This is a genomic window from Acidocella sp. KAb 2-4 (assembly GCF_020567705.1).
In the GTDB taxonomy this organism is placed as follows: Bacteria; Pseudomonadota; Alphaproteobacteria; order Acetobacterales; family Acetobacteraceae; genus Acidocella.
The window spans coordinates 111,326-167,309 of the sequence record NZ_JAJDJU010000002.1; the positions used below are offsets into that span (position 1 = coordinate 111,326).

At 67.3% G+C, this 55,984-nt stretch carries 52 protein-coding genes and 3 tRNA genes (2 of these 55 cut by a window edge); 35 read left to right on the plus strand and 20 right to left on the minus strand.

Annotation, left to right across the window (positions count from 1 at the left end; all coding sequences use genetic code 11):
- The 5 genes in view from LI953_RS02195 to LI953_RS02215 are tightly spaced (at most 52 nt apart) and all read right to left on the minus strand, a layout consistent with a single transcriptional unit that may run on beyond the window.
- Positions 1–223 carry the start of a D-amino-acid transaminase gene (locus LI953_RS02195; RefSeq protein ID WP_227074356.1) on the minus strand. It extends 632 nt beyond the left edge of the window, so 223 of the gene's 855 nt are visible here — the first part of the coding sequence; it begins with the start codon at positions 221–223; its stop codon lies beyond the left edge, outside the window.
- A 4-nt stretch (positions 224–227) separates the two neighbouring features.
- Entirely contained in the window at positions 228–1,226 is a 999-nt protein-coding gene (locus LI953_RS02200; protein ID WP_227074357.1) for an aldo/keto reductase, read from the minus strand.
- Positions 1,227–1,255: 29 nt separating this feature from the next.
- Positions 1,256–2,038, minus strand: a complete 783-nt coding sequence (locus tag LI953_RS02205) for an ABC transporter ATP-binding protein (RefSeq protein WP_227074358.1) — start codon at positions 2,036–2,038, stop codon at positions 1,256–1,258.
- A gap of 3 nt (positions 2,039–2,041) precedes the next feature.
- Positions 2,042–2,926 (minus strand): ABC transporter permease, encoded by an 885-nt coding sequence (locus LI953_RS02210; RefSeq protein ID WP_227074360.1) that lies wholly within the window; start codon positions 2,924–2,926, stop codon positions 2,042–2,044.
- A 52-nt stretch (positions 2,927–2,978) separates the two neighbouring features.
- A complete protein-coding gene (locus LI953_RS02215; RefSeq protein WP_227074361.1) occupies positions 2,979–3,341 on the minus strand; it encodes a hypothetical protein in 363 nt (120 codons plus the stop codon).
- Between the two features lie 249 nt (positions 3,342–3,590).
- Between LI953_RS02215 and LI953_RS02220 the strand changes: the two genes are divergently transcribed.
- On the plus strand, positions 3,591–4,772 hold the full coding sequence (locus LI953_RS02220) for a lytic transglycosylase domain-containing protein (RefSeq protein WP_227074362.1): 1,182 nt from the start codon (positions 3,591–3,593) through the stop codon (positions 4,770–4,772).
- 22 nt (positions 4,773–4,794) lie between these two features.
- Here the strand turns inward: LI953_RS02220 and aroB are convergent, their stop codons facing one another.
- Entirely contained in the window at positions 4,795–6,438 is a 1,644-nt protein-coding gene (aroB, locus tag LI953_RS02225) for a 3-dehydroquinate synthase (protein WP_227074364.1), read from the minus strand.
- Between the two features lie 28 nt (positions 6,439–6,466).
- Here aroB and LI953_RS02230 point away from each other — a divergent pair, with 28 nt between their 5' ends.
- On the plus strand, positions 6,467–7,363 hold the full coding sequence (locus LI953_RS02230; RefSeq protein ID WP_227074365.1) for a tyrosine recombinase: 897 nt from the start codon (positions 6,467–6,469) through the stop codon (positions 7,361–7,363).
- Here LI953_RS02230 and LI953_RS02235 read toward each other — a convergent pair.
- From LI953_RS02235 to LI953_RS02255, 5 genes are read right to left on the minus strand one after another with little or no spacing between them, the layout of a single operon-like run.
- Positions 7,360–8,346, minus strand: coding sequence for a glycosyltransferase family 2 protein (locus LI953_RS02235; RefSeq protein WP_227074367.1), 987 nt, complete (start codon positions 8,344–8,346; stop codon positions 7,360–7,362). The two genes, LI953_RS02230 and LI953_RS02235, sit on opposite strands and share 4 nt — an antisense overlap.
- Positions 8,336–9,778 carry an exopolysaccharide biosynthesis polyprenyl glycosylphosphotransferase gene (locus LI953_RS02240; protein WP_227074368.1) on the minus strand — a complete coding sequence of 481 codons (1,443 nt, stop codon included), beginning with the start codon at positions 9,776–9,778 and terminating at the stop codon, positions 8,336–8,338. Before LI953_RS02240 ends, LI953_RS02235 begins: the two co-directional genes overlap by 11 nt.
- Before the next feature lie 57 nt (positions 9,779–9,835).
- Complete coding sequence (locus LI953_RS02245) at positions 9,836–10,282, minus strand: GtrA family protein (protein WP_227074370.1); 447 nt, start codon at positions 10,280–10,282, stop codon at positions 9,836–9,838.
- Positions 10,272–11,561 carry an adenylosuccinate synthase gene (locus LI953_RS02250; protein ID WP_227074371.1) on the minus strand — a complete coding sequence of 430 codons (1,290 nt, stop codon included), beginning with the start codon at positions 11,559–11,561 and terminating at the stop codon, positions 10,272–10,274. The genes LI953_RS02245 and LI953_RS02250 overlap by 11 nt, the downstream gene beginning before the upstream one ends.
- A 10-nt stretch (positions 11,562–11,571) precedes the next feature.
- Positions 11,572–12,711, minus strand: a complete 1,140-nt coding sequence (locus LI953_RS02255; RefSeq protein ID WP_227074373.1) for an ATP phosphoribosyltransferase regulatory subunit — start codon at positions 12,709–12,711, stop codon at positions 11,572–11,574.
- Positions 12,712–12,825: 114 nt separating this feature from the next.
- Here LI953_RS02255 and LI953_RS02260 point away from each other — a divergent pair, with 114 nt between their 5' ends.
- Positions 12,826–14,247 (plus strand): MBOAT family protein, encoded by a 1,422-nt coding sequence (locus tag LI953_RS02260; RefSeq protein ID WP_227074374.1) that lies wholly within the window; start codon positions 12,826–12,828, stop codon positions 14,245–14,247.
- Positions 14,247–15,233 carry a hypothetical protein gene (locus LI953_RS02265; protein ID WP_227074375.1) on the plus strand — a complete coding sequence of 329 codons (987 nt, stop codon included), beginning with the start codon at positions 14,247–14,249 and terminating at the stop codon, positions 15,231–15,233. The genes LI953_RS02260 and LI953_RS02265 overlap by 1 nt, the downstream gene beginning before the upstream one ends.
- Here the strand turns inward: LI953_RS02265 and cobT are convergent.
- The 3 genes from cobT to LI953_RS02280 all read right to left on the minus strand — a co-directional run bounded on the left by cobT (position 15,230) and on the right by LI953_RS02280 (position 18,765).
- Positions 15,230–17,113 (minus strand): cobaltochelatase subunit CobT, encoded by a 1,884-nt coding sequence (gene cobT, locus LI953_RS02270; RefSeq protein WP_227074376.1) that lies wholly within the window; start codon positions 17,111–17,113, stop codon positions 15,230–15,232. The two genes, LI953_RS02265 and cobT, sit on opposite strands and share 4 nt — an antisense overlap.
- 6 nt (positions 17,114–17,119) lie before the next feature.
- The gene (gene cobS, locus LI953_RS02275; protein ID WP_227074377.1) at positions 17,120–18,130 is read right to left on the minus strand and encodes a cobaltochelatase subunit CobS; all 1,011 of its coding nucleotides are present in this window, start codon (positions 18,128–18,130) and stop codon (positions 17,120–17,122) included.
- A gap of 74 nt (positions 18,131–18,204) precedes the next feature.
- Positions 18,205–18,765, minus strand: coding sequence for a DnaJ domain-containing protein (locus LI953_RS02280; protein ID WP_227074378.1), 561 nt, complete (start codon positions 18,763–18,765; stop codon positions 18,205–18,207).
- Between the two features lie 88 nt (positions 18,766–18,853).
- On the opposite strand from LI953_RS02280, the gene LI953_RS02285 reads away from it, so the two are divergent.
- Positions 18,854–19,123 (plus strand): BolA family protein, encoded by a 270-nt coding sequence (locus LI953_RS02285; protein WP_227074379.1) that lies wholly within the window; start codon positions 18,854–18,856, stop codon positions 19,121–19,123.
- 7 nt (positions 19,124–19,130) lie between these two features.
- Here the strand turns inward: LI953_RS02285 and LI953_RS02290 are convergent, their stop codons facing one another.
- The gene (locus LI953_RS02290) at positions 19,131–20,567 is read right to left on the minus strand and encodes a mannose-1-phosphate guanylyltransferase/mannose-6-phosphate isomerase (protein ID WP_227074381.1); all 1,437 of its coding nucleotides are present in this window, start codon (positions 20,565–20,567) and stop codon (positions 19,131–19,133) included.
- Between the two features lie 75 nt (positions 20,568–20,642).
- Between LI953_RS02290 and LI953_RS02295 the strand changes: the two genes are divergently transcribed.
- A complete protein-coding gene (locus tag LI953_RS02295; RefSeq protein ID WP_227074382.1) occupies positions 20,643–21,479 on the plus strand; it encodes a creatininase family protein in 837 nt (278 codons plus the stop codon).
- A 7-nt stretch (positions 21,480–21,486) separates the two neighbouring features.
- On the opposite strand, the gene LI953_RS02300 is transcribed toward LI953_RS02295, so the two are convergent.
- Positions 21,487–22,182: an ATP12 family protein gene (locus tag LI953_RS02300; RefSeq protein ID WP_227074384.1), complete on the minus strand. Its 696-nt coding sequence runs from the start codon at positions 22,180–22,182 to the stop codon at positions 21,487–21,489.
- Entirely contained in the window at positions 22,179–24,581 is a 2,403-nt protein-coding gene (locus LI953_RS02305; protein WP_227074386.1) for an AsmA family protein, read from the minus strand. The genes LI953_RS02300 and LI953_RS02305 overlap by 4 nt, the downstream gene beginning before the upstream one ends.
- Positions 24,582–24,679: 98 nt before the next feature.
- Between LI953_RS02305 and LI953_RS02310 the strand changes: the two genes are divergently transcribed.
- From LI953_RS02310 to LI953_RS02450, 29 genes are all read left to right on the plus strand, one after another.
- Positions 24,680–24,764: transfer RNA gene (locus tag LI953_RS02310), tRNA-Leu, on the plus strand.
- Between the two features lie 44 nt (positions 24,765–24,808).
- A complete protein-coding gene (tig, locus tag LI953_RS02315; RefSeq protein WP_227074387.1) occupies positions 24,809–26,131 on the plus strand; it encodes a trigger factor in 1,323 nt (440 codons plus the stop codon).
- A 128-nt stretch (positions 26,132–26,259) separates the two neighbouring features.
- Complete coding sequence (gene clpP, locus LI953_RS02320) at positions 26,260–26,922, plus strand: ATP-dependent Clp endopeptidase proteolytic subunit ClpP (protein WP_227074388.1); 663 nt, start codon at positions 26,260–26,262, stop codon at positions 26,920–26,922.
- Positions 26,923–27,119: 197 nt separating this feature from the next.
- Entirely contained in the window at positions 27,120–28,376 is a 1,257-nt protein-coding gene (gene clpX, locus LI953_RS02325) for an ATP-dependent Clp protease ATP-binding subunit ClpX (protein ID WP_227074390.1), read from the plus strand.
- Positions 28,377–28,503: 127 nt separating this feature from the next.
- On the plus strand, positions 28,504–30,915 hold the full coding sequence (gene lon, locus LI953_RS02330) for an endopeptidase La (RefSeq protein ID WP_227074391.1): 2,412 nt from the start codon (positions 28,504–28,506) through the stop codon (positions 30,913–30,915).
- A 120-nt stretch (positions 30,916–31,035) separates the two neighbouring features.
- The gene (locus tag LI953_RS02335; RefSeq protein WP_227074392.1) at positions 31,036–31,308 is read left to right on the plus strand and encodes an HU family DNA-binding protein; all 273 of its coding nucleotides are present in this window, start codon (positions 31,036–31,038) and stop codon (positions 31,306–31,308) included.
- Between the two features lie 40 nt (positions 31,309–31,348).
- Positions 31,349–31,420: transfer RNA gene (locus tag LI953_RS02340), tRNA-Val, on the plus strand.
- Between the two features lie 112 nt (positions 31,421–31,532).
- Positions 31,533–31,609 (plus strand) — tRNA-Asp (locus LI953_RS02345).
- Positions 31,610–31,715: 106 nt separating this feature from the next.
- Positions 31,716–32,117: an NADH-quinone oxidoreductase subunit A gene (locus LI953_RS02350; RefSeq protein WP_227074394.1), complete on the plus strand. Its 402-nt coding sequence runs from the start codon at positions 31,716–31,718 to the stop codon at positions 32,115–32,117.
- 10 nt (positions 32,118–32,127) lie between these two features.
- Positions 32,128–32,685 (plus strand): NADH-quinone oxidoreductase subunit B family protein, encoded by a 558-nt coding sequence (locus LI953_RS02355; RefSeq protein WP_227074553.1) that lies wholly within the window; start codon positions 32,128–32,130, stop codon positions 32,683–32,685.
- Positions 32,678–33,283 (plus strand): NADH-quinone oxidoreductase subunit C, encoded by a 606-nt coding sequence (locus LI953_RS02360; protein WP_227074396.1) that lies wholly within the window; start codon positions 32,678–32,680, stop codon positions 33,281–33,283. The genes LI953_RS02355 and LI953_RS02360 overlap by 8 nt, the downstream gene beginning before the upstream one ends.
- Positions 33,280–34,482, plus strand: a complete 1,203-nt coding sequence (locus LI953_RS02365) for an NADH-quinone oxidoreductase subunit D (protein ID WP_227074397.1) — start codon at positions 33,280–33,282, stop codon at positions 34,480–34,482. The genes LI953_RS02360 and LI953_RS02365 overlap by 4 nt, the downstream gene beginning before the upstream one ends.
- Entirely contained in the window at positions 34,479–35,102 is a 624-nt protein-coding gene (locus tag LI953_RS02370) for an NAD(P)H-dependent oxidoreductase subunit E (RefSeq protein WP_227074399.1), read from the plus strand. The genes LI953_RS02365 and LI953_RS02370 overlap by 4 nt, the downstream gene beginning before the upstream one ends.
- A 2-nt stretch (positions 35,103–35,104) precedes the next feature.
- Positions 35,105–36,400 carry an NADH-quinone oxidoreductase subunit NuoF gene (gene nuoF / locus LI953_RS02375; protein ID WP_227074400.1) on the plus strand — a complete coding sequence of 432 codons (1,296 nt, stop codon included), beginning with the start codon at positions 35,105–35,107 and terminating at the stop codon, positions 36,398–36,400.
- A gap of 3 nt (positions 36,401–36,403) precedes the next feature.
- A complete protein-coding gene (nuoG, locus tag LI953_RS02380) occupies positions 36,404–38,458 on the plus strand; it encodes an NADH-quinone oxidoreductase subunit NuoG (RefSeq protein ID WP_227074401.1) in 2,055 nt (684 codons plus the stop codon).
- Positions 38,455–39,468, plus strand: a complete 1,014-nt coding sequence (gene nuoH, locus LI953_RS02385) for an NADH-quinone oxidoreductase subunit NuoH (protein WP_227074403.1) — start codon at positions 38,455–38,457, stop codon at positions 39,466–39,468. The genes nuoG and nuoH overlap by 4 nt, the downstream gene beginning before the upstream one ends.
- A 9-nt stretch (positions 39,469–39,477) precedes the next feature.
- Positions 39,478–39,966: an NADH-quinone oxidoreductase subunit NuoI gene (gene nuoI / locus LI953_RS02390; RefSeq protein ID WP_227074404.1), complete on the plus strand. Its 489-nt coding sequence runs from the start codon at positions 39,478–39,480 to the stop codon at positions 39,964–39,966.
- Positions 39,967–39,974: 8 nt separating this feature from the next.
- Positions 39,975–40,610 (plus strand): NADH-quinone oxidoreductase subunit J, encoded by a 636-nt coding sequence (locus LI953_RS02395; protein ID WP_227074405.1) that lies wholly within the window; start codon positions 39,975–39,977, stop codon positions 40,608–40,610.
- A 1-nt stretch (position 40,611) separates the two neighbouring features.
- On the plus strand, positions 40,612–40,920 hold the full coding sequence (nuoK, locus tag LI953_RS02400; protein ID WP_227074407.1) for an NADH-quinone oxidoreductase subunit NuoK: 309 nt from the start codon (positions 40,612–40,614) through the stop codon (positions 40,918–40,920).
- A 1-nt stretch (position 40,921) separates the two neighbouring features.
- Positions 40,922–42,832 carry an NADH-quinone oxidoreductase subunit L gene (nuoL, locus tag LI953_RS02405; protein WP_227074408.1) on the plus strand — a complete coding sequence of 637 codons (1,911 nt, stop codon included), beginning with the start codon at positions 40,922–40,924 and terminating at the stop codon, positions 42,830–42,832.
- Positions 42,833–42,835: 3 nt separating this feature from the next.
- On the plus strand, positions 42,836–44,356 hold the full coding sequence (locus LI953_RS02410) for an NADH-quinone oxidoreductase subunit M (RefSeq protein ID WP_227074409.1): 1,521 nt from the start codon (positions 42,836–42,838) through the stop codon (positions 44,354–44,356).
- Positions 44,353–45,771, plus strand: a complete 1,419-nt coding sequence (nuoN, locus tag LI953_RS02415) for an NADH-quinone oxidoreductase subunit NuoN (RefSeq protein ID WP_227074411.1) — start codon at positions 44,353–44,355, stop codon at positions 45,769–45,771. Before LI953_RS02410 ends, nuoN begins: the two co-directional genes overlap by 4 nt.
- On the plus strand, positions 45,768–46,481 hold the full coding sequence (locus LI953_RS02420) for a biotin--[acetyl-CoA-carboxylase] ligase (RefSeq protein ID WP_227074412.1): 714 nt from the start codon (positions 45,768–45,770) through the stop codon (positions 46,479–46,481). The genes nuoN and LI953_RS02420 overlap by 4 nt, the downstream gene beginning before the upstream one ends.
- Positions 46,482–46,493: 12 nt before the next feature.
- Positions 46,494–47,303, plus strand: a complete 810-nt coding sequence (locus LI953_RS02425) for a type III pantothenate kinase (protein WP_227074413.1) — start codon at positions 46,494–46,496, stop codon at positions 47,301–47,303.
- 119 nt (positions 47,304–47,422) lie between these two features.
- A complete protein-coding gene (locus LI953_RS02430) occupies positions 47,423–49,021 on the plus strand; it encodes a ribonuclease J (protein WP_227074554.1) in 1,599 nt (532 codons plus the stop codon).
- 246 nt (positions 49,022–49,267) lie between these two features.
- Complete coding sequence (locus tag LI953_RS02435; RefSeq protein ID WP_227074415.1) at positions 49,268–50,398, plus strand: acyltransferase; 1,131 nt, start codon at positions 49,268–49,270, stop codon at positions 50,396–50,398.
- Between the two features lie 29 nt (positions 50,399–50,427).
- Positions 50,428–51,720 (plus strand): proline--tRNA ligase, encoded by a 1,293-nt coding sequence (proS, locus tag LI953_RS02440; protein WP_227074416.1) that lies wholly within the window; start codon positions 50,428–50,430, stop codon positions 51,718–51,720.
- Positions 51,720–52,970: a lipoprotein-releasing ABC transporter permease subunit gene (locus LI953_RS02445; protein WP_227074418.1), complete on the plus strand. Its 1,251-nt coding sequence runs from the start codon at positions 51,720–51,722 to the stop codon at positions 52,968–52,970. Before proS ends, LI953_RS02445 begins: the two co-directional genes overlap by 1 nt.
- On the plus strand, positions 52,963–53,637 hold the full coding sequence (locus LI953_RS02450) for an ABC transporter ATP-binding protein (protein ID WP_227074419.1): 675 nt from the start codon (positions 52,963–52,965) through the stop codon (positions 53,635–53,637). Before LI953_RS02445 ends, LI953_RS02450 begins: the two co-directional genes overlap by 8 nt.
- Positions 53,638–53,643: 6 nt before the next feature.
- Here the strand turns inward: LI953_RS02450 and LI953_RS02455 are convergent, their stop codons facing one another.
- The 3 genes in view from LI953_RS02455 to LI953_RS02465 are tightly spaced (at most 45 nt apart) and all read right to left on the minus strand, a layout consistent with a single transcriptional unit that may run on beyond the window.
- Positions 53,644–54,615 (minus strand): TAXI family TRAP transporter solute-binding subunit, encoded by a 972-nt coding sequence (locus LI953_RS02455; RefSeq protein ID WP_227074420.1) that lies wholly within the window; start codon positions 54,613–54,615, stop codon positions 53,644–53,646.
- A gap of 45 nt (positions 54,616–54,660) precedes the next feature.
- The gene (gene pip / locus LI953_RS02460) at positions 54,661–55,611 is read right to left on the minus strand and encodes a prolyl aminopeptidase (RefSeq protein WP_227074421.1); all 951 of its coding nucleotides are present in this window, start codon (positions 55,609–55,611) and stop codon (positions 54,661–54,663) included.
- Between the two features lie 6 nt (positions 55,612–55,617).
- Positions 55,618–55,984: the 3' end of a DegT/DnrJ/EryC1/StrS aminotransferase family protein gene (locus tag LI953_RS02465; protein WP_227074423.1), read on the minus strand. It continues 782 nt past the right edge of the window; only the last 367 of its 1,149 coding nucleotides appear in the window; its start codon lies beyond the right edge, outside the window; it ends in the stop codon at positions 55,618–55,620.

Sequence of the window (55,984 nt, forward strand, 5' to 3'; positions counted from 1 at the left end):
TCACGGCATGCAGCGCGGCGGCGGACATCGGGGCGTGCAGCTCGATCTCTTCCAGGCTGCGCTCCAGCCGGGCGAGATGCAGCCCCGCATCCACCAGCCGTCCGCGATGCACGAACAGCACCTCGTAAATGCCATCGCCGAATTGATAGCCGCGATCCTCGACATTCACGCTGGCCGCGCGCAGCGGCAGATAGCGGCCATTCACATAGGCGATGGCGGGCATCGGCTCAGCGGTTCAGCGCGGCCATGCCGGCGGCGGGGTAGCGCGTGCCGGCGGCGGCCCCAGGCGGGAAGGCGGCGTTGAGCGCGGCGAGGTCGCCGGCGGTGAGCGCCACCCCGGCGGCGGCGATGTTCTGCGCCAGATATTTGCGCCGCTTGGTGCCGGGGATCGGCGCGATATCCTGCCCCTGGGCCAGCACCCAGGCCAGCGCCACCTGCGCGGCGGTGCAGCGATGCGCGGCGGCGATGCCCTCGATGACCGCCACGAGCGCGCGGTTATGCGCGAAATTCTCCGGCGCGAAGCGCGGCGAGTTACGGCGGTAGTCGTTCTCCGGTAGATCGGCGGCGTTGCTGAAGGCGCCGGTGAGGAAGCCGCGCCCCAGCGGGCTGTAGGGCACCAGCCCGATGCCCAGCTCGCGCAGCGTGGGCAGGATCTCCTGCTCCACATCCCGGCTCCACAGCGAGTATTCGGTTTGCAGGGCGCTGATCGGGTGCACTTTGTGCGCGCGCCTTATGGTCGCGGCGGAGGCCTCCGAGAGCCCGAGATGCCGCACCTTGCCCTGGGCCACCAGCTCGGCCATCGCGCCCACCGTTTCCTCGATCGGCACGTTCGGGTCCACCCGGTGTTGGTAATAGAGGTCGATGACCTCGATGTTGAGGCGCTTCAGCGAGGCCTCGGCGCAGGCGCGCACATAGTCGGGGCGGCCATTAATGCCGAGAAACCCGCCCTCGGGTGAGCGCATATTGCCAAATTTGGTGGCGATCATGAGCCCCGCCCGCCGCCCCGCGATGGCGCGGCCAAGCAATTCCTCGTTCTTGCCGACGCCGTACATATCGGCGGTGTCGAAGAAATTCACCCCGGCCTCGATGGCGGCATGGATGGTGGCGATGGATTCGGCGTCATCCTGCCCGGCATAGAATTCCGACATGCCCATGCAGCCCAGCCCGAGCGCCGAAACCCGCAGCGCCTCGCCCGCCTTGTCGCGGCCCAGTTCACGTATTTGCATTCTTCTCGTCTCCTCTTGCTGAGTTGGCGTCAGGCGTGCTTCCGGGCTGCGTCCCAGGCGTGGTCGAACTGCTCGGGCGGCAGATAGGCGCGCAGCACCTCCTCCGGCGTGCCATCGGCGCGCACCTCTCCGTTCTCCAGCCAGATCAGCCGGTTGCACCATTGCAGCAGGATATCGGGGCGGTGCGAGGAAAGCACAAGGATTTCAGCGCCGCGCACCATGGATTCCAGCCGGTGGCGGGCTTTGTCGAGGAAGCTGGCATCGCCCGCGAGCAGCCATTCATCCATCAGCAGGATCTGCGGGCTGATCGCGGTGGCCATGGCGAAGCCGAGTCGCACCACCATGCCCGAGCTGTAGGTGCGCACCGGCAGCGCCAAAAACTGGTCCAGCCCGGCGAAGCTGGCGACGTCCTCCTGCAACTGGCGGATCCGCGCCTCGGAATAGCCGTTGAACAGCGCGCGCAGGCGGATATTCTCGTTGCCGGTCAGTTCCATGTTCATGCCCTGGCCGGGGTCGAGCAGCGCGGTCACCGCGCCGTCGATGGTGATGCGCCCGGCCACCGGCTCGTAGATGCCGGCCATCGTGCGCAGCAGCGTGGTCTTGCCCGCGCCATTGGCGCCGATGAAGCCCAGCCGGTCGCCCGTGCGCAGGGTGAAGGAGACGTCGCGCAGCGCCTGCACGCTCAGGCGGTGGCGGCTATCCTCGCCCAGCCGCCCGGCGGCGGCGGCGAACACGGTCTTCTTCAGGCTGCGGCTCTCGGCGTGGTAGAGCGGGAAGGCGACCGAGACATTCTCAACGGCAAGCTGGGCCATGGCTCACAACCAATAGGGCAGGCGGGGGCGGGCGCGCACGAACACCAGCCCGGTGATGACGAACAGGCCGAGCGAATAGCCGCAGGCCACATGCCAGGCCGCGAGATCCAGCCCCTGGCCGAGCAACGGGCCGCGCAGGATTTCGAGCAGCGCGTAAAACGGGTTGTAGCTGACAAACACCTGGCTCAGCCCGCGATGCGTCAGCATCGAGGGGTTCCACATGATCGGGGTGAGATAGAAGGCGATCTGCATGATGCTGCCGATGATCGGCGGAATGTCGCGGAAACGCGCCCCGAACAGCCCGAGCAGCAGGCTGGCGGCGAAACCATCGGCCAGCCAGAGCAGGAAGCCTGGCAGCAGGCTGAAACTGGCGAAACTCGGCGCGGTGCCGAACAGCGCGAACACCACGGCGATGACGATGACATTATGCCCCAGCACCAGCACGTTGCGCATCACCACCCGCGCCGCATGCACCGAATGCGGCATGCGGATCGAGCGGATCATCGCGTCGGCCTGGGTGAAGCAGGTGGTGGCCTCGGAGGCCACGGTGCTGATGAAATTCCATAGCACCAGCGACACGGTGAGGAACGGCAGATAGCCGCTCACATTCTGGTGAAACAGCCGGGCATAAAGCAAGCCAATGGCGCCGACCATGATGGCGGTGGACAAGGTGAGCCAGAGCGGCCCGAGCAGGGAGCCGCGATAGCGCAGCCGGATGTCGAACAGGCTGAGTGTCCACACCAGCGGCCAGAGCCGGGCCATGCCCGTGACATCGGCCGCCGCCAGCGCCAGCCGCTCGCGCCCGCTGCGCGACGCGGCGATGACGACAGGCCTCGCCGGCGCCGCATCGGCCGGGGCGGCGTCCGGGCCGGAAGGAAACATGTCCATGCGCTGGCGATAGCGGAACGGGGAGGCGGCATCAACCATGCGCCGCCACGGGTCAGAGCGGGTGGATGACCACGCCGCCCTGCGCCTGCGTCACGCTCACCGCCTGGCCAGGGGCAAAGGCGGGGTCGCCCGGTTCGGCGACGGATTTCACGCTGCCATCGGGCATGCGGATGACGATCTCGGTGCCCGGCCCGGCGGCGCCAGGCATGGGCTGGCCGAGAATGGTCATGATCCGCCCCAGTGCCGCGCCCGATTGGCCAGGGGCGGCATGGCGCACCGCAACCACGGTGGCGGTGGGCGGGGCGGCGATGGCGGTGGCCGCGGGCGGGGCCGAGGGCGCGCAGCCGCTCAGCCCGGCCAGGGCGAGCAGGGCCGCCCCGGCGCGGGCAGGCGAGATGTCGCGTGGAAGTGGCATGGGGCAGAGCTAACACGCCCGGCGCCGCGCCGGTAGGCACCGGATGTCAAGATTTTATTGCCCAGGCTTGTGTTGTGGTTTAATGGCTTAGAGTGCCTTGTTTAAGCCATCATTGAACATGATGCTGTAAACATAGGCCAAAACTGTTGGAGGCTTCCGATCGTGGTCAATGGCTCCCAAGTGCGGCTGGCTCGTGCGTGTCGTTCTCGCGCCCGCTTCAGGCTGAAGCTGTCGCTGGGTTGCGCGGGCATGGCGCTGCTTACGGCCTGCGCCGGCGGCCCGCGTGTGAACCAGGCTGAAAACGCCGGGTACTACCTCTCTCACGCGCAGCATGGCTACAACCCGCCCGGTCCGCCGAGCGACCCATGGGGGCCATATATCCAGGCGGCGTCGGCGCGGTTCGACGTGCCGGATGTCTGGATCCGCCAGGTGATGCGCGTGGAATCCGGCGGGCATGAATATCTTGATGGCCAGTTGATCGTCTCCGCCGCTGGCGCGATGGGGCTGATGCAGCTCGAACCCGAGACCTATCAGGAGATGGCGGCGCGGTACGGGCTCGGCAACGACCCGTTCAACCCCTATGACAACATCATGGCCGGCGCCGCGTATATCCACGAGATGTACCAGATCTACGGCTCACCCGGCTTCCTCGCCGCCTATAATGCCGGGCCGGGGCGGTTGCAGCAATACATGGATGGCAATGCCACCCTGCCGTACGAAACCCGCAATTACGTGGCGATGATCGCGCCGCATATCCAAGGCGCTTACCCGGCGCATCGCTCGGATGCCGACCAGCTGGCCCTCAACACGACACCGATTTCGGCGCCGGGCGGTTTGCTGCCGCCGGGCTTCGTGCCGTCGGCCTCTTATGGCTTGCCCGCTCAGGGCAACCCGGCCGAGGCCGCGCCGGTGCAGGTGGCGTCGATCGCGCCGGTGCAGGTGGCCCCAGTGGCGCCGGTGCAGACCGCCGCTGTCGCGCCGCCCCCAGCTCCGCCGCGCCCGGCCGCGCCCGCCTATCAGGGCGCGTTCGCCGACTCCGCGCTCGCCATGTCCCTGCCGCCTCCGCCGCCACAGCCCGCTCATGCGCAGCAACGGCAGGATTTCTCGCTCATCCCGCCCGCCATGGCCGACACGCCGCCGCGCACCCAGCAAGTGGCGTCGCTGCCGCGCGGCGGCTCGCAATGGGCGATTCAGGTCGGCGCCTATTCCAGCTCCGCCAATGCCCGCGCGGCGCTGGGTATCGCCGAGCTCACCGCCGTCTCGCAGCTGGTGAAGGGGCAGGCGATGGTGCAATCCGTGCATGTTGGCGGCAAGACCGCCTACCGCGCCCGCGTGATCGGGCTGCAGCATGAGGAGGCGGTGAACGCCTGCAGCCGGCTCTCCAACGGGCCGACGGGCTGCGAGGTGATCTCGCCCGACGAGCAGTCCTGAACCGCCCGCCGGGGCGCGGGGGTTACACCGCGCCGTTGGCGAGCAGCGTGGCGCGGACCGCCTCTTCCTCGACCTGATTGCTGGTGAAGGCCTGGCCGATGCCGTGCGTCAGCACGAAGGTGAGCTTGCCTTCGCGCATCTTCTTGTCCTGCTTCATATGCGCCAGCAGGTGCTCGGCCTTGAGCCTGGCGATGCGCGGCGGCAGCCCGGCGCGGGCGATATGCGCGGCGATGCGGCTGGTGTCCTCCTGCGGGCACAGGCCGAGCCGGGCGGAGAGATCGGTGGCCAGCACCAGCCCCGTCGCCACCGCCTCACCATGCAGCAAGCTGCCGTCGAAATGGCATTCCGCCTCCAGCGCATGCGCGAAAGTATGGCCGAGATTGAGCAAAGCGCGGCCATTATTCGGCTTGGTCTCGCGCTCGTCATCGCCCACCACCCGCGCCTTGAAGCGCACCGCGTGTTCGATGGCCTGGCCGAGCAGCGCGTCATCGCCGCCGACGATGCCTTCGGCATGCGCCTCGCACCAATCGTAGAAGGCGGCGTCGGCGATCATCCCGGCCTTGACGATTTCGGCGTAGCCCGCGCGCAGCTCGCGCGGCGGCAGGGTGCGCAGCGCGCCGGTATCGGCCAGCACCAGCAGCGGCTGATGGAAGGCGCCGATCAGGTTCTTGCCCTGCGGCGCGTTGATTCCGGTCTTGCCGCCGACGCTGGAATCGACCTGCGAGAGCAGGGTGGTCGGGATCTGGATGAAGGGCAGGCCGCGCAGCGTGGCCGCGGCGGTGAAGCCGGCGAGATCGCCGACCACGCCGCCGCCGAGCGCGATGATGGTGGTGTGGCGATCCACCTTCTGCTCCAGCAGGGTGGTGACGAGGCGCTGCCAAGTCGCGATGCTCTTCGACTCCTCGCCCGGCGTCACGGTGAGCGTGCTGTGCCGCACCCCAACCTCATCCAGCGCCGCTTGCAGCGTGGGCAGATGCAGCTTGGCGACATGTTCATCGGTGATGATCACGCAGCGCGGCTGCGGCAGCACGGGCGCGATATGGGCGCCCGCGCGGGCCAGCAGGCCGGGGCCGATCAGCACGTCGTAGCTGCGCTCCGAGAGCTGCACATGCACGCGCCGCGGCGGGGTATAGGCGTTGAGCGCGGCAATCACGTTATCGGTCGTCACTTGCGGGGGAACCTCCGAACCGTCGATGATGAGATCGGCCTGGGCATAGACCGGGCTGCGCAGCGCGGAAAGCCGGGCCAGGATTTCCGCCGGGTCGCCGGCGTTGAGCAGCGGGCGGTGCGTGCGCCCCTGGGTGCGCGCGAGCAGCACCGGCAGCGGGCAGCGCAGCCAGACCGAGACCGCGCGCTGGCGGATCGCGGCGCGGGTGTCGGGGTCCATGAAGGCGCCGCCGCCGGTGGCGAGCACGATGCGCCCCTGGCCGAGCAGGCGCTCGATCACGCGCTTTTCCCCAGTCCGGAAATACGCTTCGCCATGGATCTTGAAGATCTCCGCGATGCTCATCCCCGCGGCGCGCTCGATCTCCTGGTCGGCGTCGAAAAACGGCAAGCCCAGCTGGGCCGCCACGCGCTTGCCGATGGCGGTTTTGCCGGCCCCCATCAGGCCGACGAGAACGATGCTGCGCGCCCGCGCGGGCAGGTCTTGGTGGTTGAATGACATGGCCGGGAACGCTTATCACATTGAGCGCATGACGATAGATGGCCAGGCCGAGGCGTTTCTGGAAATGCTCGCCGCCGAGCGCGGGGCGGCGGCCAACACGCTCGCCGCCTATGCGGCTGACCTTGAGGACTTCCTGAGTTTCTTGCGCGCGCGGGGCGTGCAGGCCAGCGGCGCGGCGGCGGGCGATGTCAGCGCCTATCTGCGCGGCCTGTATGAAACCGGGCTGTCGGCCCGCACCCAGGCGCGCAGGCTCTCCAGCTTGCGGCAATTCTTCCTGTTCCTGCTGCGCGAGGGGCGGCGCGCGGATAACCCGATGGCCGAATTCGTCACCCCGCGTTTGCCCAAGGCGCTGCCGAAATATCTCTCCGAATCGGAGGTGAATGCGCTGTTCGCAGCGGCGCGGGCGCTGCCCGGCCTGCCGGGGCTGAAGGCGGTGGCGGGGCTGGAGATCCTCTACGCCACCGGCCTGCGCGTGTCAGAATTGCTGGCCCTGCCCGCGGCGGCGCTGACCACCGACGCGCAGATGCTGCTGGTGAAAGGCAAGGGCGGCAAGGAGCGGATGGTGCCACTCTCGGACCCCGCCAAGCTGGCCGCGGCCTCGTTGCGGGCGGCGGTGGCGGAGATGAAGCCCGCCCCGCGCTATTTGTTCCCCGGCCGCGACCCGCGCGAGGCGATGACCCGCCAGGGCTTCGCGCTGCTGCTCAAGCAGGTGGCGCTGCAAGCGGGCCTCGACCCGGCGCGGCTCTCGCCGCATGTGCTGCGCCATTCCTTCGCCTCGCATCTGCTGGCGCATGGGGCGGATCTGCGCAGCCTGCAAAAGCTGCTCGGCCATGCCGACATCGCCACCACCGAGATCTACACCCATGTGCTTGCCGCGCGGCTGCAAAAGCTGGTGCAGGAGCTGCACCCGTTGGCGGGCGGTTAGCGCGCCAGTACTTCGCGCCGCAGCCTTTGCAGCCAGGAGCCGCGATGGCGGGTCTCGTTGTGCCGGATGTAGCGGCGCATGGCGGCGGGCATGCGCCGCGGCGCGGCGATGTTGGCGGCGAAGGCCGCGCGCACCCCGCGCCAGACCTGGGCCGCGCAGCCCGTGAGCGCGCCGCGCAGTAGATAAGCCCCGATGCGCGGTGCCAGCGCCAGCGGCGCCGCGCCCCATTTGCGCGCGATCAGCAGCCGGTTGCGCACGAACAACGCCATCCGCCCGCCTTGCCATTGCACCCGCGCCTCGGGCGAGACCTTGTGGATCACCGCCAGCGTGCCGTCATAAGCCACGCGCCAGCCGAGCGCGATGGCGGCGAGGCAGAAATCATATTCCTCCCAGGTGAAGAACAGGTCCGGGTCATAGCCTCCGGCGGCGGTCCAGGCGGCGCGGCGGATGGCATGCCCGGCGCCGACGAAGGTGGTGGTGTCGAACCGCTCGCGGTAGCGCGGTAGTAACCCCTTGGGGTAGCCCCAGCTGCCGGTGTCGGGCTGCGTGCCGTCAGTGGCCAGGATGGCGAAGCCGAGCGCGCCGAGATCAGGGGCGCGGCGGAAGGCGCGCAGCGCATTCGCCACCACGAATTCATCGGCGAAGGCGGCATCGTTATCCAACGCCACGATAATCTGGCCATGGCCGAGCGCGGCGGCAAGGTTGCGCCCGCCCGCCACGCCCAGATTGCGCCCGGCGCTATGCAAGGCGAAGCGCGAATGCCCGCCAAAAGCGCGGGCGATGGCGGCGAGGGTCTCCGGCGCCGAGCCCTGGTCGAGCACCGTCACATGGAATTCGCCGCCGCGCTGGCCCAGGGCGGAGGCGATGGCGGCCAGCGTGTCGGGCAGCCGCTCCAGACAGAGGATGATGATGTCGGCGTCGTAACCTTGCAGCGGCGGCGGCGCGCCGGCCAGACGTTTCGGCTTCGCCGGCTCAGTAGGCATTTTTCTGCGACAGCACCGCAGGCAGGGTGCGCAGCAGAATGGCGAGGTCGAGCCAGAGCGACCAGCCCTCAATGTATTCGAGATCGCTGGCGAGGCGGTGTTCCAGCGCGGCCAGCGCCAGCGTCGCCCCGCGCTGGCCGCGGATCTGCGCCAGCCCGGTCATGCCCGGCTTCACCCGGTGGCGCAGGCGATAGAGGCGCAGCGCGGTTTCGAAACTCATGCCCTCCACCTGTGTCTCCGGCGCGTGCGGGCGCGGCCCGACCAGCGACATGTCGCCGCGCACCACGTTGATGAGCTGGGGCAGCTCGTCGAGCGACAAGCGGCGCAGGATGCGGCCGAGCGGCGTCACCCGCTTGTCGCCGTGGCGGGCCTGGGCGAAGGGGCGCTCCGGCACATGTGTCATGGTGCGGAATTTCAGCATCGAGAAGCGCCGCCCCTGGGCGCCGATGCGCGTCTGCCGGAACAGTACCGGGCCGCCGCTGGTCAGCCGCACCAGGGCCGCGATGGCGAGCAGTAGCGGCGCCGCCAGCGCCAGCAGCGCGCCGCCAGTGAGCAGGTCGAACAGCCGTTTCACCGGATTGGTGGAATTCACCAGCTCGCCGGTGACGATCGGCATCAGCTTGCACGCCCCGGTGCGGGATTTCACCATCTCGGGCAGCTTGTCCGCGAGGTCGAAGCCCATCCAGATGCGCGCCGGAAAGGTCAGCAGCTCGGCCAGCAGCGTCTGGTGGCGTGGCGCGTCGAAGCTTTCCAGCTGTGGATGGTGGATGAACACCACATCACCGATGTCGCGCTCATGCAGCAGGCGCAGCATGGCGGGAATGTCGGCCAGTTCAGGCCAGCGATGCCAATCGCCTCGCTCGTGCCGGGCGGCAAGGTAGAGCACCCCGGCCACGTTGGGCGAGAGCTGCGCGGCGGAGAGGGCGCGGGTGATGTCGCGCGGGCAATGGTCGTAGCAGACAAGCAGCGTGCCGGGCCGGGCCGCGCGTTCGGCCGGGATATGGCTGACGAGCAGCGAGCGCGTGCCGATCAGCAGTAGCGGGGTGACGGCGAGATCCGCCGCCGTCCAGGCGCGGGTGAGGATGTGCGGATGCCCGAGCAGCAGCGCCAGGCTGAGCATCGCCACCGTGGTGGCGAGAAAGGCGCTGGCGGCGATGCCCACACCGTGGCGTGCCCGCGTGCCATAACCGCCATGCGAGGCGGTGAGCAGCACGGTGAACAGCGCCAGCAGGCTCCAAAACCACAGGTTGTTCTTGAGGTTTTCCGTGCTCTGTTTGAGCAAACTGCCAACCAGCGGCAGCACCAGCATGCATAACAGGTCGCAGAGGATCAGGCATTGCCGGAGCGAGAGCGGCGGCGATAACAGGAAGCCGCTTGTTTCACCGGCGGTTGTGGCGGGAATCAGGGCCGCCGAGGCTTGCAGCTCCGCCATGCGGGAGGACTCTCTAAGGTTGTCTAATCGTTAACCATTTATTAACTTTTGGTTGTATTAACGAAAGACGAAACGCTTGGAAAGCAGGTAATTGAACACCAGCCCCGCACAAGTGCCGGCAATGATGCCAATCACAGGTTGTTGATCGACGAGGGTGAACCGGGCCACCAGGGTGAAGAACACGCCGCGGTTGAAGACGAAGCCAATGGCGTTGGCGGCGATGAATTTCGCCCATTGCACATGCGGGGCGGCGTGGTCGTGATGGCGGAAGGTCCAGAGCCGGTTGGCCGCCCAATTGGCGGTGGCGGCGACAAGAAAGCCGCACGTGCCGGCGACGTAGAGATTGGTGTGGCCGCGCAGCAGATAGACGGTGCCGGTATCCCAGCAGAAGCCGAGCACGCCGACGATGCCGAAGCGGATAAAGCTTTCCGGCAGCCCCAGCCGCGCCAGCAGCGCGACCAGGGCATCCAGCCAGGAGAGCAGGCGCAGGGTTTCAGCCCGCAAAGGGGTCCTGCATCAGGATGGTGTCGTCGCGCTCCGGGCTGGTGGAGAGCAGAGTCACCGGCGCTTCCACCAGTTCCTCGATGCGCTTGACATATTTCACCGCCGCCGCCGGCAGTTCGGCCCAGCTGCGCGCGCCGCGGGTGGAGCTGCTCCAGCCTTCCAGCGTCTCGTAGATCGGCTCGGCCGCGGCCTGGGCGGCCATGGCGGCGGGCAGGTGCTTAAAGGTCTGGCCGTTGATGCGGTAGCCGATGCCGATTTTCAGCTCCGGCAGGCCGTCCAGCACGTCCAGCTTGGTCAGGGCGAGGCCCTGAATGCCGCCCACCTTCACCGCCTGGCGGACCAGCGCGGCGTCGAACCAGCCGCAGCGGCGCTTGCGCCCGGTCACGGTGCCGAATTCATGCCCGCGCTCGCCCAGGGTCTGCCCGGTTTCGTCGTGCAGCTCGGTGGGGAACGGCCCGGCGCCGACGCGGGTGCAATAGGCCTTGGCGATGCCGAGCACGCGCCCGGCGGCGTCAGGCCCCATGCCGCTGCCCGAGCCGGCGGTGCTGGCGACGGTGTTGGAGGAGGTGACGAACGGGTAGGTGCCGTGGTCCACATCCAGCATCACCGCCTGCGCCCCCTCGAACAGGATGCGCTGGCCGGTGCGCTTGGCCTCGGCCAGACGCTCCCACACCGGCTCGGCGAAGGGCAGCAGCTTGGGCGCGAGGTCGAGCAGGCTGGCGAGCAGCTCCTCTTTCTTGAAGACCGGCGCGCCCAGGCCGGCGAGCAGCGTGTTGTGGTGCAGCAGCAGCTCGTCCAGCTTGGCCGAGAGGGTTTCCGGCTCCGCGAGGTCGCAGATGCGGATGGCGCGGCGCGCCACCTTGTCTTCATAGGCCGGGCCGATGCCGCGCCCGGTGGTGCCGATCTTGCGTTCGCCACGGGCGGCCTCGCGCGCGGCGTCCAGCGCCGCGTGCAGGGGCAGGATCAGCGGCGCGTTATCGGCGATGCGCAGGGTTTCGGGCGAGACCTTCAGCCCCTGGGCGGAAACGCGCTCGATCTCGGCCAGCAGGGCGAACGGGTCCACCACCACGCCATTGCCGATCACGCCCATCTTGCCGCGCACCAGCCCGGAGGGGAGCAGGGAGAGCTTGTAGGTCTGATTGCCGACCACCAGCGTGTGCCCGGCATTATGCCCGCCCTGGAAGCGCACCACCACGTCCGCGCGGCTGGCCAGCCAGTCCACCACCTTGCCTTTGCCCTCGTCGCCCCATTGCGCGCCGATAATGGTTACGTTCGTCATGTCTGGTTCCTTAAGCGAGGGGGACGATCTGGCCGTCCGAGAAAATATGGCTGCAGCCCAGGCGCGCGGCTTCGGCGCGCGGGTCGGGAAGCGGGGTGAGGCCGTTGATGGTGGCGAAGCCCTGGGCGCGCGCGGCGGCGGCGGCCGTGGCGGCGGTGCCGAGCGGCAGATACAAGCGCGGGCGCAGCTTGGGGCGCGGGGCGAGGCGGATGATGGTGTCGGGGTACAGGGTGATGCCGGTGGCGGGCTCGGCCTCGCCGCCGAGATAGCGGCCGCCGCGCCCGAGTTCGGCCTGCGCCCCGGCGGCGAACAGCGTCATGCAGATGCCGGTATGGTATTGGTAGCCGCGGAATTCCACCGGATCGACGGTGAGTTGCAGCCCCGGCCGCGCGGCGCGCAGCACCGCCACGGTCTCGGCCAGACGGGCCACCAGCGCCTTGGCCGGGGCCGGCAGCGCCAGCCCGAGCAGCGCGGGGATGGCGCGGTCGGCTTGGCCGCTGGCATCCAGCAACTGGCCGAGCAGCGCGGCCGCCACGCCGCCATGCGCGGCCACGGCGGCGCTGTCCTTGCGGTCGAGCGCGCGGGTGAGGGCCGGGGAGGCGCCGCCAAGCTGGCTGTCGATCAGGTCAGGCACCAGCCGGGGCACGGTGAGGTCGACGCTGAGCTGGGTCAGCCCCACGGCTTCCAGCGCCTCGATGGCGGTGAGAATGATCTCGGCGTCGGCGGTGGCGGAATCCTCGCCGATCAGCTCGATGCCCGCCTGGGCGATCTGCCGCTCGGGCTCCAGATCGCTCCCGCGCACGCGCAGGCATTGCCCGGCATAGGCGAGGCGCAGCGGGCGCGGCGCGGCGGAGAGCCGGGTGGCGGCGAGGCGCGCGATCTGCGGCGTGGTGTCGGCGCGCAGGCCCATCATGCGCTGGCTGTCCGGGTCCATCAGCCGGAAGGTCTGCTCCGCCGTGGCGGCGCCGGACCCGGCGAATAAACTATCCTCGAATTCCAGCAGCGGGGGTTTCACCCGCTCATAACCATGCGCGGCGAAGCAATCCATGATCGCTTCGATGGAGCGGGCTTCCAGCTCGGCCTCGGGCGGCAGGATGTCGCGCAGGCCAGCGGGCAGCAAAGCGGGGTGGGAGAGCGGGGTGTCGTTCATGGAAACCGGTTGTAGTGGCGTGGCGCTATAGCATCGCCACGCGGCAGGTCCAATTGCCTGGGCCGATTTCGTAAAGTAAACCGGCGGCAATTCAACCTTAACGGGCTTTGAAAATTGCTTTTCAACAGCAGGGTGTTCATCCTGGCGTTTCTGCCCGTGGCGCTGAGCCTGTATCTGGCCGCCGCGCGGCTGGGGCGGCGGGCGGCCATGCTGTGGCTGCTGGCGGTGAGCCTGGTGTTTTACGCTTGGTGGAAGCCGCTCTGCCTGCCGCTGCTGCTCGGCTCGATTGGCACGAACTTCCTATGCGGGCGGATGATGCTGCGCGCGCCGCGGCGGCGGCTCTGGCTGGTGGCGGGGCTGGTGTTCAATTTCGCCTTGCTCGGGGTGTTCAAATATGCCGGGCTGTTCGGGGTGGCGGGCATCGTGCTGCCGCTGGGCATCAGCTTCTTCACCTTCCAGCAAGTGATGTTCCTGGTCGATACATGGCGGGGCGAATTGGGCGCGGCGCCGTTCCTTGACTACGCCTGCTTCATCGCCTTCTTCCCGCATCTCATCTCGGGGCCGATCGTGCGGCCGGGGCATATCCTGCCGCAATTCGCGGCGCTGCGGCCCTGGGCTGGCTTGCGCGCGCGGGTGGCCGAGGGGGCGGAGCTGTTCCTGCTCGGCCTGGCCAAGAAAATGGTGCTGGCCGACGGGCTGGCCCGTTTCGCCGATCCCGGCTTCGCGGCGGCGGCGCGGCATGATCCGCTGAGTCTGGTCGAAGCCTGGGTGGCGCTGCTTGCCTACGCGCTGCAAATCTATTTCGACTTCTCCGGCTATTCCGACATGGCGATCGGCCTCGCCCGGATGTTCGGCATTTCGTTTCCGGTGAATTTCGCCAGCCCCTATAAGGCGGATAATATCAGCCTGTTCTGGCGGCGCTGGAACATCACGCTCAGCTTTTTCCTGCGCGACTATCTCTACATTCCGCTTGGCGGCAACCGGCGGGGCGAGGCGCGGCGCATCGCCAATCTGCTGATCACCATGCTGCTCGGCGGGCTGTGGCACGGGGCGGCGTGGCGCTTCTTGCTCTGGGGCGGGCTGCATGGGGTGTATCTGGTGCTGCATGGCTGGGCCGGGCGCTTAAGGCTGCGCCTGCCCGTGCGGCTGGGCTGGGCGCTCACCCTGTTTTGCGTGCTGCTGGCCTGGGTGCCGTTCCGCGCCGCCGGGTTTGGCGCGGCGATGGCGTTTTACAAAGGGCTGTTCGGCGGCAATGGCGTCGTCCTGCCCGCGCTGCTGGTGCAGGCGGCGCCGTGGCTGGGGCATGTCGCCCGAGCGGTGCCGGTGCTGCCTTATCTGGGCGATGCGCGCACGCTGAGCCTGCCGCAAGCCGTGCTGATGCTGGCGCTGGGCTGGTGGATCGCGCTCGCCTGGCCCAATACGCAGGAGATGACGCGCGGCCGCCGCCATGCCGCGCTGGTGGCCAGTGTGGCGTTCAGCTTGCAAGCCCTGTTCTTCGCCCCGGCTGCCGTGCCGTTTCTGTATTTCCAGTTCTGATGCGCCGGCTGCTGCTCGCTTGCCTAGCCTCGGTGGTGCTGTATGCCGGGCTGTTTGGCGCGGTGGCCGACAGGCCGCTCTCGCTCGGCGCGCTGCGGCTGGAGATGCGGCAAAAGGTCGCCGCGCTGGCGGCGCTGCCCTCGCCGCGCCTGGTGATCCTCGCCGGGTCCAACGGGCCGTACTCGCATTCCTGCGCGGTGCTGGGGGCGATGCTGAACCTGCCCTGCGAGAATGCGGGCATCGCCGTCGGCATCGGGCTGGACGATGTGTTCGCCCGCGATGCGCCGCTGCTGCGCGCGGGGGATGTGGTGTATATGCCGATGGAGTTGCAGCAATACACGATGAGCGCGGCGGCCTATCGCGCGGCGGTGGATGGCGCGTTACTGCTCCGCCACGACCGGGCTTTGCTGTGGCGCTTGCCGCTGGGGCGGGTGCTGGGTGCGTTGTTCTGCTGCCAATTGGCGGATCTGATGGAGGCGGCGGCGGAGATGCCGCTCGCGCATCTGCATGCGCTCGACGCCCAAGCCCTGCTGGCGCGCGAATACAACGCCCAGGGCGACCGCATCGACAACGCCGCCGCGCAGCGTGTTCCCGCACTCATCGGCCCGCCGCCCCCCTTGCCGGCGCCGGCGGAGATCGCGGCGGGCTATGGGGCGAGGCTGATCGCCGGCTTTGTCGCCACGGAAACCCGGCGCGGCGTGGTGGTGATTGGCGGGCTGCCGGTGGAGGACCGTGCCGCCAGGCTGCCGCCCGCGCTGTTGGCGGCGATCGAGGCGGTGTATACGCAAAATGGAGGGCAGTTCCTGGCGCTGGCCAATGAGAGCCACTACCCGGCGGCGGATTTCTTCAACAGCCCGGAGCATCTGAGCCGGCCTTGCCAGTTGCGTCATACGATGACGCTGGCCCCGGCGCTGGCGGCCCTGCTGCGCCGCCCCGCCGGTGCGCCCCCGCCCGGCGCGGCGGCGCTGGCGGCCGCCTGCCCTTAACCGATCTGCGGTGCCCCGCGTGCCGTGGCCTGGTGCCAGGCCGCGGCTTCGTCCTCGTCGAACAGCTCGGCCAGCTTGCGCATCATCGTGCCGCCCAGCTCCTCGGCGTCCACGATGGTCACCGCGCGGCGGTAATAGCGCGTCACGTCATGCCCGATGCCAATGGCGATCAGCTCCACCAACCCCCGGTTTTCGATGTCGCGGATTACGTCGCGCAGATGCCGCTCGAGATAATTCCCGGCATTCACCGAGAGGGTGGAGTCGTCCACCGGCGCGCCATCGGAGATGACCATCAGGATGCGCCGGTATTCGGGCCGGGCGAGCAGGCGGCGATAGGCCCAGAGCAGGGCCTCGCCGTCGATATTCTCCTTCAGCAGCCCCTCGCGCAGCATCAGGCCGAGGTTTTTGCGCGCCCGGCGCATCGGCATGTCGGCGGCCTTGTAGATGATATGGCGCAGATCGTTCAGCCGGCCGGGATGCGCGGGCTTGCCGTCCTGCACCCATTTCTCGCGGCTCTGCCCGCCTTTCCAGGCGCGGGTGGTGAAGCCGAGGATCTCCACCTTCACGCCGCAGCGCTCCAGCGTGCGGGCCAGGATATCGCCGCACATCGCCGCCACGGTGATCGGGCGGCCGCGCATCGAGCCGGAATTGTCGAGCAGCAGCGTCACCACCGTGTCGCGGAACTCGGTTTCCAGCTCTTGCTTGTAGGTGAGCGCCAGCAGCGGATCGACAACCACGCGGGCGAGGCGCGCGGCGTCCAGCATGCCTTCCTCGAGGTCGAATTCCCAGGCGCGGGTCTGCTGGGCGAGCAGGCGGCGCTGCAGCCGGTTGGCGAGCTTGGCGACCACCGCGTGCAGATGCTGCAATTGCTGGTCGAGCTGCTGGCGCAGGCGGGAGAGTTCGTCCGGGTCGCACAGCTCCTCGGCCAGGATCTCCTCGTCGAAGGCGGTGGTGTAGGGGCGGTAGGCGCTGGTGTCGCCGGTGTCGGCGGGTGGGCGGCGCGGCTGCGGCCCGGCGGGGGATTCGCCGGCATCGGCGGGCATGTCCTCCGGCTCGCCCTCTTCCTCGGTGAAATCATCGCCCGCGTCGCCCTCGGCGGTCTCGGGCTGCGCGGCGAGTAGCGGGGCTTCCTGCGTCTGGCTCTGGCCCTGGCTGTCGGGGGTGTTGTCCTGCTGGACGGTCTGCTCCCCCTGGTCCTGGCTTTGCTCTTCGTTCTGCTCGTCGCCCGGCCCGGCTTCCGCCTCGGCCAGCTCCACCGCCGCCAGCAGCTTGCGCGCGGCGCGGCTGTATACGGCCTGGTCCGCCTGGGCGTGGGCGAGCTCGTCCAGCGCGGCCTCGGCCTCGGGAGGCAGCGTGCGGTGCCACAGATTCAGGATCTGCCGCGCCGAGTCGGGCACGGCGGCGGGGTCCATGCGCTCGCGCGCCAGCAGGGCGACGGCGGCGGGCAGCGGCAGCTGGTCGCGCGCGACCATTTTGTCCAAGCCCCCGGCGACGCATTCATCATCCAGCTTCTGGCGCAGATTGGCCGCCACCCCGGCCATGTGCCGCGCGCCGAACACCTCCACGCGCGCCTGTTCCAGCGCGTCGAACGCCTCGCGCGCCTCGCGCGAGGCCGGGGCGCGGGCGTTATGCACCGCGTCGTCATGATAGCGCAGGCGCAGGGCCATCGCATCGGCGGCGGCGCGCAGCTTGGCCATCTCGGGCGCGGGCAGCGCGCGCGAGGGCGTGGGCAGCCGCGCCCGCTTGTTGTTGCTGGCCAGCCCGGCCGGGCCCGGCTGATAGGCGACCTCCAGCTCCTGCACATGCGCCATCGCCCGCAGCGTGTTGGCGGTGGCGCGCTTGAACTCCTCGGCCTTGCCCTGGTCCTGCTTGCCGTTCATGGCGCGTCAGGCCGTCTGGCGCAGGCCGGTCGGGATCTCCTCGTTGAAGCAGCGCTGGTAGTATTCGGCCACCGTCTGGCGCTCGGCTTCGTCGCATTTATTAAGGAAGGTGAGGCGGAAGGCGAAGCCGACATCCCCGAAGATGCGCGTGTTCTCGGCCCAGGTGATGACCGTGCGCGGCGACATCACGGTCGAGATATCGCCCGCGATGAAGCCGGCGCGGGTGAGGTCGGCCAGCGCCACCATGCGCTCGACGCGCTGCTTGGTCGCCGCGTCGGCCGTGGCGATGCCCATCTTCGCCAGCACGATCCCGACTTCCTGCGCATGCGGCAGGTAGTTGAGCGTGGCGACGATGTTCCAGCGGTCCATCTGGCCCTGGTTGATCTGCTGCGTGCCGTGATACAGCCCGGTGGTGTCGCCCAGGCCGACCGTGTTGGCGGTGGCGAACAGGCGGAAGGCCGGATGCGGGCGGATCACGCGGTTCTGGTCGAGCAGGGTGAGCTTGCCCTCCACCTCCAGCACGCGCTGGATCACGAACATCACATCAGGGCGGCCGGCGTCGTATTCGTCGAACACCAGGGCGCAGGGGTGCTGCAGCGCCCAGGGCAGGATGCCTTCGCGGAATTCGGTGACCTGCTTGCCGTCCTTCAGCACGATCGCGTCTTTGCCGATCAGGTCGATGCGGCTGATATGGCTGTCGAGGTTGACGCGGATGCAGGGCCAGTTGAGCCGCGCCGCCACCTGCTCGATATGCGTGGATTTGCCGGTGCCGTGATAACCCTGGATCATCACGCGGCGGTTGAACGCGAAGCCCGCGAGAATGGCCAGCGTGGTCTCGCGGTCGAACTGGTAGGACGGGTCGGGATCGGGCACATGCTCGGTGCGCAGCGAGAAGGCGGGGACTTCCAGATCGGTGTCGATGCCGAACACCTCACGCGCCTTGACGGTGATGTCGGGCAGGTTGATCGCCGAGGTAGGGGGCACCCGGGCTTCGGTCGTCGCGGCGGAGTCGTTCATTATTCTGTCCTTAAGGCTTGCTCGCTGGGTTTGTGCTTTGCCACTTTATGCGCTGACGCTCAATCCGGGCGCCTTCAGGCCAGCTTGGCGCGCAGCGTGGCATAGGCGAGGTTGATGCGTTTCAGCCGTTCCTCGGCCCCCTTGTCGCCTTGGTTGGCATCCGGGTGGTGCTGCTTGGCCAGGGTTTTGTAGGTGGTTTTCACCACCGCCAGCGTCACCGGCCAGGTGAGGCCGAAAATCTCCAACGCTTCGCGCAACTCTGGCGGCAGGCCCGGGCGCGGCGCGGCGCGCGGGCGCTCGGCCCCGAAGGCGAAATTGCGCAGCTCGGCTTCCAGCGCCTCCTGCTGGCGGCTGGCGGCGCCGTTTTGGCCGAGCGGCCAGCTCGGGCGCTGCCAGGAGGAATCGGCGCGCAGCTCGGCCTCGATCTCGGCGCTGGACATGCCCTTGTAGTAATCCCAGCTGGCGTTGTAGGCGCGCACATGCTCCAGGCAGAACCAGCGGTATTCGCGCAAATTGTCGCGGGATTTGGGGGCGCGGAAATCGCCAGTCTGCGCGCAGCCGGGACTCTCGCAGCCCTGGCCGGGGGCGGCCGGATCAGGCGCGTAGGCGCGCGGCTTGCGGTGGGTCGAGATCATGGCCTTTAATGTGCCCCCTCGCGCGCGATTGGCAATAACCGATGCGGCCTGCGCGGCGCAGAGCAGAGATGAACAAAGGAGAGCGGCGGTGAGCACCAGAGCGGAGCGGATCGAGCAGGCGTTGCGGGCGGCGTTCGCGCCCACGGTGTTGCAGGTGGCGGATGAGAGTCACCGCCATGCCCGGCATGCGGACCGCATGGATCTGCCCGCCGGAGAGACCCATTACGCGGTGACGATGGTGGCGGAGTCGCTGCGCCCGCTCTCGCGCGTGGAGCGTTCGCGCGCCGTGCACGAGGCGTTGGCGGCGGAGTTCAAGACCGGGCTGCACGCGCTCTCGCTCAGCCTGAGCGTGCCCTGAGCCGGGATTACTGGCGGCCGTACGTATCCTCGAAGCGGACGATGTCGTCCTCGCCCAGATAGGCGCCGGACTGCACCTCGATCACCGTGAGCGGGATTTTGCCGGGGTTCTCCAGCCGGTGCAGGCTGCCGAGCGGCAGGTAGACGCTCTCGTTCTCGCGCAGCAGCTGGATCTCGTCGTCGCGGGTGACGGAGGCCACGCCCTGCACCACCACCCAATGCTCGGCGCGGTGGTAATGTTTTTGCAAGGAGAGCTTCTGCCCTGGCCAGACGACGATGCGCTTCACCTGGAAGCGGTCGCCCTGGATCAGGCTCTCATAGAAGCCCCAGGGGCGGTAGGTGCGGTTATGGCTGTCGGCCTCGGAGCGCTTGGCGGCCTTCAGCCGGTCGACGATGAGCTTCACGTTCTGCGCCTGGTCGCGGCTGGCCACGAGCACGGCGTCCTGGGTGTTGACGACGACGAGGTCGCGCACGCCGAGCAGCGCGGTGAGCCCGGCTTCGCTGCGCACATAGCTGCTTTCGACGCCTTCCAGCACCACATCGCCCAGCGCCACGTTGCCGGCTTCGTCCTTGGCCGAGATGTCGAACAGCGCGGCCCAGGAGCCGACATCCGACCAGCCGATGGCGGCGGGCACGACCACGGCCCGGGCGGTCTTTTCGGCCACCGCGTAGTCGATGGAGATATCGGGCGCCTCGCCGAATTCAGCGGTGCCGAGGCGGATGAAGTCGAGATCCGCGTTGCGCGCGGCGAGGGCGGCGCGGGCGGCGGCGAGCACCTCGGGGGAGAGTTGCTCCAGTTCGGCCAGCATGGTGTCGGCGCGGAACAGGAACATGCCGGAATTCCACAAATGCCCGCCGCTGGCGAGCAGCGCCGTGGCGCGGGCGAGATCAGGCTTCTCGACGAAGCGCGCCACCTGGAACACCCCGTCCAGGCCCGGCAGCGCCGCGCCGCGGGCGATGTAGCCGTAGCCGGTTTCCGGCGCCGTGGGCTCCATGCCGAAGGTGACGATATGCCCGGCCTGCGCCGCGGGCAGGGCGGTGCGCAGGGCGGCGCGCAGGGCCTCGCGGTCGTTGATCGCGGCATCCGCGGCCATGATCCAGAGCACCGAGTCGGGCGCGGCCTCGGCCGCCAGCAGCGCCGCCACGGCGATGGCCGGAGCGCTGTTGCGGCCGACCGGCTCCAGCACGATGCGCGCGCCACCGATCCCGGCCTCGCGCAGTTGCTCGGCGACGACGAAGCGGTGATCCTGGTTGGCGACCACGATGGGCGGGGTGAACTCGGGCGAGGCGGCGCGCAGCGCGGTCTCCGCCAGCATCGAATGCGCGGCGATCAGCGGCCAGAACTGCTTGGGGAAGCTCTTGCGCGACACCGGCCAGAGCCGCGTGCCCGAACCGCCGGAGAGGATGACGGGAATGATCTGGTTTGCCGGGGCTGCGCTGGTCATGATCCTGTCCGCTTGTTTCGCGCGCAGTTAATCTTGGGGCTTTGCCGATGTCCAGCGTGCGGGCAATATCAGCGCATGACCGACGCCACCCCCAATTTCGTCCGCTTAGGCGACCTCACCGCCCCCGCCTTCGCCGAGGCGCTGAAGCGCAACCCGGTGATCCTGCTGCCGCTGGGTAGCCAGGAGGACCATGGCCCGCACCAGCCGATGGGTGATTACCTGCTGGCCGAGACGATCGCCGAGCGCATCGCCCGGCGCGCGCATGCGCTGGGTGCGCCCGCCTATGTGGCGCCGGGGTTGCCCTTTGGCGTGGCGGATTATTTCGGCTCCAGCCCCGGCGGGCTGGCGCTCTCGGCCGAGAGCTTCCGGCATGTGCTGGATGACCTGCTGCACGGGCTGCTGCGGCACGGGCTGACGCGCATCGTCATCCTCAACGCCCATGGCGGCAATGTGCCGGTGATCCACCAGGCGACGCTGGCGCTGCGGCGCGCGCGGCGGGTGGTGGTGCCGTCGTTTTATCTGTGGAAGGTCGCGCGCCAGCTTATGGAGCGGCGCCTCGGCGGGGCCGGGCAGGCGCGGTTCGGGCATGGGGCGGAGCCGCTGCTCTCGCTCAACCTGGCGCTGCGCGGTGATTGCGTTTCCGCCCAGGGCGAACCCGCGCGCGCGCCGGGCAAGGCGTTCGGCCTGCCGGTGAGCGGCTTTGGCACAATCGAGTTCCAGGGGGTGCAGGTGGAGGTGCCGGTGGAGTTCGAGGCGGTGCCGCGCGCGGCCATCGCCGCCGCCTGGCCCGAGGGCAGCGCGGAGCTGGGGGCCGAGGTGGCCGAGGCGCTGGTGCAGGCCGGGGCGGCGTTCGCCAGGCTGGTGTATGAGCGCGCGATCGGCGATTACGCGGCGCCCCCCGGGGCGGATTAAGCCGCGCTCAGCCCTGGCATAATTCGAGAAAGCGGCGGCTGGCGGTGACCTCGGCCAGCACATGCCGCCGCCGCGTCAGCGCCTCACGGTCCTGGCCCCAGCGCGTTTCCTGCCAGAGTTCGTCGGTGGAGGCGGCGGCGCAGGCGGCTTCGGCGTCCAGCGCGCCTTCGGCCAGGGCCAGCCCTAGTACCAAGCTGCCCAGCGCGGGCACGATCACCCCCAGCGCGGCGATGCCGTAATCGGTGTAGGCCTCCAGCGCGGCGGTGAAGCGCGCGGCGGTGTCGGGGTGCTGGTCGATGGGCAGCACCCCGGTGGTGGTCAGCAGGTCCACGGCGAAGCGCTCGCGCGCCCAGTGCAGCCACGGGTCCCATAGCCGGCGCTGCTCGGCCACCAGGGGGTCGGGGGTGCCGGCGCGGTAGCAGAGCAGGTCATTCATACCATAGGCGGCGAGCTGGCGGATGATGTCCGCGCGGTGCAGGGCCACGCGCTCTTGCGCCGTGCTGGCGAGCTGGGTGAGCGGCAGGTCATCGGGCTTGAACTCCGCCGGGGCGTCCTGCCACTCCGCCGCGATGGCCGCGGCCAGCGCGCCATAGGGCACACGCAGCGCCGGGCTGCCGGGGAGTTTCAGGGGCTTGTTGTCGAGCCGGAGGACGAAATGCCCGTCCTCGGGGAGCGCGGCGGCGGTGGTCCAGAAGCGTTTCATTGGCCAAGCAGGGAGTTGAGGTTTTTGGGAGCGCCGGGCGCGGGTGCGCTGACGGCGGGGGCGATGAGGCTGGCCGGGGTCAGCGGCGCCGGGCCAGGCTGGCCGAAGCGGGCGAGGGCGAGCGCGGCGGGGCAGAGATCGGCGGCAGGCGGCGCGGCCGCGGCGGCGCTGGCCAGGGCGGGTTGGGTGAAGCTGCCGCTGACGGTAACGCCGGACGGGGTGGCGCTCTGGCCGCGCGGCTCAGGTTGCAGAGTGAGGGCGAGCGTGCCCTTGCCGAGATCGGCGGTGCCGGCGCCGCGCAGGGTGAGGCGGGCGGTGTCCAGCGCCAGGGCGCTGAGCGTGGCGGTGCCGTTGGTTGCGTCCACCCGCAGGGCGGCGCAGCGCAGCGGCACCGGGCCGGCGGCGGTGAGGCGGGGGTCGGTCAGCCCGGCGGTACGCAGCACGCCGCCGAGCAGGCGGCGCAGCGCCGTGCCGTCGATGGTGCCGTTGACCGCCGCCACGCCCAGGCTGCCGTTCAGCCCGGCGGCGATGGCGGGCAGGGTGTCGCCGGTGCTGGCGGCCTTGAGGCTGAGCCGCGCCGTGCCCTCGGCGCCGTCCGGCAGACCGACGGCGCGCAGCAGCGGCGAGAGCGCCAGGGCCGGCGCGGTGAGGCGCAGGGTTTCGGCGGCGGGGTCGGTCGCGGCGTCGAGGCTCGCGCTGGCGGTGACAGCGCCGCCCGGCAACTGGCCGGTGAGAGAGGCGATGGTGAGCACGCCGCCGCTGAGCGTGGCCTCGGTTTGCAGGGCGCTGAAATCGAAGCCGCGCCAGACCAGCGAATCGGCGGCGAGCTGGATGTCGGCGTCGCCCAGATGCAGCGCCGCGAGGCCGGGCAGGGGTGGCGCGGGCGCGGGCATGGCGGCCGCCAGCGCGTCGAGGTCCAGGCTGCTGAATTTCAGCGCGGCGTCCAGCTTCGGTTGGGCGCCTAAGGTGAGGCTGGCATCGCCGCCGAATTGCGCGTGGTCCATGCTCACGGTCAGGCTGTCGGCGCCGATGGCGTTGCGCAGCCCCTGGCCGCCAGGGTCGGTGAGCGTGGTTTGCAGGGTGATGTTCTTCCAGCCCGGCAATGGCGCGCCGATGGCGGCGGCGAGGGCGGAGAGATCGGGGATGTTGGCGGTCAGCCCCAGCGCCGCGCCGGAGAGCGTGGCCGGGGTGGCGATGGCGCCTTTCAGCGTGGCCTGCGCGTTGCCCAAGGTGACGGCGAGCGCCACCGGCAGGCTGGGCGGCGGCGGCTGGCCGGGTGCGGACGGGGGCGCGAACAAAGCCGCCAGCGGGCCGAGCTGGCCCTGGGCGCTGAACGCCGCCGCGCCGAGCTGGCCGCTGGCTTGCAGCGTGAGCGGCTGGCTGAGTGAGGGCATCAGCAGCGCCAGGGCCTGCAGCCGCAGCCCCGGGCGCAGGCTGGAGAGGTCGGACGGCCCGGCGGTGAGGGAAAGATTGCGGATAGCCGGGATGGCGGCGCCGGTATCGGCGACATGGGCGGCAAGATGCAGGTCGCGCAGCGCCGGGGCGCTGCCGGGGGCGAGCGCGTCCAGCGCCGGGATGTCGATATGCAGGGCTAGATCGTAGCCGGTGCCGAGGCGCGGATGCGCGACCGCGCCGTTGAGCCGGGCCGTGGCGCCGGCGCCGCTGAGGTTGATCTCCACCGGCCAGGGCGCGGGCGCGGTTTCGGAGAGCCAGGAGATGGGGCCAACCACGCCGCTGAGCCGGATTTGCCGCGTGCCGATCTGCGCGCCGCCGGCGAGATGCAGCGGGGCGGAGAGCGAGGCGGCGGTGCCGGAGAGATCAGGCAGGGCGAAGCCATAAACACGGCCGCTGGCCGGGATCAGGGTGACATGGCCATCGCGGATCTGCACCTGCTCCAGCGCCAGCCGGTAGCCGTGGAAATGATGCGCCCGCCCGGCATGGCCATGGGCGGCGGAGAAATCCCAATTGCTGGCGCCCGAGGGCAGGCGTTGCAGCGTGATTTGCGGATGCACAAGCACTAGGCGCAGCACATCCAGCCTTCCGGCCAGCAGCGGTAGCAGGGCGATCTGCGCCTCGGCCTGGCCGATCTCGACGAACTCGCCGGTGAAGTCGCCGGGCGGGTTGCCGAGCACGACATCGCTGACCGTGAGCGTGGGGTTGAGCGAGAGGCGCAGCCGCACCTTGCCGCCCATGGTGAGCGGGCGCCCGGTGGCGCGCTGCACCGCGGCTTCCAGCGCCGGGGCATAGGCGTTGGGGTTGAAGCTGGCCAGCGCCGCCAGCCCCGCCGCCACCCCCAGCACCAGCGCCGCGGCGAGGCCGAGCCAAACCCCCCACCAGCGCGGTTTGCGCGCCGGGCGGCTTGGCTGGGGGGCGGTCTTGTCGTCACCTGCGCTGCTCATCGGGGTGCCACTTAGTCGCTTTTTTCGGCAGATACGAGTGCCCGCCTTGTGAAGCGCCGCAACTCGCGCTATGCGGCGCGGCTTGGAATGAGGCTCAAGCGGGCGTGGTGAAACTGGTAGACACGCCAGATTTAGGTTCTGGTGGCGAAAGTCATGGGGGTTCAAGTCCCTCCGCCCGCACCAGTTAGAGTTGCTTTGTTGTTGTTTTATTGAGGATTTTGTCGTTCATGCAGGTTACCGAGACGCTCTCTGAGGGCTTGAAGCGCGGCTTTACGGTCGTGGTTCCCGAACCCGAACTTGCCGCCAAGCGTGAGACGCGTTTGGCGGAACTCAGCAAGACCATGCAGATGCCGGGCTTCCGTCCGGGCAAGGTGCCGCTCTCGATGGTGCGCAAGCGCTACGGCGATGCCGTGGCTGCGGAAATCCTGGAGCAGACCGTGAACGACGCCTCCGGTAAGCTGATGGAAGAGCGCGGCCTGCGCCCGGCGATGCAGCCGAAGCTGGAGATCACCAAGCCGGGCAAGGATTCCGACCTGGAATTCACCCTGGAGATGGAAGTGCTGCCCGAGGTGGCGGTCCCCGATTTGTCCGACGTGACGCTCGACAAGCCGGTGGCTGCCGTCGCCGACGAGAAGATCGACGAGACGCTGAGCCGCCTGGCCGAGCAGCGCCAGAGCTTCAAGGACGTCGAGGAGACCCGCCCGGCCGCCCAGGGCGAGCGTCTGACCGTGGATTTCATCGGCCGCATCGATGGCGATGCCTTCGAGGGCGGCACCGCCAATGATGTCGGCGTGACCGTGGCCGGCACCGGCTTCATCCCCGGCTTCTCCGAGCAGATGGAGGGCATGTCCGCCGGCGAGACCAAGACCATCACCGTGACCTTCCCCGAGGATTACGGCGCCAAGGATCTGGCCGGGAAGACCGCCGAGTTCGAGGTGACCGCGAAGTCTCTGGCCGTCGCCGAGGTTCCGGCGATCGACGACGAGCTGGCGAAGGCGATGGGCATGGAGTCGCTGGCGGATCTGCGCGCCAAGGTGGCCGAGCAGATTGGCCGCGATTACGAGCAGATGGGCCGCCTGAAGCTGAAGCGCGCGCTGCTCGACGTGCTCGCCGAAAAGGCGGATTTCACCGCGCCGGAATCGCTGGTCGAGGCCGAGTTCGCTGAGATCTGGCGCCAGGTTGAGGCGGAGAGGGCGGCTGGCAATGCCGACCCCGAGGACGCCGCCAAGGACGAGGAGACGCTGAAGGCCGAATACCGCGCCATCGCCGACCGGCGCGTGCGCCTGGGCCTGCTGGTGGCCGAGATCGGCCGCGCCAACAACGTCACCGTCGCCGACCAGGAGCTGCAGCGCGCCATGTTCAACGAGGCGATGCGCTATGGCCCGCAGGCGATGCAGGTGGTGGAGTTCTTCCGCAAGAACCCGCAGCAGATGGAGCGCTTCCGCGGCCCGATCTTCGAGGACAAGGTGGTGGACCTGCTGCTCGGCCAGGTGAAGCAGAACGAGGTCTCCGTGACCCCGGACGAGCTCGCCGCCGACCCGGAGGAATAAGCGGGCACTAGACGTGCGCGCGCGATCCACTAACTTGCGTGTATGACGCCCGCTCCGCCCGCATCGTGGCCACCATGGCGCGATGCGATGCCGGGGCGGGCGGTTTTTTTGAGACAAGGAATGAAGCGATGCGGGATCGGGATCCAGTCGAGATTTACAACAACACCCTGGTGCCGATGGTGGTGGAGCAGACGGCGCGCGGCGAGCGCTCGTATGACATTTATTCGCGCCTGCTGAAGGAGCGGATCATCTTCCTCACCGGCCAGGTGGAGGATTATGGCAGCTCGCTGATCTGCGCCCAGCTGCTGTTCCTGGAAAGCGAGAACCCGAACAAGGAAATCTCGTTCTACATCAACAGTCCTGGCGGCGTCGTTTCGTCCGGCCTCGCGATTTACGACACCATGCAATATATCCGCTCGCCGGTGAGCACGGTCTGCCTCGGGCAGGCGGCCTCGATGGGCAGCCTGTTGCTCTGCGCCGGCGAGAAGGGCAAGCGCTTCGCTCTGCCGAATGCGCGGGTGATGGTGCACCAGCCCTCCGGCGGCGCGCGCGGCCAGGCCACGGATATCGAGATCCAGGCCCGCGAGATCTTGAATCTGCGTAAGCGGCTCAACCAGATCTATGTCGAGCATACCGGCCAGCCGCTGGACGCCATCGAGTCGAAGCTGGAGCGCGACACCTATATGTCCGCCCAGGAGGCCAAGGAGTTCGGGCTGATTGACGAGGTGGTGAAGAAGCAGCCGCGGCCTGACGAGGCGGCGCCGTCGCCGGAGCCGCTCAGCTCGATCTGATCCGCGCCCTTTGGCGTGGCAAAGGCGGGTCCGGGGGCGGCTCCGGACCCGTTTTTTACGGCGCGGGGCCGCGCCACCGCCAGGGTTTTGTGTTCAATCGTTTGAAATAACTCTGGTTTTCATCTCCCCCGGATGCCCGCTTGTGCGGAAAAGCCCGGGGGGCTAGTCTTTTGATTCTATCGCGCTGTGGAGTGGTTATGAGCAGCAAGTCGGCCGACACCAAGAATACGCTATATTGTTCGTTCTGCGGCAAGTCGCAGCACGAGGTGCGCAAGCTGATTGCCGGGCCGACCGTGTTCATCTGCGACGAATGCGTGGAGCTCTGCATGGATATCATCCGTGAGGAGCATAAGACGCATCTCGTGAAGTCGCGCGATGGCGTGCCGACGCCGCGCGAGATCTGCAAGGTGCTCGACGATTACGTGATCGGCCAGGCGCACGCCAAGAAGGTGCTGAGTGTCGCGGTGCATAACCACTATAAGCGCCTCTCGCACGCGACCAAGAACAACGACATCGAGATCGCGAAGTCCAACATCATGCTGATCGGGCCGACCGGCTCGGGCAAGACGCTGCTGGCGCAGACGCTGGCGCGCATCCTCGATGTGCCGTTCACCATGGCCGACGCCACCACGCTCACCGAGGCGGGCTATGTGGGCGAGGATGTGGAGAACATCATCCTGAAGCTGCTGCAGGCCGCCGATTACAACGTGGAGCGGGCGCAGCGCGGCATCGTCTATATCGACGAGGTCGATAAGATCAGCCGTAAATCTGACAACCCCTCGATCACGCGCGACGTGTCGGGCGAAGGTGTGCAGCAGGCGCTGCTGAAGATCATGGAGGGCACCGTGGCCTCCGTGCCGCCGCAGGGCGGGCGCAAGCATCCCCAGCAGGAATTCCTGCAGGTGGACACCACCAATATCCTGTTCATCTGCGGCGGCGCCTTCGCCGGGCTGGAGAAGATCATCGCCCAGCGCGGCAAGGGCCAGGGCATTGGCTTCGGCGCCGAGGTGCGCAGCCAGGATGAGCGGCGCACCGGGCAGATCCTGCGCGATCTGGAGCCGGAGGATTTGCTGCGCTTCGGGCTGATCCCCGAATTCATCGGCCGCCTGCCGGTGGTGGCGACGCTGGATGACCTCGACGAGGCGGCGCTGATCGAGATTCTGACCAGGCCGAAGAATGCCCTGGTCAAGCAATATGGCCGGCTGTTCGAGATGGAAGGGGTGAAGCTCACCTTCACCGACGAGGCGCTGAAAGTGGTGGCCGACCGTGCCATCAAGCGCAAGACCGGCGCGCGTGGCCTGCGCTCGATCATGGAGTCGATCCTGCTGACGACGATGTTCGACCTGCCCGGGCTGGACGGCGTGGCGGAGGTGGTGATCAGCGGCGAGGTGGCCGAAGGCCGCGCCGAGCCGCTCTACATGTATAGCGAAAAGCGCGCCGAAACGGCCTCCTGACCAGGGTTTTGACGACGCGGCCCTTGCGGGCCGCCCCTGGATTGCCGATATTCGGCCCTGTGGCCGCGTGCGGCACGCATGGGCTGCGCCTAGGCAGGGCAGGCCATGAGACCTAGGGGATTTCGTGATGTCTGATGTAGTTAAATCTGGTTTGCCGATGGAAACGCTGGCGGTGCTGCCGCTGCGTGACATCGTGGTCTTCCCGCACATGATCGTGCCGCTATTCGTCGGGCGAGAGAAATCTGTGCGCGCGCTGGAAAGCGTGATGAAGGAGGATAAGCAGATCCTGCTGGTGGCGCAGAAAAACGCCGCGCAGGACGATCCTTCGGCGGATGACATCTACAGCGTGGGGACCGTCTCCACCATTCTGCAATTGCTGAAGCTGCCCGATGGCACGGTGAAGGTGCTGGTCGAGGGGGTGCGCCGCGCGCGCATCACCGGCTTCAAGGAGACCGAGGATTATTTCGAGGTCACCGCCGCGCCGGTGGATGAGTTGGCGGATGAGGGCAAGGAGGTGGAGGCGCTGAGCCGCACCGTGGTCGCCCAGTTCGAGCAATATATTAAGCTGAACAAGAAGATCGCGCCGGAGGTGCTGGTTTCGGTCAACCAGATCGAGTCGCCTTCGAAGCTCGCGGATACGGTGGCCAGCCATCTCGGCCTGAAGATCGCCGAGCGGCAGGAACTGCTGGAGATGAACAGCACCGCCGAGCGGCTGGAGCGGGTGTTCAATCATATGGAAGCCGAAATCGGCGTGTTGCAGGTCGAGAAGAAGATCCGCAACCGCGTGAAGCGGCAGATGGAGAAGACCCAGCGCGAATATTACCTGAACGAGCAGCTCAAGGCGATTCAGAAGGAGTTGGGCGAGGGTGAGGAAGGCCGCGACGAGGCCGCCGAGCTGGAGGCCAAGATCAAGGCCACCAAGCTCTCCAAGGAGGCCCGTGACAAGGCGATGGCGGAGCTGAAGAAGCTGCGCTCAATGAGCCCGATGAGCGCCGAGGCGACGGTGGTGCGCAACTATCTGGAGTGGGTTGTCGGCATCCCCTGGAAGAAGCGCAGCAAGGTGAAGAACGATGTGGTCGAGGCCGAGAAGATTCTCGACACCGACCATTTCGGCCTGGAGAAGATCAAGGAGCGCATCGTCGAATATCTGGCGGTGCAGGCGCGGAGCCCGAAGGTGAAGGGGCCGATCCTGTGCCTCGTCGGCCCGCCCGGCGTGGGCAAGACCTCGCTCGGCAAGTCGATCGCCAAGGCCACGGGGCGCAATTTCGTGCGCATCTCGCTAGGCGGCGTGCGTGACGAGGCGGAAATCCGCGGCCACCGGCGCACCTATATCGGCTCCATGCCCGGCAAGATCATCCAGGGCATGAAGAAGGCGAAAACCTCCAACCCGCTCTTCCTGCTCGACGAGATCGACAAGCTCGGCGCGGATTGGCGCGGCGATCCGGCTTCGGCCCTGCTTGAGGTTTTGGACCCGGAACAAAACTCCACCTTCGCCGATCATTATCTTGAGGTGGACTACGATCTTTCCGATGTGATGTTCGTGACGACGGCGAACTCACTGCGCATGCCGCAGCCTTTGCTCGACCGCATGGAGATCATCCGCATCCCCGGCTACACCGAGGATGAGAAGGTGGAGATCGCCAAGCGCCATCTGCTGCCCAAGCAGACCGAGGCGCATGGGTTGAAGGCGGGCGAATGGTCCGTCTCCGATGACGCGCTGCGCGAGCTGGTGCGCACCTATACCCGTGAGGCGGGCGTGCGAAACCTGGAGCGCGAGATCGCGACTCTGGCGCGCAAGGCGGTGAAGGAGATTGTTACCGGCAAGGCGAAGAAGGTGGCGATCACCAAGCGCAATTTGGAGAAATTCTCCGGCGTGCCGAAATTCCGTTTTGGCGAGGCCGAGTTGGAAGACATGGTGGGCTGCGTCACCGGCCTGGCTTGGACCGAGGTGGGCGGCGACATCCTGACCATCGAGAGCGTGCTGCTGCCCGGCAAGGGCGCGATCAAGCAGACCGGCAAACTCGGTGACGTGATGCAGGAGAGCGTGCAGGCGGCCTATTCCTATGTGCGCTCGCGCTCGGTGCAGTTCGGCATCAAGCCGCCTTTTTTCGACAAGCACGACATCCATGTGCACGTGCCCGAAGGCGCGACTCCGAAGGATGGGCCGTCGGCGGGCATCGCCATGGCCACGGCCATCGTCTCCGCCATCACCGGCATTCCGGTCCGCAAGGAGATCGCCATGACCGGCGAGATCACGCTGCGCGGCCGCGTGCTGCCGATTGGCGGGCTCAAGGAGAAGCTGCTCGCGGCGCTGCGCGCGGGGCTGACAACCGTGTTCATCCCCAAGGATAATGAGAAGGATCTCGTTGAGATTCCTGACAATGTCACCAAGGGATTGAAGATCGTCCCGGTCTCGCATGTCGACGAGGTGATCGCGCTGGCGCTGGTGCGCAAGCCTGAGCCGATCGAGTGGGAGGAACCCACGGCGGAGATCAAACCGGCGGCGGAGGGGACGGTGGCATCAGCGTTGCCGCATTAACAAAGCGGCAGCGTTTGACGCGAAACTCCGAACATGGCTATCAACGCGCGCCAAATCCTAGTTGGCGCGCCCGCCATCTTGCGGACATATAGTTTGATTCTCACAGCAGGGAGCTAGCCCGTGAACAAAAATGACCTGATTGCCGCCGTGGCGGAAGACACCGACCTGTCCAAGGCCAAGGCCGCGGACGTTGTCGACGCCGTGTTCGGGGCGATCGAGAAGGCCCTGAAGCAGAAGGACGAGGTCCGCCTGGTCGGGTTCGGCACCTTCGCCACCTCGCAGCGTGAAGCCTCCAAGGGCCGCAACCCGCGCACCGGCGAAGAAATCGACATCCCGGCCTCCACCTCGGTCCGCTTCAAGCCCGGCAAGACGCTGAAGGACGCCGTCAACTAATTCGGCGTGGGGCGTGGACGGAAAATTCCGTCCACATTTCGGGCGGTTAGCTCAGCGGTAGAGCGTCTCGTTTACACCGAGAGGGCCGGCGGTTCGAACCCGTCACCGCCCATTCCCAGCCCCGAAAATTTCGTAGTGCAGAGTATACGTAAATCTCTCTTTATTGCCTGTAATGCGCTTGACGCTGAACGTTTAGACGATTACACGGCCCCACATACTGATTTGCGGGTGTAGCTCAGTCGGTTAGAGCGCCGGCCTGTCACGCCGGAGGTCGCGGGTTCGAGCCCCGTCACTCGCGCCAGTATTCATCCATAAAGTCCCAGCCGGGGCACCTGCTCCATCGTGACATAGTCTTGACCACGGCGTGTTGCGGTGCGACACGGCGGATGACCTACTTTGGTCCGGGTATGTCCCCGGCCCGGCACGAGCAAGGAGATGAGCAGGTGCAGCCAGCCCTTTCGCAATATTTCCCCATCCTTGTTTTCGTCGCCATAGCCGCCTTCATGGGCCTGGCCTTCGTTTTCGGATCAAAACTGGCGGCGCGGCAGAAGCCCTACGCCGAGAAGCTCTCCGCCTATGAGTGCGGGTTCGACGCCTTTGGCGATGCCCGCCGGCGGTTCGACGTACGCTTCTATCTGGTCGCGATCCTGTTCATCATTTTCGACGTTGAGGTTGCCTTTTTGTTCCCGTGGGCCGTGAGCCTCGCGCATATCGGCCTTGTCGGGTTTTTCTCTATGCTCGGCTTTCTTGGAGTCTTAACCGTGGGCTTCATATACGAGTGGAACAAAGGCGCGTTGGATTGGGAGTAACCGCATGAGCATGGTGAAGGACGCCACGCAGATTGCCTGGAACCGTGAGCAACTGCCCCCTGGCGCCGACCAGGACGCGGTGATCCGGGGCATCACCGGGGAGATCGCGGGCAAGGGGTTCATCGTCGCCAATCTGGACAAGGTGGTGAACTGGGCGCGGACAGGCAGTTTGTGGCCGATGACCTTCGGTCTGGCCTGCTGCGCGGTGGAGATGATCCACGCTTATATGCCGCGCTATGATCTCGACCGCTTCGGCATCATCCCGCGCGCCTCGCCCCGGCAGAGCGACGTGATGATCGTCGCCGGCACGCTGACCAACAAGATGGCCCCGGCCCTGCGTAAGGTCTACGACCAGATGCCCGAGCCGCGCTGGGTGATCTCCATGGGCAGCTGCGCCAATGGCGGCGGCTATTACCATTATTCCTATTCGGTGGTGCGCGGGTGCGACCGCGTGGTGCCGGTTGATGTCTATGTGCCGGGCTGCCCGCCCACCGCCGAGGCGCTGGTGTATGGGATCATGCAGCTCCAGAAAAAAATCCGCCGGACAGGGACGATTCTACGTGGCTGACGAAACAACCCCGGCCGACGCCGAGCTTGAGCTCGTCGCGGCGCTGCCCGGTGTGCTGAGCGCGCGCCGGGATTGTGGTGAGCTGGTGGCCGTGGCGGCGCGCGACTCGGCGCTGGCGTTGTTCACCGTCCTGCGTGACGCGCATGGCTTCGCCCAGGTCATGGATATTTGCGGCGTTGACTACCCCGAGCGGGCGGCGCGCTTCGATGTTGTCTATAACCTGCTCTCGGTGACCCGGAACGCCCGGCTGCGCGTGATCGTGCAGACCGACGAGGCGACTGCGGTCGACTCCGTTTCCGGCCTGTGGCCCAGCGCCGGCTGGTGGGAGCGCGAGGTGTGGGATCTGTTCGGCGTGCGCTTCAACGGCCTTGCCGATCACCGCCGCATCCTCACCGATTACGGCTTCGAGGGGCACCCGCTGCGCAAGGATTTCCCGCTCACCGGCTATGTCGAGGTGCATTACGACACCGAGCGCAAGGCGGTGGTGTATGACAAGGTTCAGCTGACCCAGGAATTCCGCAATTTCGATTTCCTGTCCCCGTGGGAGGGCATGACGACCCTGCCCGGCGATGAAAAGGCGCGAGGAGATCGCCGATGAGCGACGCCGCCCCCCCGGCGACCAAGACGGTCGAGTTCGACAGCCACACCATCAATTTCGGCCCGCAGCACCCGTCCGCGCACGGCGTGCTGCGTCTGATCCTGGAGATGGATGGCGAGGTGATCGAGCGCGCTGATCCGCATATCGGGCTGCTGCACCGCGGCACCGAGAAGCTGATCGAATATAAGAGCTATCTGCAGGCGCTGCCCTATTTCGATCGGCTGGATTACGTCTCGCCGATGGGCTGCGAGCACGCCTTCGCCCTGGCGACCGAGAAGCTGCTCGGCATCGAGGCGCCGGAACGCGCGCAATGGATCCGCGTGATGTTCGCCGAGCTCACGCGCGTGCTGAACCATTTGCTCGCTGTCGCGCATTTCGCGCTCGATTGCGGCGCCATCACTCCCGGCTTGTGGGGCTATGAGGAGCGCGAGGAGCTGCTGAGCTTCTACGAAGCCGCCTCCGGCGCGCGCTTCCACGCCAATTATTTCCGCCCCGGCGGCGTCGCCAAGGATCTGCCGGACGGGCTGACCGACCAGATCGCCGCCTGGGCCGAGCGGTTTCCGAAATTCATCGATGATCTCGAAGAGCTGCTGAACGGCAACCGCATCTGGAAGCAGCGCGTCGTCGATATTGGCGTGATCTCGGCCGAGGACGCGCTGGCCTGGGGCTTCTCCGGTCCGTCGCTGCGCGGGTCCGGGGTGGCGTGGGATCTGCGCCGCGCGCAGCCCTACGACAAATATGCCGAGGTCGAGTTCGATGTCGCTGTCGGCCAGCATGGCGATTGCTATGACCGCTACCTCGTGCGCATGGCCGAGATGCGCGAGAGCGTGAAGATCGTGAAGCAGTGCTTGGCGAAGATGCCGGCCGGCCCGATCAAGGTGCAGGACAACAAGATCACCCCGCCCAAGCGCGCCGAGATGAAGCGCTCGATGGAGGCGCTGATCCATCACTTCAAGCTCTATACCGAGGGCTATCACGTGCCAGCGGGCAGCACCTATACCGCCGTGGAGGCTCCCAAGGGTGAGTTCGGCGTGTATCTGGTGGCCGATGGCAGCAACCGCCCCTATCGCTGCAAGATCCGCCCGACCGGGTTTGCGCATCTACAGGCGGCGGAAAAGCTGACAAAGGGCCACATGTTGGCCGACATGGTGGCGATCCTCGGGTCGCTGGATATTGTGTTTGGTGAGATCGACCGGTGAATACGCAGCCAGAGCCTCAGAGTTTCGCGTTTGACGAGATCGCCGAGCCGCTGGTGGCCGCGGCGATCGGCAAATATCCCGCGGGCAAGCAGATGAGCGCGGTGAAGACGCTGCTCGACATCGCGCAGCGCCAGATGGGGCGCACCACCGGCTCCGCCTGGCTGCCCCGAGCGGCGATGGACAGCGTGGCCAAGCGCCTCGGCGTGCCGCCGATCCGCGTTTACGAAATCGCGACCTTCTACACGATGTTCAACACCAAGCCGGTGGGCAAATACCACCTGCAGGTATGCACCACCACGCCGTGCTGGCTGCGTGGCTCCGATGACATCGTCGCCGCCTGCAAGCACGCGACGGGCATCGAGCATTTCGGCGCCAGCAGCGCGGATGGGGTGTTCACCCTGACCGAGGTGGAATGCCTTGGCGCCTGCGTGAACGCGCCGATTTTGCAGGTGAATGACGATTATTACGAGGATCTCGACGCGGCGCGCACCGAGGCGCTGCTGCAAGATCTCAAGGCTGGCAAGCCGCAGCCGCCGGCCGGGTCGCTGGGCGGGCGCGCTTCCTCGGCTCCCGCCTCCGGCCAGACCACGCTGCTGCCCGCCTCTGGTTCCGCGGAGTAACCATGCTCAAAGATTCCGACCGCATTTATCAAAACCTCTATGGCCAGCAGGATTGGCGCCTGCCGGCGGCGCGCGTGCGCGGCGACTGGGATGGCACCGCCGCGATCATTGCGCGCGGGCGCGACGCGCTGGTCGAGGAAATGAAGGCCTCCGGCATGCGCGGGCGCGGGGGCGCGGGCTTCCCCACCGGCATGAAATGGTCGTTCATGCCCAAGCAGTCCGACGGGCGGCCGAGCTATCTCGTCATCAATGCCGACGAGTCCGAGCCCGGCACCTGCAAGGACCGCGACATCATGCGCAATGAGCCGCACAAGCTCATCGAAGGCGCGTTGATCGCTGGTGCCGCCATGGGCGCCAACACCGCGTTCATCTACATCCGCGGCGAGTATTACAACGAGGCGCAGCGCCTGCAGGCGGCCATCGATGAAGCCTATGAAGCAGGGCTTCTGGGCAAGAATGCGGCGAATTCCGGGTGGGATTTTGATTTGATCCTGCATCGCGGCGCCGGGGCTTATATCTGCGGCGAGGAATCGGCGCTGCTGGAGAGCCTGGAAGGCAAGAAGGGCATGCCGCGCATGAAGCCGCCCTTCCCCGCAGCGATGGGCCTGTATGGCTGCCCGACCACGGTGAACAATGTGGAGACGATCGCCGGCGTGCCGACGATCATGCGCCGCGGCGCCGCCTGGTTCGCCGGGCTTGGCCGCCCGAAGAACGCGGGTACCAAAATCTTCTGCATCTCCGGCCATGTGAATAATCCGTGTAATGTCGAGGAAGAGCTCGGCATCCCGCTGAAGGATCTGATCGAGAAGCATGCCGGCGGCGTGCGCGGCGGCTGGGATAATCTGCAGGCGATCATTCCGGGCGGCGCGTCGATGCCGATCCTGAACAAGGAAATGGCCGACGTGCAGCTGATGGATTTCGACAGCTTGGCGGCGGTCAAATCCGGCATGGGCTCGGGCGCCATCATCGTCATGGATAAATCCGTGGACGTGGTGAAGGCGATCTGGCGGCTGTCCAAATTCTTCAAGCATGAGAGCTGCGGCCAATGCACGCCCTGCCGCGAGGGCACGGGTTGGATGATGCGGCAAATGGACCGCATCGTGCAGAACAAGGCGACGCTGGCGGACATCGCGCTGCTGGAGCAGGTGACGACCCAGGTGGCCGGGCACACGATCTGCGCGTTTGGCGAGGCGTCGTCCTGGCCGATCCAGGGTCTGATGCGTGCCTTCCGCCCCACGGTGGAGGCGCGGGCAACCGATTATCAGCCGCCGCAAAACGTGGCGCAGGCGGCGGAGTAAGCCATGGCAAAACTCACCATTGACGGTATCGAGGTCGAGGTTCCGAACGGCTCCTCGGTGATCCAGGCGGCCGAGGCCGCGGGGATCGAGATTCCGCGCTTCTGCTACCATGAGCGTCTCTCCGTGGCCGGCAATTGCCGCATGTGCCTGGTCGAGATCGAGAAGATGCCGCCGAAGCCGGTCGCCTCCTGCGGCATGCCGGTGGCCGATGGCATGGTTGTGCATACCGATACCGAGATGGTCCGCAAAGGCCGCCGCGGTGTGATGGAGTTCCTGCTCATCAACCACCCGCTCGATTGCCCGATCTGCGACCAGGGCGGCGAGTGCGACCTGCAGGACGAGGCGGTGAGCTACGGGCGCGATGCTTCGCGCTACGCCGAACAGAAGCGCGCCGTGTCGCAGCCCGATTGGGGCCCGCTGGTGAAGACCACGATGACCCGCTGCATCCATTGCACACGCTGCGTGCGCTTCACCACCGAGGTGGCGGGCGTGGCCGAAATTGGCGGCACGTATCGTGGCGAGAACACGCAGATCAGCACTTATGTCGAGAAGGCGCTGAGCTCCGAATTATCAGGCAATATCATCGATCTCTGCCCGGTCGGCGCGCTCACCTCCAAGCCCTATGCGTTCACCGCGCGCCCCTGGGAGCTGCGCAAGACCGACAGCGTGGACGTGCTGGACGCGCTGGGCACGAATATCCGCGTCGATGCGCGCGGGGCCGAGGTGCTGCGCATCCTGCCGCGTCTCAATGACGAGGTGAACGAGGAGTGGCTGGGCGACAAGTCCCGCTTCGCGGTGGACGGGCTGAAGCGCCGCCGCCTGGACCGCCCCTGGCTGCGCGAGAACGGCAAGCTGCGCGCCGCGAGCTGGGAGGAGGCGTTCGCCGCCATCGCCAGCCGCATCAAGGCCGCCGCGCCGGAGAAGATCGGCGCCATCGCGGGTGATCTGTGCGACGCCGAGAGCATGCTGGCGCTCAAGGAGTGCCTCACCGCGCTCGGCTCCGCCAATCTGGACTGCCGCCAGGATGGCGCCGTGTTCGACGCCTCCCGCCGGGCGTTCTATTTGTTCAACACCACCATCGCCGGGATCGAGGAAGCCGATGCGCTGCTGATCATCGGCGGCAATCCGCGCCATGAGGCGCCGGTGCTCAACGCGCGCATCCGCAAGCGCTGGCTGGCGGGCGGGTTCGCCGCCGGGCTGGTGGGCGAGGCGGGCGAGCTGACTTATCCGGTGGAGCGCCTCGGTGCCGGGCCGGAGGCGCTGCGAGCGCTGGCCGATGGCACGCATCCCTTCGCCGAGGTGCTGAAGGCGGCGCAGCGGCCGATGATCATTCTCGGCGCGGCGGCGCTGGCCCGGCCGGATGGCGCGGCGCTGCACGCCGCCGCCTGGAAGCTGGCCGCGCAATACAACGCGCTACGGGCTGATTGGCACGGATTCAACGTGCTGCACCACGCCGCGGCGCGGGTCGGCGGGCTCGATCTCGGCTTCCTGCCGGGGGCGGGCGGCAAATCCACCACGGCCATGCTGAATGGCGGCGTGGACGTGCTTTGGCTGCTCGGCGCGGATGAGCTGGACATCAAGGCCATCGGCGCGAACACCTTCGTCATCTATCAGGGCCATCACGGCGATGCCGGGGCGGCGCGGGCGGATGTGATCCTGCCCGGCGCGGCCTACACCGAGAAGCACGGCACTTATGTGAACACCGAGGGCCGCGTGCAGCAGGGCTTCGCCGCCGTGCTGCCGCCCGGCGACGCGCGCGAGGATTGGACCATCATCCGCGCGCTCAGCGCTTATCTCGGCCATGCGCTGCCCTATGACACGCTGGAGCAGCTGCGCACGCATCTGGCGGCCAGCTATCCGGTGTTCGGCCAGCCCTTTGCGCGCCTCGCCGGCAACGACGCCACCGCCCCCGCGGGCGATGGCGCCGCGCTCGCCGCCGCGCCGCTCAAGCCGGTCTACGCCAATTACTACCAGACCGACGTTATCAGCCGCGCCAGCCCGACCATGGCGGCTTGCGTGGCGGCTCACTCCCCCGCCCAAGCGGAGGCCGCGGAATGATCGCGACATTGCAAGCCTTTTTCCAGACCGATCTGGGGATCGTGGTGCTGACGCTGCTCGAGGCGCTGGCACTGCTGGTGCCGCTGCTGATCGGCGTGGCCTATCTCACTTGGTTCGAGCGCAAGGTGATGGGTGCGATCCAGCTCCGCAAGGGGCCGAACGTGGTCGGGCCGTTCGGCTTGGCGCAGCCTTTCGCCGACGCGATCAAGATGCTGTTCAAGGAGACGATCACCCCCACCGGCGCCGACCGCGTGCTGTTCACGCTGGCGCCGATGCTCACCTTCGGCCTCGCCATCGTCGCCTGGGCGGTGATCCCGGTGAATAATCATTGGGGCATCGCCAACATCAATGTCGGCATCCTGTATCTGTTCGCGGTGTCCTCGCTCGGCGTGTATGGCATCATCATCGCGGGCTGGGCCTCCAACTCCAAATACGCCTTCCTCGGCGCGCTGCGCTCGGCGGCGCAGATGGTCTCCTACGAAGTCTCGATGGGCTTTGTCATCGTCACCGTGCTGGTTTGCGTGGGCAGCCTGAACCTCAACGACATCGTGCTCGCGCAGCGCCATATCTGGTTCGCCATCCCGCTCTTCCCGCTGTTCGTCATCTTCTTCATCTCCGGCCTCGCCGAGACCAACCGCGCGCCGTTCGACCTCGCGGAGGGCGAGTCGGAGATCGTCGCCGGGTTCTTCGTGGAATACAGCGCCATGTCCTTCGCGCTGTTCTTCCTGGGTGAATACGCCAACATGATCCTGATCAGCGCCATGACCACGGTGCTGTTCCTGGGCGGCTGGCTGTCGCCCGTGCCGTTCCTGCCGGGCGGCGTGCTGTGGTTCCTGCTCAAGGTGCTGCTCTGCCTGTTCGTGTTCGTGTGGGTGCGCGCCACGCTGCCGCGCCTGCGCTACGACCAACTCATGGCCCTGGGCTGGAAAGTGTTTCTGCCGATCACGCTGGTCTACCTCGTCGCGGTGGCCGGGGTGCTGGAATATCTCGGATGGTTGCCCAATGCTTGAGGTTGTGAAATGAACCGTCTCGGCCGGATGGCATGGAGCCTGGTGCTGTGGGAGATCCTCGATGGGCTCGCCCTCACGCTGCGGCATTTTTTCAAACCCAAGGCGACGCTGAACTACCCGTTCGAGAAGAACCGGATCAGCCCGCGCTTTAAGGGTGAGCACGCACTGCGCCGCTACCCGAATGGCGAGGAGCGCTGCATCGCCTGCAAGCTGTGCGAGGCGGTGTGCCCCGCCCAGGCGATCACGATCGAGGCCGAGCCGCGCGAGGATGGCTCGCGCCGCACCACGCGCTACGACATCGACATGACGAAGTGCATCTATTGCGGGTTGTGCGAGGAAGCCTGCCCGGTGGATGCCATCGTCGAAGGCCCGAATTTCGAGTTCGCCACCGAGACGCGCGAGGAGCTGCTCTACAACAAGGCGAAGCTGCTGGATAATGGCGACCGCTGGGAAGCCGAGATCGCCAAGCGGCTCGAACTCGACGCCCCTTACCGGTGAGCCCCGCCATGATCGTAAATCTCGCCTTTTACTTCTTCTCCTTCATCCTGCTGGCCTCGGCGGTGATGGTGGTGACGAGCCGCAACCCCGTGCACGCGGTGCTGTTCCTGATCCTGGCCTTCGTCAACGCCGCGGTGCTGTTCCTGCTGGCGGGGGCGGAGTTCCTCGCCTTCATCCTGGCCATTGTCTATGTCGGCGCCGTCGCGGTGCTGTTCCTGTTCGTGGTGATGATGCTAGATGTGGATTTCGCCGCGCTCAAGGAGGGCTTCCAGCGCTACGCGCCGGTGGGCGCGCTGGTGGCGCTGGTGCTGTTTGGCGAGCTATTCCTGGTCGTCTCCGGCTGGAGCACGCTGGCCGGGGCGCCGGCGGCGCGGCTCTACCCGACGCCGGATAACCTCACCAACACCGCCGCGCTCGGCAATCTGATTTACACCAGCTACCTGCCGTTGTTTCAGCTTTCCGGCATGGTGCTGCTGGTGGCGATGATCGGCGCCATCGTGCTCACCCATCGCGACCGCAAGCGCTCGCTGCACCAGAAGCTCAGCGCGCAGCACGCCCGCACGCCGGAGCAGACGCTGCGCCTGGTGCGCCCCGAGCTTGGAGCCGGGGTGAGCGTGCCCGCGTCAGAGAAGGAGGCCACCTGAGATGCCCGTATCCTTGTCGCATTTTCTCGTGGTGGCCGGGCTGCTGCTGGTCATCGGCGTGTTCGGTATCTTCATGAACCGCAAGAACATCATCGTCATCATGATGTCGATCGAGCTGGTTCTGCTCGCCGCCAATCTCAATTTCGTGGCGTTCTCGGGCGCGCTGCACGACATGGTGGGGCAGGTCTTCACCATGTTCGTGCTCACCGTCGCCGCGGCGGAATCCGCCATCGGCCTCGCCATTCTCGTCATCTACTTCCGTAATCGCGGCTCGATCGAGGTCGAGGACGTGACCATGATGAGGGGTTGATATGTACACGCTGATCGCCGTTCTCGCGCCGCTCGTCGGCTCGCTCATCGCGGGTGTCGCGCGCCCCGTCATCGGCCGCCATGCCGCCATCGCCGGTAGCATCGTCTTCATGCTCGTCAGCGCCGGGGCGGGCATTCTCGCCCAGCTCGGCGGGGTGCAGGCGCCGCTGCATATCGCCAGCTGGATCTCGGTCGGCAGCTTCACGCCGGACTGGACGTTGCGCCAGGACGAGCTGAGCCTCGCCATGGTGGCGATGGTCAGCCTCGTCTCCATGCTGATCCATGTCTACAGCATCGGCTACATGGCGCATGACAAAACCGCGCCGCGCTTCTTCGCCTATATGTCGCTGTTCACCTTCGCCATGCTGGCGCTGGTCACCGCCAACAACCTGTTGCAGCTTTTCTTCGGCTGGGAGGGCGTGGGCCTCGTCTCCTACCTGCTGATCAATTACTGGTATGAGCGCCCGGCCGCCAACGCCGCCGCGATCAAGGCGTTCATCGTCAACCGTGTGGGCGATCTCGCCTTCGCCGTCGGCATAGCGCTCACCTATTTCGTGTTCGGCAGCATCTCGTTCGACCAGATCTTCGCCAATGTCGCGGCGCAGGCGGCGAATGGCTACACGCTGTTCGGCACCCAGTTCCCGGTGCTCGAGGTCATCGCCATCCTGCTGTTCATCGGCGCGATGGGTAAGTCGGCGCAGCTCTTCCTGCACACCTGGCTGCCGGACGCGATGGAAGGCCCGACGCCGATCTCCGCGTTGATCCATGCCGCCACCATGGTCGCGGCGGGCGTGTTCATGGTCGTGCGCATGTCGCCGGTGATCAACGCCGCCCCGGTGGCGATGGAGGTGATCACCGTGATCGGCGGCACCACCGCGTTCTTCGCGGGCACGGTCGGCTGCGTGCAGAACGATATCAAGCGCATCATCGCCTATTCCACCTGCTCGCAGCTCGGCTACATGTTCCTGGCCGCGGGCGTGGGCGCTTATCCGGTGGCGATGTTCCATCTCATCAACCACGCCTTCTTCAAGGCGCTGCTGTTCCTGGCGGCGGGCTCGGTGATCCACGCGATGTCGGACGAGCAGGATATCCGCCTGATGGGCGGGCTGGCGCGCAAGCTGCCGGTCACCTGGCTGATGATGCTGTTTGGCTCGCTGGCCCTGGCTGGCATCCCACCCTTCTCCGGGTATTACTCCAAGGACGCGATCCTGGGCGCGGCGTTTTTGGCGCATACCCCGGTGGCGCTGTATGGCTGGGGGCTGGGCGTGTTCACCGCGCTGCTCACCGCGTTTTACACCGCGCGCGTATTCCTGCTCACCTTCCACGGCCAGTGCCGCGCGCCCAAGCATGTGCAGGAGCATGTGCATGAGAGCCCGCTGGTGATGCTGGTGCCGCTGCTGGTGCTGGGGGCGGGTGCGCTGGGCAGCGGCTATCTGCTGCGCGACAATTTCATTGGCGCGAATTTTGCCCAGTTCTGGGGCCCGAGCATCAACGTCGCCGCGAATTCGCCGATGGGCGCGCTGGACGCAGTTCCTTCCTGGGTCGCCATGGCGCCGCTCGCCGCGGGCATTATCGGCATCGCCATCGCCATCACCTTCTATGTGCTGGCCCCGGCGCTGCCGGCGGCGCTGTCGCAGCAATTCGGCGGCCTGTACCGCTTTCTGCTGAACAAATGGTATTTCGATGAGCTGTATGACTGGCTGCTGGTCCGCCCGGCGCTGCGCTTGGCCAAATTCGCCTGGCGCTTTGGCGACGAGCAGGTGATCGACGGCGTGCCCAACGGCCTCGCCACCCTCACCACCGATGCCTCGACGCAGACGGTCAAGCTGCAAACCGGCTCGATCGCGCTGTACGCCTTCATCATGCTGATCGGCCTGCTCGGCTTCCTCAGCCTCTTTCTCTGGGTCCGGTAAACCATGAACCAGGCAGGTTTTCCCATCCTCTCGCTCCTCACCTATCTGCCGCTGCTCGGCGTGGCCTATATCGCCACGCTGCGCGGCGCCGAGGAGGCGGTGGCCCGCCAGGCCCGTCAGGGCGCGCTCGCCATCTCGCTGCTGACCCTGGCGCTGGGCGTGTATCTGTGGACGCAATTCGACCCCGGCCAGGCCGGTTACCAGTTCGTTGAGAGCGCGGCCTGGTTCCCAGGGCTCGACATCCAGTACCGCATGGGTGTGGACGGCATCAGCCTGTTCCTCATCCTGCTGACCCTGGTGCTTACCCCCATCGCTATCCTGTCCAGCGCCAGCATCACCAGGCGCGGGCGCTCCTTCTTCGCGGCGCTGCTGCTGCTGGAGACGATGACCACCGGCATGTTCGCCGCGGCTGATTTCCTGCTGTTCTACGTGTTCTTCGAGGCCGTGCTGCTGCCGATGTATCTCATCATCGGTGTCTGGGGCGGGGAGAAGCGCATCTACGCGGCGGTGAAGTTCTTCATCTTCACCCTGGCCGGCTCGCTGTTCATGCTGCTGGCGCTGATCTGGCTGTGGCACCATGCCGGCACCACCGATATCGTCACCCTGCTGCACACGCCCATCCCGGCCGCCGCGCAGCTTTGGCTGTTTGCCGCCTTTCTCGCTTCCTTTGGCGTGAAGGCCGCGGTGTGGCCCCTGCATACCTGGCTGCCGGACGCTTATGGCGAGGCGCCTGTGCCGGGCACGATCATGCTCGCCGCCGTGCTTTCCAAGATGGGCGCTTACGGCTTCCTGCGCTTCGCCGTGCCGATGCTGCCCCAGGCCAGCGCCGCCGCCGAGCCGCTGATGTTCACCCTCGGCGTGGTCGCGGTCATCTACATCTCCTTCGTCGCCCTGGCGCAGACCGACATGAAGCGCCTGATCGCCTATTCCTCGGTGGCGCATATGGGCGTCATCATCATCGGCATCTTCACCTTCACGGTGGAGGGCGTCGAGGGCGCGCTGTTCCAGATGCTCTCCCATGGCGTGGTCATCGCTGGGCTGTTCGTCTGCACCGGGGTGCTGCTGGCGCGCGGCGAGGGGCTGGCGCTGTCGCGTCTTGGCGGCTTGGCCGTGGGCATGCCCGCTTATGCGGCGCTGCTGATGCTGTTCTCGCTGGCCAATATGGGCCTGCCCGGCACTTCCGGCTTCATCGGTGAAATCCTGGTCATCGTCGGCGCGCTGAAGGTGAATTTCTGGGTGTCGCTGCTCGGCGGCGCCGGCATGATCCTGGGCGCGGCGTATATGCTGGTGCTGGTCCGCGCCGTGCTGTTCGACAAATTCACCCGCCCCGAGCTGGCGCAGGTGAGCGACCTGAACGCGCGCGAATACGCCATGCTGCTGCCGCTGGCGGCGCTGGTGCTGTGGCTGGGCATCTACCCCAGCAGCTTCACGCATATGTTCGACGCCTCGGTTGCCTCGCTGGTGCAGGCGCATACCGCGGCGCTTTCCTCCCACACGGCCCTGGCCATGGTGACGCAGAAATGACCTCCTTGCTCCCCATCCTCCCCGCCCTGCTGCTCGGCCTTGGCGCCATGGCGCTGCTGATCGTCGGCGTGCTCGCTAAGCCCGAGCCCGCCGGATTCACCACCTGGGGGGCGATCGTGCTGCTGGTCGCGGCGGCGCTGGTCTCCTGTGCCGCGCCGGATACGCTGCTGTTCCACGGCTTGCTGAAGACCAGCCTGTTCACCCGCTTCGCCGACGCGCTCGTCTACACGGCGGCGGTGGCGGCGCTGTTGCTGGCGCTCGATTATAACCGCAAGGAGGGCATCGCCCGGTTCGAATATCCGATCCTGGTGCTGCTCGGCGTGCTCGGCATGGTGGTGATGATCTCCGCCGCCGATCTGATGACGCTCTATATCGGGTTCGAGCTGCAATCCCTGGCGCTGTACATCGCCGCCGCCCTGGCGCGTGACTCGGTGCGCTCGACCGAGGCCGGACTGAAATATTTCGTGCTCGGCGCGCTCGCCTCCGGCCTGCTGGTTTACGGCATCTCGCTGGTTTACGGCTTCACCGGCACAACCAGCTTCGCCGCGCTCGCCGGCCTGCTGGGCGCCAATATCGGCTATGGCGCCGTCATCGGGCTGGTGTTCGTGATCGTCGGCCTGGCCTTCAAGATTTCCGCCGCGCCGTTCCATATGTGGACGCCGGATGTCTATGAGGGCGCGCCCACCTCCGTCACCGCGCTGTTCGGCACCGCGCCCAAGGCCGCGGCGATGGCGCTGTTCCTCTCGGTGATGACCGGGCCGTTCGGGCATTTGCTGGCGCAGTGGCAGATGATCATCGAGATCCTCGCCATCATCTCCATGGCGCTCGGCGCGCTGGCCGCCATCGGGCAGACTAACATCAAGCGCCTGATGGCCTATTCCTCGATCGGCCATATGGGTTACGCGCTGATGGGCCTCGCCGCGGGCACCGAGGCGGGCATTCAGGCCACGCTGATCTATGTCGCCATCTATGTGGTGATGTCCTTCGGCGCCTTCGCCTGCATCATCGCCATGCGCCGCCGGGGCCAGGCCGTGGAGAAAATCTCCGATCTCGCCGGGCTGGCCGCGCAGCGCCCGGGCTTCGCCTTCGCCATGGCGCTGTTCATGTGGGCGATGGCGGGCATCCCGCCGCTCTCGGGCTTCTTCGGCAAGCTGTATGTGTTCTCCGCGGCGCTCAATGCGGGTCTCGTTACGCTCGTCATCATCGGCATCATCACCAGCGTGATCAGCGCCTTCTACTATCTGCGTGTGATTAAGGTGATGTATTTCGACGCCGGCGCGCCCGATTTCGACGCCGTCCCCGCCAGCGTGAATTTTGTGATGGCGGTCGGCGCGGCGGTTACGGCGCTGTTCATCCTGCTGCCCGCGCCGCTGATCACGGCGGCCAGCGCGGCGGCCAAGGCCCTGATGGGTTGACCGCCTGGCGGCTTGAGGTTTTCGACGAGCTCGGCTCCACCTCCGATCTCTGCGCCGAGCGCGCGAGGGCGGGGGCGGCAGCCGGGCTCGCCGTTTTGGCCCTGCGGCAGACCGCCGGGCGCGGCTCGCGCGGGCGCGTTTGGCAGGCGCCGGCGGGTAATCTCAACTTATCCGTTCTGCTCCGCCCGGCGCGGCCCTTGGCCGAGGCCGGGATGTTCTCGCTGCTCACCGGCCTTGCCGTGGCCGAGGCGCTGGAGCGTTTCTTCGCTCCTCCCGCCACGCTGAAATGGCCCAATGACGTGCTGATCGGCGGTGCCAAGCTGGCCGGGGTGCTGATCGACGCCGCGCCGCTGGCCGGGCGGCTGGACTGGCTGGTCATCGGCATCGGCATGAATCTGCGCGCCGCGCCCGAAATCGCCGGGCGGCGCACCACCTCGCTCGCCGCGCATGGGGTGGATGTCGCCCCGCAACCCATGGCCGAGGCGGTGCTGGACCGCCTCGCCGCTTGGCAGGAGGCGCCATCAGCCGCCATCATCGCCGCATGGCTGGAACGCGGCCACCCCCCCGGCACCGCGCTGCGCATCCAGACGGGCGGGCAGGTGCTGGAAGGCGCCTTCGCCGGCCTCTCCCCACGCGGCGAATTGCTGTTGCGCAGCAAAGATCGTATCGACACCATCAACACCGGCGAAGTCTTGCTCGGGCAGGCATAAGGGGACAGTGGGATGCTTCTGGTGATCGATGCCGGTAACACGAATATCGTGTTCGCGGTGCATGACGGCACGGAATGGCGTGGCACTTGGCGGCTGGCGACCTCGGCGCAGCGCACCTCGGATGAATACGGCGTCTGGCTGCAAGCGCTGCTCACGCGCATCGGCGTGGAAATCGACCAGATCGACCGTGCCGTGATCGGCACCGTGGTCCCTGCCGCGCTCTACCATCTGCGCCGGCTATGCCGCGAATGGTTTTCCGTGGAGCCACTGGTGGCGCGTGCGCCGCTGGATTGGGGGTTTGAGATCCGCACCGACAACCCCGAGGCCGTGGGCGCCGACCGCCTGCTCAACGCCCTCGCTGCGCATCATTACTATCGCGGCCCGCTGGTGGTGGTTGATTTCGGCACCGCCACCACCTTCGACGTGGTGGACCGCGACGGCGCCTATCTTGGCGGCGCGATCTCGCCGGGCATCAACCTCTCCATCGAGGCGCTGCACCAGGCGGCGGCGCGGCTGCCGCGCATCGGCATTGGCCGCCCGCATGTGGTGATCGGGCGCGACACCGTGCCCGCCATGCAATCGGGCATTTATTGGGGCTATATCGGACTCATTGAGGGGCTGCTGGCGCGCATCGAGGTGGAATATGGCGAGAAGCTGAAGGCGATCGCCACCGGCGGCCTGGCGCCGCTCTTCGCCGAGGGCACCACTAAATTCAGGGCCATCGCGCCCGACCTCACGCTCGACGGGCTGCGCCTGCTGAGCGAGCGCAACAAGGCACCGCCTTTGCCGCGCGACCGCGCGCGGTTTATGGACAGCGACTAACAAGACGAATTCAGGAGCAGAGGATGGCAAAGGCCGCCGGCAAACCCCAGGCGCAGGACCTGGGCGGCGCGGAAGGCGCTTTCATTTTCGTGCCGCTCGGCGGCACGGGTGAAATCGGGATGAATTTCAACCTCTATGGCTGCGACGGCGCCTGGCTGGCGGTGGATTGCGGCATGGGGTTCTCCGGGCCGGAGACGCCCGAGGCGGAGATCCTGCTGCCCGACCCCGCCTTCATCGCCGGACAGCACGACGCGCTGCTCGGGCTCGTGATCACGCACGCGCATGAGGACCATATCGGCGGCATCGCCCGGCTCTGGCCACAGCTCCGCTGCCCGGTTTACGCCACGCCCTTCACCGCCGCGCTGATCCGGCGCAAGCTGGCCGAGGCGGGTATCGGGCGCGAGTTGAAGCTGCATATCGTGCCTTGCGGCGGCAGCTTCGCGCTTGGCCCGTTCAGCCTGCGCTATTTCGGCTTCACCCATTCCACGCCCGAGGCGCAGGGCCTGGCCATCACCACCAGCTATGGCACCGTATTCCACACCGGCGACTGGAAGCTCGACCCCGCCCCAGTGGTCGGCCCCGTCACCGACGAGGCGGCCCTGCGCGCGCTGGGCGATGCCGGGGTGCTGGCGATGGTCTCCGACTCCACCAATGCCACGGTGGAGGGGCATTCCGGCTCCGAGCTGGATGTGAAGAAGAGCCTGGAGGCGCTGATCATGGACCTGCCGGGGCGGGTCGCGGTCACCTGCTTCGCCAGCAACATCGCGCGCCTGTCCAGTGTTATCGCCGCGGGCGAGGCGGCGGGGCGGCATGTCGCGCTGGTCGGGCGCAGCCTCTCCACCTATGTCGCCGCCGCGCAGGAGGCGGGGTATTTGCAGGACGTGCCGGATTTCGTGCCGGAGGAGGAGATCGGCTCCATACCCGACGATAATTTGCTGCTGCTGGTTACCGGCAGCCAGGGCGAGCCGCGCTCGGCGCTGGCGCGCATTGCGCATGATTCGCACCGCTACGCCGTGCTGGGCGAGGGCGACACGCTGATCTTCTCCTCGCGCGTGATTCCGGGCAACGAGCTGGCCGTGCGCAAGGTGCGCGATGCGCTGGCCCGGCGCGGGGTGAACATCATCACTGAGGCCGAGGAATTCACCCATGTCTCCGGCCATCCGGCGCGCGACGAGCTGCGCCGGCTCTACGCGCTGCTGCGGCCGAAACATATCATCCCCACCCATGGCGAGTGGCGGCATCTCTCGGCCCAGGCCGAGTTGGCCCGGGAGACGGGCATCCCCACCGTGCTGGTTGAGGATGGCGATGTGCTGCAATTCGCCCCCGGCCAGCCGCGCGTGGTCGATTCCGTGCCCACCGGCCGGCTGGCCGTTGATGGCGACCGCCTCCTGCCGCTCAAGGGCAGCGTGCTCGCCGCCCGCCGGCGGCTGCTGTTTAACGGCGTCGTCATCGGTAGCTTCGCGGTGGACGCCAAGGGCCGCGTACTGGGCACGCCGCGCATTTCCGGCCCCGGCCTGCTCGATGAGGCGGACGGCAAGGCCCGGCTCGCCTATGAGGCGGAGTTCCTCGACGAGTTGAACGCGCTGCCGCAGGGGCTGCGCCGCGACGAGACCGCCTTCACCGACGCCGCCCGCGCCGCGTTGCGCCGGATCACCGGCAAACGCCTGGGTAAGCGCCCGCTGGTCGAGGTGCATATTCTAAGGTTGGATAATACTTAGGCTGAAAATAACACTTTTTCATCATGTTCGATTAAATAAACGCCAAAACTTGCAAAGATGCCGAAAAAATACGCTAAAAACTAAGCAATTTTTCTGGACGGCGCGGATTTGTGCGGTGCATTATAAACACATGGATGGGGGCGTTTCCCATCCTGCCGTGTGACTGGCGTTTCCTCCCTGAACTTGGCCCGCCGCCCCCGCAAGGGCTGGCGGGCTTCTTTTGGTTTGGTTAGGACAGACGCACCGATGACCGCGAAACAGGAAATCACCGATCTGACGATCTGCCGGGCCGCCTTCGCCGCCTGGGTGTTCACCTATCATATCGACCTCTATCTCAATTTCTCGGCCTGGCTCGGTCCCTTCGCCGGCCTCATCCGGCGCGGCTATCTGGGGGTGGATGGGTTTTTCATTCTCTCCGGGCTGATCCTGGCGCGGGTGCATCCAGAGCTGGGCAGCCCCGCCCCTACGCGGTTCGATTTCATGCGCGCTCTCAACCCGGCCTTCAAAGCGCCGCCGCGCGCCCAGCTTGTGGCCTTCTGGGTGCGGCGCCTGGCCCGGCTCTATCCGGTGCATCTGGCGACGCTGCTAATTCTGCTGGGGCTGGTCGCGGCCGGGTTCGCGCTCGGCTGGGTGCCGCGCGATCCGGGCCGGTTTGGCCTGTCCGCGCTGCTGCAAAACCTGTTTCTGGTGCAGGGCTGGGGCGCCGCGACACAAGGGGCCTGGAATTACCCCTCCTGGTCGATCAGCACCGAATGGGCGGGGTATCTGCTCTTTCCGCTGCTCTGGGCGGCGTTGAACTTCTTCGAGCCGATCGTCGCCGTCCAGGCGTCGATCATCTGTTTCACCGTCGTCGGTCTGGTATTTTTCGCGCATCATGACAGCCTCAACCTGACCTATACGCTGGGTCTGGTGCGCTTCTTCCCCGAGTTCATCGCCGGTATGGCCATGGTGCGCTTCGTGCCTCTCTGCGCCGACGTCCAGGCCGTGCGCCGCCTCGCCTTGGTCGCGGGGCTGGTGCTGAGCGTGGGGGGGGCGGCGCTGGGCGTGGATTTGCTCGCGGTGACCGGGCTTTGGGCGCTACTCTTTGCCTTGCTCATGCAGGCCGATACGGGCTGGCCGCCATTGCTGGGCGAGCGTGCGCTGCTGCGCCGGCTGGGGCTGCTCTCTTATTCGTTCTACATGAGCTTCGCGATCCCCGAGCTGGTGCTGTGCCAGCTCTTCCGCCGCGCCGGGTGGACGCCCGCCAGCCATGCGGCGGTTTTCGCCGCCGGGATGGTCGCGGGCACTTTTGTCCTGGCGATTCTGCTTTATACCGCCGTGGAACGCCCCTGCCGCCGCGCCGCCGAAAACTGGCTGGCGGCGCGGGTGCCTGTCTAGCCGATCACCCTCTTGCCCGAAGGTCCGCCATGCGTCTGTCCCGCAGCCTGATCCCCACCCTTAAGGAAACCCCCGCCGAGGCGCAGATCGCCTCGCACCGGCTGATGCTGCGCACGGGCATGATCCGGCAGATGGCCTCCGGCATCTATGCCTGGCTGCCCACGGGGCTGAAGGTGATGTCGAAGATCGCGCAGATCGTGCGCGAGGAGCAGGACGCCGCCGGGGCGCAGGAAGTGCTGATGCCGACCATCCAGAGCGCCGATCTCTGGCGCGAATCCGGCCGCTACGACGCTTATGGCAAGGAGATGCTGCGCATCACCGACCGCCATGAGCGCGAACTGCTCTACGGCCCGACCAACGAGGAGATGATCACCTCCATCGTCAGGGATTCCACCAAGAGCTACCGCGACCTGCCGCGCCTGCCTTACCAGATCCAGTGGAAGTTCCGCGACGAGGTGCGCCCCCGCTTCGGCGTGCTGCGCGGGCGCGAATTCCTGATGAAGGACGCCTATTCCTTCGATCTCGACTACGAGGGCGCGGTGCGCGTCTACAAATCGATGATGCTCGCCTATATGCGCACCTTCCACCGCATCGGCGTCACCGCCATCCCGATGCGCGCCGATACCGGGCAGATCGGCGGTGATCTCAGCCATGAGTTCCACATCCTCGCCCCCACCGGCGAGTCCGGCGTGTTCTACGATGCCGCCTTCGAGGCGGGCGATCCGTTCGCCACCGACGACATCAACGGCTTCTACGAGCAGATGACGACGATCTACGCCGCCACCGACGAGAAGCACGACACCGCCGCCTGGGAGAAGATCCCCGCCGAGCGCCGCCGCGAGGGGCGCGGCATCGAGGTCGGCCAGATCTTCTATTTCGGCACCAAATATTCACAGGCGATGGATTTCACCGTCACCGGGCCGGACGGGCAGAAATTCTACCCCGAGATGGGCAGTTACGGCATTGGCGTGTCGCGCCTGGTCGGCGCCATCATCGAGGCCCGGCACGACGAGGCGGGGATCATCTGGCCGGATGCGATCGCCCCGTTCAAGGCCGCGATCCTCAATCTGCGCCAGGGCGACGCCGCCACTGATGGCCTGTGCGAGCAGCTTTACGCCGCGCTCGGGGCCGATGCGCTGTATGACGACCGCGACGAGCGCGCGGGCGCCAAATTCGCCGAGGCCGATCTGATGGGGCATCCGTGGCAGATGATCGTCGGCCCGCGCGGAGCCGCCGCCGGCATGGTGGAGCTGAAGCGCCGCGCCACCGGCGAGCGGCTGGAACTGCCCGTGGCCGAGGCTTTGGCCAAGGTGCGCGGCTAGTGTTCAACGCCTTCGAGCGCAAGATCGCGGCGCGCTATCTGCGCGCCCGCCGGGGCGAGCGCTTCGTCTCCATCATCGCCATTTTCTCGCTCATCGGCATCGCCCTGGGCGTGGCCACGCTTATCATCGTGATGAGCGTGATGAATGGCTTCCGCCAGGAGCTGCTGTCGCAGATCCTTGGCCTCAACGGCGATATCGGCGTGTATGGCGCCGGCGCCCCGCTCACCGGTTACGACGCCATGGCCGCGCAGATCCGCGGCCTCAAGGGCGTCACCGGGGCCTTCCCGATCGTGCAGGGCGAAGTGCTGATGTCCGGCCCGCAGGGCGGGGCGACGGGCGGCATCGCGCGCGGCATCACGCCCGAGGGGCTGGCGCAACTGCCCACGGTGTCGAACCATGTGGTCGCGGGCAGCCTCGCCGACCTCACCGGGGCGGACACCATCGCCATCGGTGGCAGCCTCGCCAGCCAGTTCGGGCTCGGCGTCGGCTCGCAGATCACGCTCATCCTACCGCAGGGCAAGGCCACGGTCATTGGCACCATTCCCTCCATCGAATCCTTCCGGGTGGTGGCGATCTTCCAGACCGGCATGCAGCAATACGATTCCAGCTTCGTGTTCCTGCCCCTGCAGGCGGCGCAGACGCTGTTCCAGCAGCCCAACGCGGCGACGCAGATCCAGGTCTTCGTCACCGATCCCGACCATGACGACGCGGTCAAGCAGGCCATTGCCAACGCCTTCCCCACGCAGAGCCTGAACATCCAGGATTGGCGGCAAAACAACGATTCCTTCCTGGCCGCGGTGACGGTGGAGGGCAATGTGATGTTCCTGATCCTCACGCTGATCATCCTGGTCGCGGCGTTCAACGTGATCTCTTCGCTGATCATGATGGTGAAGGACAAGGCCAAGGACATCGCCATTTTGCGCACTATGGGGGCGTCCTCGGGCGCGGTGATGCGCATCTTCCTGATGTGCGGCGCCTCGGTCGGCGTGCTAGGCACGCTCATCGGCTTCGGCCTTGGCGTGACCTTCTGCGCCTATATCGACCAGATCCGCCAATTCGTGCAGCGCCTGCTCGGAGTGAAGCTGTTCGACCCGACGATCTATTACCTCGAAGCCCTGCCCGCGAAGCTGAACTGGCATCAGGTGAGCGAGGTGCTGGTGATGTCGCTGCTGCTCTCGCTGCTCGCCACCATCTACCCGAGCTGGCGCGCCTCGCATATCGACCCGGTGGAGACCCTGCGCAGTGAGTAACGAATTGCTCCGGCTGGAGGCGATCCAGCGCACCTACCGCACCGGCGCCGAGGCGCTCACCGTGCTCGACGGCGCCGCGCTCAGCGTTGCGCGCGGCGAGATCGTGGCCCTGGTCGCGCCCTCGGGCTCTGGTAAATCGACGCTGCTGCACCTCGCCGGGCTGCTGGAAAAGCCCGATGGCGGGCGCGTGGTGATCGACGGCGTGGATGCCGGCGCGCTTTCGGATGACGCGCGCACCGCGATCCGCCTGCGCAAGATCGGCTTCGTCTACCAGTTCCACCATTTGCTGGCGGAATTCACGGCGCTGGAAAATATCGCCATTCCGCAGATGATCGCGGGCGTGAAGCAGGCCGAGGCCAACCAGCGCGCCATGGAGTTGCTGACCAAATTCGGGCTGGCCGAGCGCGCGGCGCATCCGCCGGGCAAGCTCTCGGGCGGCGAGAAGCAGCGCGTGGCCATTGCCCGCGCCCTGGCCAACCGCCCGGCGCTGCTGCTGGCCGACGAGCCGACCGGGAATCTCGACGTCGCCACCTCCAACATCGTGTTCGAGGAATTGCTGCACATGGTGCGGGCCGAGCAGGTGGCGGCGGTGATCGCCACGCATAACCCCGACCTCGCCGCGCGCATGGACCGGCAGGTGCATCTGCGCGACGGGCGGCTGGTGTAACCGCCCTCAGGCCTCGACGAATTTTTCCGGCAGGCTGACCCCGGCATGGCGCAGCGCCGCGGCGGCGCCGGGGTGGAAGGTGATTCCGGCATCGGTGACGCTGCTGGTGGCGGGCAGATGCGCCGGGCCATGGACCACGGCGGCGAGCGCGGCGGCATGGCGCAGCGCCGCCTCGGTCACCGCCTTGGCGAGATCATGCGGCAGGCGGGCCGCGCCGATGGCGATGTTCATCGTGCCGACGCTGCCCACCGCGATGCTCTGGCCGGGGAACAGCCCGGCCCTCAGCACCATCGGGGTCATGCCCGGCAGCACCCGCGCGACCTGTTCGGCCTCCGCCGCCGACATCCCGATCAGCGAGAATTGGTGCGTCATCGCCACATTGGCGATCGCCGGCACGGGCGGCGCGGCGATGAAGGCGCAGGCGGCGAGCTTGCCGTTGAGCATGTCGCGCACTTGCTGGATATAGCCGCCGGTGACCGTGGCCTTGGGTTGCACGCCCAGGCTGGCCAGAATGCCCGGCACCGTGGTGGCGCTGCTGCTGCCATCGGGGCCGACGCCGACCACCTGCCCGGCCAATTCCGCGAGGCTGACGAGGCCCGTCCCGCGCGGCGAGACGATCTGCAGGACCGAGGGGAAGGCGGGGAACAGCGCGCGGAAACTCTCGAATTTGGCGCCCGCCGTCCAGGCCGCGGTGCCGAACCGGGCCTGATGCGCCACCTCGACCGAGGCCAAGCCAAGCTGCGCCGCGCCCTGGTCGATGAGCAGGATATTGGCCGAGGAGCCGCCCGTGGCCTGATAGGCCATGCTCACCCCCGCCTGCGCCGCCGCAAACTCGCCCCAGGCCGGGCCGTAAAGCGCAAAATCGCCGCCCGGCGCGCCGGTGCCCATGAGCAGGGCGGTGGCGGCGGTATCGGCCAGGGCTGGCATCGCCGGCAGCGCAAGGCCAAGGCGCAGCAGGGTGCGGCGTGTCAGGTTCACAGCGTTTCTCCGACCATAACGCCGGAGATCACCGCTCCCGGCCGGTTATGTCAAGCTGCGGCAGCGCTCCACGGCGGCGATAAGCGAGAGCCGCACCCCCGGTTCCAGCGCCGAATGCCCGGCATCGGGCACGATCGTCAGCCGTGCGCCGGGCCAGTGTTCGGCCAATTCGAAGGCTGATTGCGCCGGGCAGATCATGTCGTAGCGGCCCTGGATGATCTCGGCCGGAATGCCGTGCAGCCTGTGCATATGCGCGAGCAGCCCGCCCGGCGGCAGAAACAGCCCATGCCGGAAATAATGCGCCTCGATGCGGGCGAGGCCGATGGCCGAGCGGTCGCGCGCATAGGCGGCCACGGCCTCGAAGCTCGGCAGCAAGGTGGAGCAGGAGCCCTCATACAGGCTCCAGGCATGGGCGGCGGGTTCATGTACGGCCGGATCGGGGTCGCAAAGGCGGTTGAAGTACCCCTCCAGCAGGTCATGCCGCTCGGCCTCGGGCAGGAAATTGGCGAAGGCCGCATGCGCGTCGGGGAAGACGCGTTGCAGCCCGTAGAGAAACCATTCCACCTCGGCCGGGCGGCCGAGGAAGATGCCGCGCAGCACCGCGCCGCTCACCCGCGCGGGGTGCGCCTGGGCATAGGCCAGGGCCAGGGTGGAGCCCCAGGAGCCGCCGAACAGCAGCAGGCGGTCGATGCCGAGGAAATCGCGGAGCCGTTCGATATCGGCGACCAGATGCGGCGTGGTGTTGGCGGCCAGTCCGGCCAGCGGGCGTGAGCGTCCGGCCCCGCGCTGGTCGAAGATGATGATGCGCCAGAATTCCGGGTCGAAGAAGCGGCGATGCACCGTCCCTGCGCCCGCGCCCGGCCCGCCATGTAGAAACAGCACCGGCTTGCCGCGCGGGTTGCCGCATTGCTCCCAATACATCGCATGGCCGTTATCGAGCGGCAGATACCCGGTCTCAAACGGTGAGATGTCGGGGAACAGATCGCCGCGCGGCATGGCGGCTCAGCCTGTCACCGCGACGCGCAGCGTGGCGGCCACGCGCAGGGCCTGCTCGTCCGAGAGGTCCGGGTGGATCGGCAGCGCCAGGATGCGCGCGCCCAGGCTTTCGGCCACCGGCAGGGCGGTGCCGTCATGGCAGGCGGCATAGGCGGGCTGCTGGTGCAGGGCGCGCGGATAATACACCGCGTTGCCGATATTGGCGGCCTGCAGCGCGGCGCGGGCGGCATCGCGCCGCGCGGCGCTGGGCAGCAGCACCGAATACACCGCCCAGGCGCTCTGCGCGCCGGGCACGCGGGCGGGGGTTTCCACCACCCCGGCCAGCTCGGCATCGTAGATCCGGGCGATGGCCTCGCGCCGGGCGATCTCGCCC

What these genes read in the sequence shown, in the direction of transcription:
- LI953_RS02200 (WP_227074357.1), bottom strand. Translation starts at nt 1,226, where the DNA reads ATGCAAATACGTGAACTGGGCCGCGACAAGGCGGGCGAGGCGCTGCGG.
- LI953_RS02205 (WP_227074358.1), bottom strand. Translation starts at nt 2,038, where the DNA reads ATGGCCCAGCTTGCCGTTGAGAATGTCTCGGTCGCCTTCCCGCTCTAC.
- LI953_RS02210 (WP_227074360.1), bottom strand. Translation starts at nt 2,926, where the DNA reads ATGGACATGTTTCCTTCCGGCCCGGACGCCGCCCCGGCCGATGCGGCG.
- LI953_RS02215 (WP_227074361.1), bottom strand. Translation starts at nt 3,341, where the DNA reads ATGCCACTTCCACGCGACATCTCGCCTGCCCGCGCCGGGGCGGCCCTG.
- LI953_RS02220 (WP_227074362.1), top strand. Translation starts at nt 3,591, where the DNA reads ATGGCGCTGCTTACGGCCTGCGCCGGCGGCCCGCGTGTGAACCAGGCT.
- aroB (WP_227074364.1), bottom strand. Translation starts at nt 6,438, where the DNA reads ATGTCATTCAACCACCAAGACCTGCCCGCGCGGGCGCGCAGCATCGTT.
- LI953_RS02230 (WP_227074365.1), top strand. Translation starts at nt 6,467, where the DNA reads ATGACGATAGATGGCCAGGCCGAGGCGTTTCTGGAAATGCTCGCCGCC.
- LI953_RS02235 (WP_227074367.1), bottom strand. Translation starts at nt 8,346, where the DNA reads ATGCCTACTGAGCCGGCGAAGCCGAAACGTCTGGCCGGCGCGCCGCCG.
- LI953_RS02240 (WP_227074368.1), bottom strand. Translation starts at nt 9,778, where the DNA reads ATGGCGGAGCTGCAAGCCTCGGCGGCCCTGATTCCCGCCACAACCGCC.
- LI953_RS02250 (WP_227074371.1), bottom strand. Translation starts at nt 11,561, where the DNA reads ATGACGAACGTAACCATTATCGGCGCGCAATGGGGCGACGAGGGCAAA.
- LI953_RS02255 (WP_227074373.1), bottom strand. Translation starts at nt 12,711, where the DNA reads ATGAACGACACCCCGCTCTCCCACCCCGCTTTGCTGCCCGCTGGCCTG.
- LI953_RS02265 (WP_227074375.1), top strand. Translation starts at nt 14,247, where the DNA reads ATGCGCCGGCTGCTGCTCGCTTGCCTAGCCTCGGTGGTGCTGTATGCC.
- cobT (WP_227074376.1), bottom strand. Translation starts at nt 17,113, where the DNA reads ATGAACGGCAAGCAGGACCAGGGCAAGGCCGAGGAGTTCAAGCGCGCC.
- cobS (WP_227074377.1), bottom strand. Translation starts at nt 18,130, where the DNA reads ATGAACGACTCCGCCGCGACGACCGAAGCCCGGGTGCCCCCTACCTCG.
- LI953_RS02280 (WP_227074378.1), bottom strand. Translation starts at nt 18,765, where the DNA reads ATGATCTCGACCCACCGCAAGCCGCGCGCCTACGCGCCTGATCCGGCC.
- LI953_RS02290 (WP_227074381.1), bottom strand. Translation starts at nt 20,567, where the DNA reads ATGACCAGCGCAGCCCCGGCAAACCAGATCATTCCCGTCATCCTCTCC.
- LI953_RS02295 (WP_227074382.1), top strand. Translation starts at nt 20,643, where the DNA reads ATGACCGACGCCACCCCCAATTTCGTCCGCTTAGGCGACCTCACCGCC.
- LI953_RS02300 (WP_227074384.1), bottom strand. Translation starts at nt 22,182, where the DNA reads ATGAAACGCTTCTGGACCACCGCCGCCGCGCTCCCCGAGGACGGGCAT.
- LI953_RS02305 (WP_227074386.1), bottom strand. Translation starts at nt 24,581, where the DNA reads ATGAGCAGCGCAGGTGACGACAAGACCGCCCCCCAGCCAAGCCGCCCG.
- tig (WP_227074387.1), top strand. Translation starts at nt 24,809, where the DNA reads ATGCAGGTTACCGAGACGCTCTCTGAGGGCTTGAAGCGCGGCTTTACG.
- clpP (WP_227074388.1), top strand. Translation starts at nt 26,260, where the DNA reads ATGCGGGATCGGGATCCAGTCGAGATTTACAACAACACCCTGGTGCCG.
- clpX (WP_227074390.1), top strand. Translation starts at nt 27,120, where the DNA reads ATGAGCAGCAAGTCGGCCGACACCAAGAATACGCTATATTGTTCGTTC.
- lon (WP_227074391.1), top strand. Translation starts at nt 28,504, where the DNA reads ATGTCTGATGTAGTTAAATCTGGTTTGCCGATGGAAACGCTGGCGGTG.
- LI953_RS02350 (WP_227074394.1), top strand. Translation starts at nt 31,716, where the DNA reads ATGTCCCCGGCCCGGCACGAGCAAGGAGATGAGCAGGTGCAGCCAGCC.
- LI953_RS02355 (WP_227074553.1), top strand. Translation starts at nt 32,128, where the DNA reads ATGGTGAAGGACGCCACGCAGATTGCCTGGAACCGTGAGCAACTGCCC.
- LI953_RS02365 (WP_227074397.1), top strand. Translation starts at nt 33,280, where the DNA reads ATGAGCGACGCCGCCCCCCCGGCGACCAAGACGGTCGAGTTCGACAGC.
- nuoF (WP_227074400.1), top strand. Translation starts at nt 35,105, where the DNA reads ATGCTCAAAGATTCCGACCGCATTTATCAAAACCTCTATGGCCAGCAG.
- nuoG (WP_227074401.1), top strand. Translation starts at nt 36,404, where the DNA reads ATGGCAAAACTCACCATTGACGGTATCGAGGTCGAGGTTCCGAACGGC.
- nuoH (WP_227074403.1), top strand. Translation starts at nt 38,455, where the DNA reads ATGATCGCGACATTGCAAGCCTTTTTCCAGACCGATCTGGGGATCGTG.
- nuoI (WP_227074404.1), top strand. Translation starts at nt 39,478, where the DNA reads ATGAACCGTCTCGGCCGGATGGCATGGAGCCTGGTGCTGTGGGAGATC.
- LI953_RS02395 (WP_227074405.1), top strand. Translation starts at nt 39,975, where the DNA reads ATGATCGTAAATCTCGCCTTTTACTTCTTCTCCTTCATCCTGCTGGCC.
- nuoK (WP_227074407.1), top strand. Translation starts at nt 40,612, where the DNA reads ATGCCCGTATCCTTGTCGCATTTTCTCGTGGTGGCCGGGCTGCTGCTG.
- nuoL (WP_227074408.1), top strand. Translation starts at nt 40,922, where the DNA reads ATGTACACGCTGATCGCCGTTCTCGCGCCGCTCGTCGGCTCGCTCATC.
- LI953_RS02410 (WP_227074409.1), top strand. Translation starts at nt 42,836, where the DNA reads ATGAACCAGGCAGGTTTTCCCATCCTCTCGCTCCTCACCTATCTGCCG.
- nuoN (WP_227074411.1), top strand. Translation starts at nt 44,353, where the DNA reads ATGACCTCCTTGCTCCCCATCCTCCCCGCCCTGCTGCTCGGCCTTGGC.
- LI953_RS02425 (WP_227074413.1), top strand. Translation starts at nt 46,494, where the DNA reads ATGCTTCTGGTGATCGATGCCGGTAACACGAATATCGTGTTCGCGGTG.
- LI953_RS02430 (WP_227074554.1), top strand. Translation starts at nt 47,423, where the DNA reads ATGAATTTCAACCTCTATGGCTGCGACGGCGCCTGGCTGGCGGTGGAT.
- LI953_RS02435 (WP_227074415.1), top strand. Translation starts at nt 49,268, where the DNA reads ATGACCGCGAAACAGGAAATCACCGATCTGACGATCTGCCGGGCCGCC.
- proS (WP_227074416.1), top strand. Translation starts at nt 50,428, where the DNA reads ATGCGTCTGTCCCGCAGCCTGATCCCCACCCTTAAGGAAACCCCCGCC.
- pip (WP_227074421.1), bottom strand. Translation starts at nt 55,611, where the DNA reads ATGCCGCGCGGCGATCTGTTCCCCGACATCTCACCGTTTGAGACCGGG.